Origin of the sequence: Rhodococcus sp. IEGM 1306, from assembly GCF_036541985.1 — a bacterium.
GTDB lineage: Bacteria > Actinomycetota > Actinomycetes > Mycobacteriales > Mycobacteriaceae > Rhodococcus_F > Rhodococcus_F qingshengii.
Genome location: NZ_JAZHFF010000001.1, coordinates 4,507 through 61,076 on the forward strand (window position 1 = coordinate 4,507; position 56,570 = coordinate 61,076).

57 protein-coding genes (1 of these 57 running past the window's edge) are annotated in these 56,570 nt (G+C 61.4%); 28 read left to right on the forward strand and 29 right to left on the reverse strand.

The genetic code is table 11. The features are described 5' to 3' along the window. Positions 1-157: 157 nt before the first annotated feature. The 3 genes from aztD to V3587_RS00040 all read right to left on the reverse strand — a co-directional run bounded on the left by aztD (position 158) and on the right by V3587_RS00040 (position 4,416). The gene (aztD, locus tag V3587_RS00030) at positions 158-1,405 is read right to left on the reverse strand and encodes a zinc metallochaperone AztD (protein ID WP_037126444.1); all 1,248 of its coding nucleotides are present in this window, start codon (positions 1,403-1,405) and stop codon (positions 158-160) included. A 686-nt stretch (positions 1,406-2,091) separates the two neighbouring features. After that, positions 2,092-3,549 (reverse strand): APC family permease, encoded by a 1,458-nt coding sequence (locus V3587_RS00035; RefSeq protein ID WP_283375981.1) that lies wholly within the window; start codon positions 3,547-3,549, stop codon positions 2,092-2,094. A gap of 273 nt (positions 3,550-3,822) precedes the next feature. Continuing rightward, positions 3,823-4,416: a TetR/AcrR family transcriptional regulator gene (locus V3587_RS00040; RefSeq protein WP_165638380.1), complete on the reverse strand. Its 594-nt coding sequence runs from the start codon at positions 4,414-4,416 to the stop codon at positions 3,823-3,825. A 342-nt stretch (positions 4,417-4,758) separates the two neighbouring features. Here V3587_RS00040 and V3587_RS00045 point away from each other — a divergent pair, with 342 nt between their 5' ends. From V3587_RS00045 to V3587_RS00085, 9 genes are read left to right on the forward strand one after another with little or no spacing between them, the layout of a single operon-like run. Next, positions 4,759-5,433: a hypothetical protein gene (locus V3587_RS00045; protein WP_283375982.1), complete on the forward strand. Its 675-nt coding sequence runs from the start codon at positions 4,759-4,761 to the stop codon at positions 5,431-5,433. Further along, positions 5,426-6,805 (forward strand): glutamine synthetase family protein, encoded by a 1,380-nt coding sequence (locus V3587_RS00050; RefSeq protein ID WP_019745640.1) that lies wholly within the window; start codon positions 5,426-5,428, stop codon positions 6,803-6,805. The genes V3587_RS00045 and V3587_RS00050 overlap by 8 nt, the downstream gene beginning before the upstream one ends. Before the next feature lie 20 nt (positions 6,806-6,825). Continuing rightward, a complete protein-coding gene (locus V3587_RS00055; protein WP_019745639.1) occupies positions 6,826-7,911 on the forward strand; it encodes a Zn-dependent alcohol dehydrogenase in 1,086 nt (361 codons plus the stop codon). Further along, a complete protein-coding gene (locus V3587_RS00060; RefSeq protein ID WP_283375983.1) occupies positions 7,889-8,647 on the forward strand; it encodes a gamma-glutamyl-gamma-aminobutyrate hydrolase family protein in 759 nt (252 codons plus the stop codon). The genes V3587_RS00055 and V3587_RS00060 overlap by 23 nt, the downstream gene beginning before the upstream one ends. Continuing rightward, positions 8,634-10,124, forward strand: coding sequence for an amidase (locus V3587_RS00065; protein WP_064688363.1), 1,491 nt, complete (start codon positions 8,634-8,636; stop codon positions 10,122-10,124). Before V3587_RS00060 ends, V3587_RS00065 begins: the two co-directional genes overlap by 14 nt. Further along, positions 10,121-11,605, forward strand: a complete 1,485-nt coding sequence (locus V3587_RS00070; RefSeq protein ID WP_030536461.1) for an aldehyde dehydrogenase family protein — start codon at positions 10,121-10,123, stop codon at positions 11,603-11,605. Before V3587_RS00065 ends, V3587_RS00070 begins: the two co-directional genes overlap by 4 nt. Before the next feature lie 15 nt (positions 11,606-11,620). Beyond that, the gene (locus tag V3587_RS00075; RefSeq protein ID WP_283375984.1) at positions 11,621-13,102 is read left to right on the forward strand and encodes a flavin-containing monooxygenase; all 1,482 of its coding nucleotides are present in this window, start codon (positions 11,621-11,623) and stop codon (positions 13,100-13,102) included. A gap of 5 nt (positions 13,103-13,107) precedes the next feature. Beyond that, a complete protein-coding gene (locus V3587_RS00080) occupies positions 13,108-13,983 on the forward strand; it encodes an NAD(P)-dependent oxidoreductase (protein WP_020971038.1) in 876 nt (291 codons plus the stop codon). Positions 13,984-13,993: 10 nt separating this feature from the next. Next, positions 13,994-14,884 carry a phytanoyl-CoA dioxygenase family protein gene (locus tag V3587_RS00085; RefSeq protein WP_283375985.1) on the forward strand — a complete coding sequence of 297 codons (891 nt, stop codon included), beginning with the start codon at positions 13,994-13,996 and terminating at the stop codon, positions 14,882-14,884. Positions 14,885-15,070: 186 nt separating this feature from the next. Here V3587_RS00085 and V3587_RS00090 read toward each other — a convergent pair whose 3' ends face one another. Next, entirely contained in the window at positions 15,071-16,699 is a 1,629-nt protein-coding gene (locus V3587_RS00090) for a 4-hydroxyphenylacetate 3-hydroxylase family protein (RefSeq protein ID WP_003939685.1), read from the reverse strand. A gap of 11 nt (positions 16,700-16,710) precedes the next feature. Continuing rightward, on the reverse strand, positions 16,711-17,280 hold the full coding sequence (locus V3587_RS00095) for a flavin reductase family protein (protein WP_007729773.1): 570 nt from the start codon (positions 17,278-17,280) through the stop codon (positions 16,711-16,713). A gap of 273 nt (positions 17,281-17,553) precedes the next feature. Between V3587_RS00095 and V3587_RS00100 the strand changes: the two genes are divergently transcribed. Continuing rightward, positions 17,554-18,492 carry an AraC family transcriptional regulator gene (locus V3587_RS00100; protein WP_007729772.1) on the forward strand — a complete coding sequence of 313 codons (939 nt, stop codon included), beginning with the start codon at positions 17,554-17,556 and terminating at the stop codon, positions 18,490-18,492. Here the strand turns inward: V3587_RS00100 and V3587_RS00105 are convergent. Beyond that, positions 18,489-19,259, reverse strand: a complete 771-nt coding sequence (locus V3587_RS00105; protein WP_003939932.1) for an IclR family transcriptional regulator — start codon at positions 19,257-19,259, stop codon at positions 18,489-18,491. The two genes, V3587_RS00100 and V3587_RS00105, sit on opposite strands and share 4 nt — an antisense overlap. Before the next feature lie 199 nt (positions 19,260-19,458). On the opposite strand from V3587_RS00105, the gene catA reads away from it, so the two are divergent. From catA to V3587_RS00135, 6 genes are all read left to right on the forward strand, one after another. Further along, entirely contained in the window at positions 19,459-20,298 is an 840-nt protein-coding gene (gene catA / locus V3587_RS00110; RefSeq protein WP_003940427.1) for a catechol 1,2-dioxygenase, read from the forward strand. 29 nt (positions 20,299-20,327) lie between these two features. Continuing rightward, positions 20,328-21,449, forward strand: coding sequence for a muconate/chloromuconate family cycloisomerase (locus tag V3587_RS00115; RefSeq protein WP_166502717.1), 1,122 nt, complete (start codon positions 20,328-20,330; stop codon positions 21,447-21,449). 13 nt (positions 21,450-21,462) lie between these two features. Continuing rightward, complete coding sequence (gene catC, locus V3587_RS00120; RefSeq protein ID WP_007729770.1) at positions 21,463-21,744, forward strand: muconolactone Delta-isomerase; 282 nt, start codon at positions 21,463-21,465, stop codon at positions 21,742-21,744. Between the two features lie 6 nt (positions 21,745-21,750). Then, positions 21,751-22,698 carry a helix-turn-helix domain-containing protein gene (locus V3587_RS00125; RefSeq protein ID WP_003940292.1) on the forward strand — a complete coding sequence of 316 codons (948 nt, stop codon included), beginning with the start codon at positions 21,751-21,753 and terminating at the stop codon, positions 22,696-22,698. Positions 22,699-22,852: 154 nt separating this feature from the next. Then, entirely contained in the window at positions 22,853-24,316 is a 1,464-nt protein-coding gene (locus V3587_RS00130) for a benzaldehyde dehydrogenase (RefSeq protein ID WP_151098348.1), read from the forward strand. 17 nt (positions 24,317-24,333) lie between these two features. Continuing rightward, positions 24,334-24,699 carry a hypothetical protein gene (locus V3587_RS00135; RefSeq protein WP_003939951.1) on the forward strand — a complete coding sequence of 122 codons (366 nt, stop codon included), beginning with the start codon at positions 24,334-24,336 and terminating at the stop codon, positions 24,697-24,699. Between the two features lie 21 nt (positions 24,700-24,720). Here V3587_RS00135 and V3587_RS00140 read toward each other — a convergent pair whose 3' ends face one another. Together V3587_RS00140 and V3587_RS00145 are read right to left on the reverse strand one after the other, a co-directional pair. After that, entirely contained in the window at positions 24,721-25,350 is a 630-nt protein-coding gene (locus tag V3587_RS00140) for a response regulator (protein ID WP_054825987.1), read from the reverse strand. Further along, complete coding sequence (locus V3587_RS00145; protein ID WP_030536467.1) at positions 25,347-26,516, reverse strand: sensor histidine kinase; 1,170 nt, start codon at positions 26,514-26,516, stop codon at positions 25,347-25,349. The genes V3587_RS00140 and V3587_RS00145 overlap by 4 nt, the downstream gene beginning before the upstream one ends. Before the next feature lie 184 nt (positions 26,517-26,700). On the opposite strand from V3587_RS00145, the gene V3587_RS00150 reads away from it, so the two are divergent. Beyond that, positions 26,701-27,291, forward strand: a complete 591-nt coding sequence (locus tag V3587_RS00150; RefSeq protein WP_003940245.1) for a GlcG/HbpS family heme-binding protein — start codon at positions 26,701-26,703, stop codon at positions 27,289-27,291. A gap of 294 nt (positions 27,292-27,585) precedes the next feature. After that, positions 27,586-28,488, forward strand: coding sequence for an alpha/beta hydrolase (locus V3587_RS00155; protein WP_228232592.1), 903 nt, complete (start codon positions 27,586-27,588; stop codon positions 28,486-28,488). Positions 28,489-28,546: 58 nt separating this feature from the next. Here V3587_RS00155 and V3587_RS00160 read toward each other — a convergent pair whose 3' ends face one another. From V3587_RS00160 to V3587_RS00170, 3 genes are all read right to left on the reverse strand, one after another. Then, positions 28,547-29,662 carry an NDMA-dependent alcohol dehydrogenase gene (locus V3587_RS00160; protein ID WP_042447159.1) on the reverse strand — a complete coding sequence of 372 codons (1,116 nt, stop codon included), beginning with the start codon at positions 29,660-29,662 and terminating at the stop codon, positions 28,547-28,549. Positions 29,663-29,741: 79 nt separating this feature from the next. Then, entirely contained in the window at positions 29,742-31,382 is a 1,641-nt protein-coding gene (locus V3587_RS00165; protein ID WP_030536470.1) for a PucR family transcriptional regulator, read from the reverse strand. A gap of 164 nt (positions 31,383-31,546) precedes the next feature. After that, entirely contained in the window at positions 31,547-32,956 is a 1,410-nt protein-coding gene (locus V3587_RS00170; protein WP_007729754.1) for an ABC1 kinase family protein, read from the reverse strand. Between the two features lie 132 nt (positions 32,957-33,088). On the opposite strand from V3587_RS00170, the gene V3587_RS00175 reads away from it, so the two are divergent. The 5 genes from V3587_RS00175 to V3587_RS00195 are packed head-to-tail and all read left to right on the forward strand — an operon-like array spanning position 33,089 to position 36,971. After that, a complete protein-coding gene (locus V3587_RS00175; protein ID WP_007729752.1) occupies positions 33,089-33,508 on the forward strand; it encodes a MerR family transcriptional regulator in 420 nt (139 codons plus the stop codon). 46 nt (positions 33,509-33,554) lie between these two features. Continuing rightward, positions 33,555-34,931: an MFS transporter gene (locus V3587_RS00180; RefSeq protein WP_042925156.1), complete on the forward strand. Its 1,377-nt coding sequence runs from the start codon at positions 33,555-33,557 to the stop codon at positions 34,929-34,931. Continuing rightward, positions 34,928-35,947 carry an ABC transporter substrate-binding protein gene (locus V3587_RS00185; RefSeq protein ID WP_283375986.1) on the forward strand — a complete coding sequence of 340 codons (1,020 nt, stop codon included), beginning with the start codon at positions 34,928-34,930 and terminating at the stop codon, positions 35,945-35,947. The genes V3587_RS00180 and V3587_RS00185 overlap by 4 nt, the downstream gene beginning before the upstream one ends. 21 nt (positions 35,948-35,968) lie before the next feature. After that, positions 35,969-36,688, forward strand: coding sequence for a 2OG-Fe(II) oxygenase (locus V3587_RS00190; protein ID WP_042925149.1), 720 nt, complete (start codon positions 35,969-35,971; stop codon positions 36,686-36,688). Further along, on the forward strand, positions 36,678-36,971 hold the full coding sequence (locus tag V3587_RS00195) for an Ada metal-binding domain-containing protein (RefSeq protein ID WP_007729748.1): 294 nt from the start codon (positions 36,678-36,680) through the stop codon (positions 36,969-36,971). Before V3587_RS00190 ends, V3587_RS00195 begins: the two co-directional genes overlap by 11 nt. Here the strand turns inward: V3587_RS00195 and V3587_RS00200 are convergent. Genes V3587_RS00200 through V3587_RS00210 form a run of 3 tightly spaced genes read right to left on the reverse strand, consistent with a single transcriptional unit; the run spans position 36,934 to position 38,232 of the window. Next, a complete protein-coding gene (locus tag V3587_RS00200) occupies positions 36,934-37,362 on the reverse strand; it encodes a VOC family protein (RefSeq protein WP_007729747.1) in 429 nt (142 codons plus the stop codon). The genes V3587_RS00195 and V3587_RS00200 overlap by 38 nt on opposite strands. A gap of 40 nt (positions 37,363-37,402) precedes the next feature. Next, positions 37,403-37,885 carry an SRPBCC family protein gene (locus V3587_RS00205; protein ID WP_003940319.1) on the reverse strand — a complete coding sequence of 161 codons (483 nt, stop codon included), beginning with the start codon at positions 37,883-37,885 and terminating at the stop codon, positions 37,403-37,405. Positions 37,886-37,887: 2 nt separating this feature from the next. Beyond that, positions 37,888-38,232 carry an ArsR/SmtB family transcription factor gene (locus V3587_RS00210; protein WP_003939956.1) on the reverse strand — a complete coding sequence of 115 codons (345 nt, stop codon included), beginning with the start codon at positions 38,230-38,232 and terminating at the stop codon, positions 37,888-37,890. Between the two features lie 94 nt (positions 38,233-38,326). Here V3587_RS00210 and V3587_RS00215 point away from each other — a divergent pair, with 94 nt between their 5' ends. Next, entirely contained in the window at positions 38,327-38,983 is a 657-nt protein-coding gene (locus V3587_RS00215) for an alpha-ketoglutarate-dependent dioxygenase AlkB family protein (RefSeq protein WP_037128920.1), read from the forward strand. 5 nt (positions 38,984-38,988) lie between these two features. Here the strand turns inward: V3587_RS00215 and V3587_RS00220 are convergent, their stop codons facing one another. The 5 genes from V3587_RS00220 to V3587_RS00240 all read right to left on the reverse strand — a co-directional run bounded on the left by V3587_RS00220 (position 38,989) and on the right by V3587_RS00240 (position 43,856). Then, positions 38,989-39,135, reverse strand: a complete 147-nt coding sequence (locus V3587_RS00220) for a hypothetical protein (RefSeq protein WP_020723613.1) — start codon at positions 39,133-39,135, stop codon at positions 38,989-38,991. Positions 39,136-39,318: 183 nt separating this feature from the next. Continuing rightward, the gene (locus V3587_RS00225; RefSeq protein ID WP_050656055.1) at positions 39,319-40,554 is read right to left on the reverse strand and encodes a CynX/NimT family MFS transporter; all 1,236 of its coding nucleotides are present in this window, start codon (positions 40,552-40,554) and stop codon (positions 39,319-39,321) included. Positions 40,555-40,603: 49 nt separating this feature from the next. Then, positions 40,604-41,317, reverse strand: coding sequence for a FadR/GntR family transcriptional regulator (locus V3587_RS00230; RefSeq protein WP_283375987.1), 714 nt, complete (start codon positions 41,315-41,317; stop codon positions 40,604-40,606). A 219-nt stretch (positions 41,318-41,536) separates the two neighbouring features. Further along, positions 41,537-42,655, reverse strand: coding sequence for a hypothetical protein (locus V3587_RS00235; protein ID WP_050656070.1), 1,119 nt, complete (start codon positions 42,653-42,655; stop codon positions 41,537-41,539). Positions 42,656-43,013: 358 nt separating this feature from the next. Then, complete coding sequence (locus tag V3587_RS00240; protein ID WP_065351496.1) at positions 43,014-43,856, reverse strand: NAD-dependent epimerase/dehydratase family protein; 843 nt, start codon at positions 43,854-43,856, stop codon at positions 43,014-43,016. Between the two features lie 86 nt (positions 43,857-43,942). Here V3587_RS00240 and V3587_RS00245 point away from each other — a divergent pair, with 86 nt between their 5' ends. Continuing rightward, positions 43,943-44,587 carry a ScbR family autoregulator-binding transcription factor gene (locus tag V3587_RS00245; RefSeq protein ID WP_003940238.1) on the forward strand — a complete coding sequence of 215 codons (645 nt, stop codon included), beginning with the start codon at positions 43,943-43,945 and terminating at the stop codon, positions 44,585-44,587. Between the two features lie 38 nt (positions 44,588-44,625). Here V3587_RS00245 and V3587_RS00250 read toward each other — a convergent pair whose 3' ends face one another. Together V3587_RS00250 and V3587_RS00255 are read right to left on the reverse strand one after the other, a co-directional pair. Continuing rightward, on the reverse strand, positions 44,626-45,513 hold the full coding sequence (locus V3587_RS00250; protein ID WP_065351495.1) for a ScbA/BarX family gamma-butyrolactone biosynthesis protein: 888 nt from the start codon (positions 45,511-45,513) through the stop codon (positions 44,626-44,628). Positions 45,514-45,681: 168 nt separating this feature from the next. Further along, entirely contained in the window at positions 45,682-46,341 is a 660-nt protein-coding gene (locus V3587_RS00255; protein ID WP_283375988.1) for a helix-turn-helix transcriptional regulator, read from the reverse strand. Between the two features lie 517 nt (positions 46,342-46,858). Between V3587_RS00255 and V3587_RS00260 the strand changes: the two genes are divergently transcribed. Then, positions 46,859-48,358 (forward strand): flavin-containing monooxygenase, encoded by a 1,500-nt coding sequence (locus V3587_RS00260; protein ID WP_003940522.1) that lies wholly within the window; start codon positions 46,859-46,861, stop codon positions 48,356-48,358. 82 nt (positions 48,359-48,440) lie between these two features. Here the strand turns inward: V3587_RS00260 and V3587_RS00265 are convergent, their stop codons facing one another. Further along, positions 48,441-48,911, reverse strand: coding sequence for a hypothetical protein (locus V3587_RS00265; RefSeq protein WP_283375989.1), 471 nt, complete (start codon positions 48,909-48,911; stop codon positions 48,441-48,443). A 77-nt stretch (positions 48,912-48,988) separates the two neighbouring features. On the opposite strand from V3587_RS00265, the gene lexA reads away from it, so the two are divergent. Beyond that, complete coding sequence (gene lexA / locus V3587_RS00270) at positions 48,989-49,678, forward strand: transcriptional repressor LexA (RefSeq protein ID WP_174519486.1); 690 nt, start codon at positions 48,989-48,991, stop codon at positions 49,676-49,678. Between the two features lie 13 nt (positions 49,679-49,691). Here the strand turns inward: lexA and V3587_RS00275 are convergent, their stop codons facing one another. Genes V3587_RS00275 through V3587_RS00290 form a run of 4 tightly spaced genes read right to left on the reverse strand, consistent with a single transcriptional unit; the run spans position 49,692 to position 53,048 of the window. Next, positions 49,692-50,105, reverse strand: coding sequence for a (R)-mandelonitrile lyase (locus V3587_RS00275; RefSeq protein WP_007729736.1), 414 nt, complete (start codon positions 50,103-50,105; stop codon positions 49,692-49,694). A gap of 29 nt (positions 50,106-50,134) precedes the next feature. Then, a complete protein-coding gene (locus V3587_RS00280; protein ID WP_007729735.1) occupies positions 50,135-50,521 on the reverse strand; it encodes a DUF2255 family protein in 387 nt (128 codons plus the stop codon). Then, positions 50,496-51,968 (reverse strand): MFS transporter, encoded by a 1,473-nt coding sequence (locus V3587_RS00285; RefSeq protein ID WP_042447232.1) that lies wholly within the window; start codon positions 51,966-51,968, stop codon positions 50,496-50,498. Before V3587_RS00285 ends, V3587_RS00280 begins: the two co-directional genes overlap by 26 nt. A gap of 42 nt (positions 51,969-52,010) precedes the next feature. Then, positions 52,011-53,048, reverse strand: coding sequence for a zinc-dependent alcohol dehydrogenase family protein (locus V3587_RS00290; RefSeq protein WP_075834558.1), 1,038 nt, complete (start codon positions 53,046-53,048; stop codon positions 52,011-52,013). A gap of 167 nt (positions 53,049-53,215) precedes the next feature. Here V3587_RS00290 and V3587_RS00295 point away from each other — a divergent pair, with 167 nt between their 5' ends. Further along, entirely contained in the window at positions 53,216-54,100 is an 885-nt protein-coding gene (locus V3587_RS00295; protein WP_218679947.1) for a helix-turn-helix transcriptional regulator, read from the forward strand. A 27-nt stretch (positions 54,101-54,127) separates the two neighbouring features. On the opposite strand, the gene V3587_RS00300 is transcribed toward V3587_RS00295, so the two are convergent. The 3 genes from V3587_RS00300 to V3587_RS00310 all read right to left on the reverse strand — a co-directional run. Next, positions 54,128-55,270, reverse strand: coding sequence for a GGDEF domain-containing protein (locus tag V3587_RS00300; protein ID WP_064687805.1), 1,143 nt, complete (start codon positions 55,268-55,270; stop codon positions 54,128-54,130). 118 nt (positions 55,271-55,388) lie between these two features. Continuing rightward, a complete protein-coding gene (locus tag V3587_RS00305; RefSeq protein WP_063315611.1) occupies positions 55,389-55,853 on the reverse strand; it encodes an RrF2 family transcriptional regulator in 465 nt (154 codons plus the stop codon). 62 nt (positions 55,854-55,915) lie between these two features. Then, positions 55,916-56,570 carry the 3' portion of an SDR family oxidoreductase gene (locus V3587_RS00310; protein ID WP_099697090.1) on the reverse strand. The gene runs 95 nt beyond the window's last position, so the window shows 655 of its 750 coding nt (coding positions 96-750); its start codon lies off the right edge, out of view — the gene reads right to left on this strand; it ends in the stop codon at positions 55,916-55,918.

Genomic DNA, 56,570 nt, shown 5'->3' on the forward strand with positions numbered 1-56,570 from the left:
AGCAGAGCTGGCGACAACGGCTTCGATTCTCTGAGGTGCGCGTCGTAGCACCTCGGGGATTGCCTGGGTATGAGATTCCCTGGTCAGTAGGCGAAGCACGAGAACGGCTCAGGCCCTCATCTCGGTGTGAGATGGGGGCCTGAGGTGAGGATCTGAATCAGCCGGTGACACCGGTCAATTCGTTGGGGGCGTGATCGAGAGTGGTCTCGGTCAGGATGCTGCCGTCCTCGAGGTCGACTGCGATCAGCTTCTTCGACGCTGGGTCGGTGACGTAAGCGGTGTGATCTTCTACGAAGAGCGCGGGCCTGGGCTCTTGCCATTTGGTGGGCTCGGTCCATGCGTCTATGACGGCGATCTTCTTGGTGACGACGCCGGTGTTCGGGTCGATGACGTGGATGGCGCCGTCGGTGCCGAGCACCAGTGCCTCTCCGTGTGGTCCGCGGCCGAGTGAGCGGAAGGTGTAGCTGGTGCCGAGGTCGACGAGCTTGAGTTCGGACGTCGTCGTGTTGGTCAGCGAGACCCGTTGCGGACGTTCGAGTTCGGCGTCCTTGTCGGTCTTGTAATCACCCAGCACGATGTCCGACTCCTCCGAGCCTGCCTGATTTCCGATGCGGCCGTATGCATCCGGACTCTGGACCTTGGTGATCGCTCCGTTCTTGTACACGAGCAACCCGTCCTGGCAGCCCAGCACGATGGCTTCGCCGGCAGCGACTGCTTCGCCGTGGACACCGGGGCACTGTTCGTTGCGCAGGATTTCCTTGCGGTCGGCATCGAGGATGGCAATGCCGTTGCGGGACTCCGAATTTCCGATGGTCGTCAACAGGCTGCCGTCGGCAAGTGCGACCGCAACGCCGTGATGGGGTTCTGGCGTGGTGTACGTCTCGACGCGGGGTTGGCGTTTTGCCAACTGCGCCGGATCGAAGATCTCGACGAGTCCCGAGCCGTCGTTGAAGAGAACGGTTTTTCCGGCATGGCGTACAACGTGTCCGGGTTCGTTGGCTGCAAACTCGACCTCGGACATCGCGGGATCGGCTGTGTAGTAATGAGAATGATCACCGTGAGCCGAAGACCACGTGCCGGTGTCGAGCACCTTGAACGCCTCACCCGACGAGATCATGACGTGGCGACCGTCGCCGGCCGGGTTGAGTCGCGTGAAGCCGTCGATCTTGGTCTCGCCGACCACGTCGAGCGAAGTTGCATCCAGCACCAGGACGCCACCGTCGTAGGAGACTGCGAGACGCGGTGTTGCCGAGGCTTGTTCGGTGGGTGCGGACGCGGTTGTCGTGGTGGTCTCCGACGGGGCCGAGTCCTTGTTGTCGGACGAGCAGCCCGTGACGAGGGCGAGTGAGAGGCCAACTGATGTGGCAAGGGTGAGGCGCCGCGACATGCGGGTGTTGAGGTGCATGGCTATAGATCTACTGCTTAATGTAAATGATTGTCAAAGTCGAGTATGCGAATGTTCGCATGTCGGGCGTGGGCACCGCGCTCGAGCATTCGCGAGCCGATGACCCCGAACACGAGTTCCCAGAAAGGGCGTTCCGATATTGAGCGGTTGAGAACATGCCTGCGATTCTTTTGCCGCGTACGGAATCAGCCGCGTCGAACGCCTCGACATTGGATCATGGCCGTCGGCGTCAGTCATGACCCAGGATTCCAGGGCTGGCAGCAGGCCTGGGCATAGTGTGTATTTCCGCCCAGGTCGGCCGGTGTTCGAGTATGTGGGTCCTGATGTCGGACTGATACCGAGGACTCCGAATTCGGTGTTGATCAGGAATCCGGAACGCTCAGTATCAATCCGAAGGTCTCCGTCAGTGAGTGCATGGTCGAAGGGCATTCCATGCGCCACAGCGTTGTTGGCTGCCGCGCACGCGTAGTAGCCGAAGGGTTGCGCCCGAAGGATGACGCGTACGCGACGTAGCGACGGCTTCAAGGACCATGTCTTTGGCCCACTGATCCAACTCGAGCAAATTGGCGCCGACGGCGCTTCCGCTTTTAGTTCCAGTGCAGGTTAGGCGGCGTGGTCTTCATGCACCGGTGGGCCCGTGCCTCGCGACGGGGAAGCCGGTTTGGTGGCTTGAATTTGAGGTTCGTCTACTGCTCTCGGGCCGTCGCTCGTTCCGAGTTCAGGTGAGGTGGCGGCTGGGAGGCGTCAGCGTGGCTTCGACGCCCCATCAGGTAAAAGGCGATAGTGGCCGGCGTGATGGTTGCGAGCGCAACGTAGGACATGGCACTGACTGGAGACGGTGCGGGGAAGAAGATTCCGTTGAGATAGATCCATGAGGTTGCGACGGCACCGGCGATCAGTGCTGCGATTGTCACGGCGGTGGCTGCGCGCTCGCGGAAGAGGAGCATCACGGCGCCTATGCTGATGACGACGTATGGGCTCACCCAGAAATAGACGACCAGAGTTGACACTGCGTTATAGATGGAAGGAAGTGGGCCCGTGACGCCGATCACCAAAGTGCAAATGCCGAAGAGGCCACCGAGAATGATCAGCAGGATTGCGGAAACAGGGCTGTGAAATCGGGAGTGTATGCGTGTGAACCTTTGTGGTAGAAGCTTTTCGGCTGACAGAGTGGCGACGAAGCGGGATCCGTAGTTGACGAATCCGATCAGTGCGGCGAAGGTCGCTACGGCGACAACGAGGTCCGTCATTTGTCCCATTGCGGTCGGTAAGCCCGCATTCTCGGCCAGGGCGGCGGGGGATGATGTGCCGGAAAGGATTTGGTCGGATGTCTCCGTGATTCCTGGTGCCTGTAGGAAGGTTGCGATCACGTACAAGGTTCCAAGCACGATGGGAACACGCATCACGGCGGCCGGCACATTCTTCTTCGGGTCGCGGGTCTCCGCGGCCAGGGCCGCGCTCCCCTCGAAACCGACCAGGAACGCAGTTCCGGATGCGATGCCGGCCACGATCCCGCTGACGGACGCGCCCTGAAGAGTCAGTTGTTCCTGCAGATGTAGACCAGTGTGAATCGCACTCGCCCCGGTAATGGCCAGCAACATTGGAAGACAAATCGCGGTGAGTAGGACCGCGATTACGATCGAAACATCTAGGCCGCGACAGGTGATCGCCGCGACAATTGCTGCGGAGGCGAGGTAGATCGCGATTTGTGCAGGGCGATCGAGGCCGCCGTCGATGCCGATAGATTGCAGAAAGCTACCGCTGTACGCGCCGATGACCAGCAAAATGCTTGCGACCATCGCCAGATACCCGAGGAACAACGAGGCTGCGATCAGTGACTGTGCCCATCGCCCGAATACTTCGCCGGCGTAGGAGTAGAGCGATCCGGAGGCGACATACCGGCTAGCGAAGACGGTTACTGCTCTGCCGACGCAGATGACTGTCAGCGCTGCGAGCAGAGCAGCGACCCAACCACCGAGTCCTGCGTTGAGTACCAGCAGCATTGGAAACGACGCCATGCCGACGGCAGGGATCATTGACGAGATGGCCAGCGAGGTCAGTTGAAGGCGGCTGAGATGGCCGGATTCAAGGTTGGTGGAATCCGTATTAGTCTGTGCTACAGCATTATTCGGCGAGTGATTCATATGTGCGTCCTTGAATTTGTGCACTGTCGAGTGCGGGCAGGGGCTATATGCCGGGATCGGCCGCGATCGCGCGTGTGAGGATCGGGATAGCCCTCAGGAGATGGTGATGTCAGTCACATGACTGAGTCGATCGACTGAGATTAGCTTCACCCTTGCTGTTCGTCAATGAGTTCCGGAAAATTCCTTGGATGCAGCTGCGGGATTCGGATGATTACGGGCACGACTGTGGCCCGGCGCTGTCGATTGCAACGCCGGGTGGGAAACGGGAAAACTCTAGCGGGGCGGGTGGATCGAATCGATGATGCCGACGATTGCGGACGAGATGGCGTCGAGTTCGGGTGCGCTCACTCCGGTCGCGCCAGTTGCGAGATTTTGCATGTAGATTCCGTCGATTGCGCCGATCGTGTAGCGGGCGAGCAGTGTGGCGTCGCTGCCGGCGATGTCGGTTGCGTGCCGAAGCTCATCGGCGAAGGCGGATATGTACGTCGTGTAGCTGGCTCTGGCGAGTTCGGCCTTGTCCGGATTGCGCAGCGCCCACAGCAGAAGCTCGTATTGGGCGATCGGGACGTCTCGATCGGTGTGGAGAAGATCTTGGAAGCGTTCGAGCAATGAACGGATGATCTCTTGACGTGTCCAGCCAGTTGTCGGTACCAGGCGTGATCCCACCGTGGTGGCACGAAACATGTCGTCCACGGCGGTATAGATCTCTCCTTTGCCGTCGAAACTGTAGTGCAACGCAGCGAGGTTGACTCCGGCTTCGTCGGCGATGCGGCGGGTGGTCGCCGCGGCCAGTCCGTCGCGAATGATGACTCGGGCGGCGGCCTTGACGATCGCAGTCCGCCGCTCGGATGCTGTCAGATACGCCATTCGCTTTACCGTTCACCTTCTCGTTGTCGTGGGCCTCCAGGGGTCGAGCGTATCGATGTCACTCAGCGTGCGTGACACCCTGGTCGTTCCTTATATCTGCCCGGTGCGTTCCGGGTGCGTCGTTGCCGCTCTTCGGGATCTCTTGCAGTTTGCCTATTGACGCTAGCTCCGATCCGCCATAATCTCAGTCACATGAGTTAGTCATGTGACTGACTTCATTGCTCGACTATAGCGCTTGGCAGATCACACCAGGGCGAGAGCTGCGACATCGCACAAAACCGCGCCTCTCTGACGCGCAACCAAATCGCTTGCCCCATGCCCCGAAACTGGAGGGACCACCCCATGACCGACATCCGAGAGCGGGTGGATACAGATCCACCGCGACCCGATGAATCCCATACCCGGTGTGCGCCCGACGTCGCCGTCACGATGGAGTTCGACCCACCCCCGTTGGTACGAGCTGTCGTGACCCGCCTGCGCGTTGCTCTCGATTCCGACTCAGGCAGGAAAGCTCTCGAGGCAATGCCCCCCGAGGTCGACCTGCAGTCGACCAGTGATCCGCAAAGCGCGCGATTGACTCGAACAGCAACCGGCGTGCACGTCAGTAGCCCCGAGGGGTTGACAGTTCCTGTTGTCGGAATCAGCGTCGACGAACTGGCGATATCCGAGGACGAGCCCCTGGCGGGCACTGCGAATGTTGCCGCGTTAACCCCTCTTATCGAACCAGAGCCACCGACGCTGGACATCGCAGCGTGTGAATTCTGGGAGAAAGCTTCGGGCCTGCCTGGAATGCCCGGATTGTCATTGGCTGCTCTCGACACGGGCGCAGCCGTGCACGTGGGGCCGACAACGGATGCGTATGAAATTCACGGGCTCGAGATGGATCTACGTCGACTGCTAGCGGGTTTCGAGTTGTTCGTCTATTCCCTGCGCGCAGGGAAGTTCTACATCAAAGGCACGAACCGACAATTGTCGGTCGTCGCGGGAGCATCAATGAAGGCGGTCCTCCATGTCTGACACGACGAACCTCGGTGAATGGATCGGCAACAATTCCGTTCGCACGATTCGCGCACAAACCGTGACGTTGGATGGTGCCTTGGTCGGAAAACATCTGTCACCCAAAAAGTTTGAGTCCGGAGCGCAATCGGGCTGGGGATTCGCTGATATCGCCCTCGCAGTCGATCTCGGGAACACCGCTCAGCTCGGATTCGATTTCGGTGATTGGCGCGGTGAGATGCACGACGTCTTCCTTCGTCCCGACCTTACGACTCTGTCAACCGACGCATCACTACCAGGTCTCGCCACGGTGATGTGTGATCTGGTCGATCAACACGGGGCACCGCTTCCGGTGTGTTCGCGATCCACGCTCGCACGTGTGGTCAAAGAGCTTGCCGAGCTTGGATTTACAGGTAAGGCGGCCGTGGAGATCGAGGCCACGGTGTTCGAAGAGTCGATCGAGCAGGCCCGCGAACAGCGTTTCACGAACCTGCATCCACTCGGCGGTACCCAGGGCGCGATCTACCTGTTGAGCAGATCACGGGACTACACGACGCTCATGGACGCAATAGCTGACCGCATCGAACGGGCCGGAATCCCTTGGGAAGGCTGGGCAGACGAGTCCGCGCATGGCCAAATCGAAGTAAATCTCCCACCGACCGACATTCTCACCGCAGCGGACTGGTACGTACGAACGAAGCAGATCATGCGGGAAGTCGCCTACGAGCACGGTCGCACCATCACCTTCATGGCTCGGTGGTCGCCGGACCAGTTCGGGCAGGGCGCTCACATCAACCTTTCGCTTCAACAGGACGGACGGAACGCCTTCTTCGATGAAGTTGAGCCCTCGCGCCCGTCGGAGACGATGCGGAACTTCATCGGTGGCGTCCTCGACACAATGGCGGCGGCCAGTTCTTTCCAGTATCCGACAGTGAACTCATACCGCAGAATCGCAGAATTCGACGGACCTCCCACCACCGTCACGTGGGGTGTTGACAACAAGAGTGCGGCCGTTCGAGCCGTCTGCACGACCGAGAAGCTCTCTCGTGTCGAGTATCGCGTCCCGTCGGCGGACGTGAACATCTATCTGTCGATGGCATCGTTCCTTGCCGGCGGTCTGATCGGTCTGCGCGATCACAGCGATCCTGGCCTCGAATGCACCGTCATGGCCTGGGGATTGCCGCCGGGAACCCCGAAGTTGCCAGCCAGCCTCTCTCGAGCGATCGCGGAATTGAGTGGCGATGTAAACCTGACGGAGGTTTTGGGGCGAGAGCTGGTGGAGTACTGGATCGGCACGCGCCGGTGGGAATGGTTGCAGTTCTTCACCACTGGGGGAGACCCGGCCGCAGGAGTCTCCGACTGGGAGCTCGAACGCTACTTCGAGCACGTCTGACAACGAGGACAGGTCTGAAGATGAAAGCAGCAATACTGAACGCTGCCCCTGGTCGGCTCGAGTTCGAAGAACTCGACATCGACGTGGCCGGACCTCGAGAAGTTCGCATACGTACAGCAGCCGTCGGGCTGTGTCATACCGATCTGCACTACGTGGACGCGCTCTGGCGAACAGAACTTCCGGAGGTGCTCGGTCACGAGGCATCGGGCATCGTCGAATCGGTTGGGTCAGACGTCACGGCTGTAGCGCCTGGCGACCACGTCGTGACGTGCATGACAGCTTTTTGTGGCCGATGCCGATACTGCATTGCAGGTCGACTCACCCTCTGCTCCAATCATTCCCGCCTCCGCTCGCGGCCCCAGCCGGCGTTGACGACCAAGGCCGGGCGCGCAGTGGGACGAATGGGTGGCATCGGTGGATTCGCCGAACAGATGCTCGTGCACGAGAACAGCGTCGTCCGCGTCGACGATTCGGTACCTCTCGATCGCGCGAGTTTGCTCGGGTGCGCCACCATCACTGGCGTCGGGGCGGTCTGGCACAGTGCTCGCATCGAACCAGGGTCGTCGGTTGCCGTCATCGGTTGTGGAGGCGTGGGGCTTTCGGTAATTCAGGGCGCCCGGCTAGCCGGCGCGGCCCGGATCATCGCGATCGATGTGGACCAGCGAAGTATCGATCAGGCTCTTCGAGTCGGGGCGACTGCGTCAGTGAACGCGGCTGAGATCGAACCAGTCGACGCCGTACGCGCGTTGTGTCCGGGTGGGGTGGACTACTCATTCGAGGCGATCGGCCGCAGAGTCACTGTCGAGCAGGCATTCTCGATGCTCGCTCCCGGCGGAGTGGCCACGGTCCTCGGCATGGTTCCTGATGACGAGCCGCTGCGGATCACAGCGTCGGAATTGTTTTTCCAGGAGAAGCGATTGCAAGGCTCCCTCCTCGGGTCGAACCAATTCCCGACCGATATTCCGCGATTGGCCGAGCTGTACGTCCAGGGCCGACTCGAACTCGACGAGATGATCTCGTTGCGAGTCCCCTTCGGCGAGATCAACACAGGAATCGCAGCGCTTCGTGAAGGAGGGGTGAATCGTGTCGTCGTCGAATTCGCCTGAGCGTGCGCGTCGCCCATTGATCGGAGTGACCGGTCGGCGCTCGAGCGCGGAACGCCTGGCCGTCGAACCTCGGTACCGCCATCTCGAGTTCGACATGCACTACTCCGATTTTCCCACCCGGCTGTCGTCCGAAGGCGCCCTGGTCGTCCAAATTCCCTATGAGGCAAGCGGAATCGACCTGATTGAGCGGCTCGACGGAATAGTCATCTCTGGTGGGCAGGATGTTCACCCCGAAACACTGGGTATCGACGCCGCGCCCACCGACCCGGACAGTGACCCGCGTCGAGATGCGTATGAGATCGAATTAATATCGGGTGCAGTAGAACTCGGTACTCCACTGCTGGGTGTCTGTCGCGGGATGCAGATGCTGAATGTGGCATTGGGAGGCACGCTCGTGCCTGATCTTCCGACCATAGACATCAACCACAAGTCACCAGGACTGGGCATAGCCGAGGAGACCCACCCCGTACGGATCGCCACTGATTCGACGGTGTTCGAGATATACGGCGCACACGTAGAGGTCAACTCCTTGCACCACCAAGCAGTGGACCGGCTCGGCACGGGCCTCACTCCCAGCGGGTGGGCTCCGGACGGTGTCGTCGAAGCGGTGGAGATGCGCGGGAGACCGATCGTCGGCGTCCAATGGCATCCGGAATGGCGCCGGAAGGACCCCGTCTTCGCATGGTTGGTCCAGGTCGCTCTCGCGCGAAAGGAAGTGCTCGATGGAGTTGCATGAATACTCGGACATGGACGCCACGGATCTGAAATGTCGACTCGACCGGAAAGAAGTAACCCCTGCTGAAGTGCGCGAAGCCGCACTAGCTGCAATCTCCCACGTCGACACGCACCTCGGTGCCACCGTCGGTCCTCCACTCGACCCACCACCGACGTATTCCACATCCGGTCCTTTCAGCGGAGTTCCGTTCGCGCTCAAAGATCTCCTGTGCACTGCGGCGGGGATAGCGAACGAGAACGGTAGCGCAGCAACCGCAGGCTATATCGCCACACGTGACTCCGATCTGATGGCTAGGTGGCGCGCTGCCGGACTGTCCGTGACCTGTCGCACTGCCACACCAGAATTCGGATTCAGCGCAACGACGGAATCGGCAGTGAACGGTCCTACCCGCAACCCCTGGAACCCACAGCGGGTCGCCGGTGGATCCAGCGGTGGCTCCGCGGCGCTCGTTGCCGCCGGGGCCTTGCCGTGGGCGCACGCCAACGACGCCGGCGGATCCATAAGAATCCCTGCCGCACTGTGCGGGGTGGTGGGACTCAAACCGACCCGCGGGCTCGTTCCACCCGGCCCGGATTCGGATGAACCGCTCTTCGGCCTCACGACTGAGTTCGCGGTCACCCGGACAGTTCGCGACGCCGCCGCGTTGATGGACGTAGTGCACGGCAGCGCACCGGGGGACCGGTACTTTCAGCCGCGTCGAAGCCCCGGCCACTACAGCCGAGCAGTCGGCCGGCGACCGAAAGGCCTCCGGATCGCTGTGTCGACCGAATCACCTGGCAGTCGTCACGCTGCGGACCCCGCCGTGACAGCCGAGGTGATGCGCATCGCGCGCTTGCTCGAACAGTTCGGCGGCCACGTCGAGAATGCGGCACCAGATGTTGACCCCGAACTGTTTCGGGATCTCAATCTCACTTTCTGGTCTGCGTCGATCGCAGAGTCCATGCGCGCACTGACCGGAGTACGCGCCATCGAGGACATGTACTCCTCGCTGGAGAGCTCGACTGCCGCCATGGTTCGTCACGGATTCACCGTGGAATGGGCGGACATCGCCCGCGCCCGCCGCTACCAGAATCACCTGACCCGTGGCACGGCGAGCTTCTTCGAATTCTTCGACCTCACTCTCACGCCCACCACACCGACGACCGCCTGGCACGTCGGCGAACTCGACTCCAACCGGCGGGGTATCACCGCCGGCGAGTGGGTGGACACCTTGGCGAAGTACTCGCCCTTTACTGCCATCTACAACGTCACGGGCCAACCGGCTATCTCCATCCCCACAGGAATGTGTGACGGACTGCCGATCGGAGTGCAGCTCGCCGCAGCTCCCGGCCGTGACGATCTGTTGCTTGCCGTGGCCGCGCAACTCGAGGAAGCCGTCCCATGGGCAGGCCGCGTCCCACCGATTCATGCCGGCAAGCCGCTCCTCCCAGAAACGGAAAAAATGCCGACCCTCTACTCGGAAACGGAACGCACATGAACACCCGCGAGGAATGGACACGATTCGCGACGTCAATCGAAGCACCATCGGCTATGTGGCTGAACGGTCAATGGTTCAACGGTGACGGGAGTGAGCGCCACTATGTCTTGTCCCCGCATAACGACACCGTCGTAACCAGCGTCCCGCTGGCCACTCACGCCGACGTCGACAGAGCCGTCGAAGGTGCTCGTGCGGCGTTTCTCGATGGCCGGTGGGCGAGGATCAGTGCGCACGAGCGTGGTGCGGTACTGCAGCGGTGGGCAGAGCTCGTCTACGAGCACCGCGACGAACTCGCTGCGCTCATCACACTCGAGATGGGTAAGCCGATCCAGGTGGCACGTGATATCGAGCTGCGCGCCGTCGAGAACACCTTCCGCTGGTATGGAGAACTGGCTGACAAACTCTACGACGAGTCGCCACGCGGCCTGATCGATGCGGTCGCGTTGGTGAGCCGTGAGCCGGTGGGGGTGGTCGCGGCGATCACCCCATGGAACTTCCCACTCACTCTCAGTAGTTGGAAGATCGCCCCTGCGTTGCTTGCAGGCAACAGCATGGTCATCAAGCCCGCTACACAGTCACCGTTGTCCTTGCTTCGCTTGGCTCAGCTGGGTTCGGCTGCAGGACTTCCCGACGGCGTGCTGCAAGTTGTCACAGGTAGCGGTGGACAGGCCGGAGCTGCCCTTGCTCGCCACAACGGCGTCGACTGTCTCACCTTCACCGGATCACCGGATGTCGGCAAACAGCTGCTGATCTACGCGGGTGAGTCGAATGCGAAACCCGTTCATCTCGAACTCGGCGGCAAGAGCCCACAGTTGGTATTCGCCGATGCTCCGGACCTCGCCGTTGCAGCGCGCACCGTGGCGTGGGCAATTACCTTCAACGCCGGACAGATGTGCACTGCAGGTGCTCGCTTGTTGGTCGAGGAAACGATCGCGGATCAATTCGTCGCCGAGGTGGTTTCGGAAATCAAGCGCTGCACTGTCGGTGACCCTTTCGATCCCGATACCCACATCGGGCCCGTCGCGAGTCGGGCGCATCGCGCGGACGTCCTCGAACACGCGAGAACTGCTCACACAGAAGGCGCAACGCTCGCCCACGGTTCGCTGCAGGAACGAGCAGGTTCGGGGGCGTACCTGGATCCGATCGTGTTCACCGATGTTCAGGCCGAGCACCGCCTGTTCATCGAAGAAGTTTTCGGACCGATCCTCGCAGTCACCCGTTTCACTGACGACGCTGACGCCGTCAGGTTGGCTAACGCCACACCGTTCGGTCTCGGAGCGGGGGTGTGGACGTCGAATCTCACACGAGCCCACCGGCTCACGCGCGAAATCGACGCAGGTCTTGTCTGGGTGAACTGCTACGAGGAAGGGGATCTCTCCGTCCCCTTCGGCGGTCGCAAACTCTCAGGCCACAGTGTGGACAAGAGCATCCATGCACTCGACAAATTCACGTCGACGAAGTCGACGTGGATCCATCTCTGAACAAAGGCACAGCACATGTCATCACGGGTCAACGACGGCCACATCGCGATCATCGGAACCGGGTTTTCCGGGCTGTGCATGGCGATCGAACTGAAGAAGAAGGGCATCGACGACTTCGTCCTGTACGAACGCGCCGACGATGTCGGCGGAACCTGGCGCGACAACACATACCCAGGGGCAGCCTGCGATGTGCCCAGCGTGTTGTATTCCTACTCCTTCGCTCAGAACCCGAACTGGACCCGTATCTTCCCGCCATGGTCGGAACTGCTCGACTATCTCAGATCTGTTGCTGCGCAGTATGATTTGCTGCCGCACATTCGCTTCGGTGTCGAGGTCTCCGAAATGCGGTTCGACGAGGACCGGCTCCGGTGGAACATCCAGTTCGCATCCGGCGAATCAGTGACGGCGGCCGTTGTCGTCAACGGCTCAGGGGGCTTGAGTAATCCGTACATCCCGCAGCTACCCGGACTGGAATCATTCGAGGGTGCCGCATTCCACTCCGCCAAGTGGCGACATGACCTCGACATGTCGGGAAGGCGTGTCGCGGTGATAGGTTCCGGCGCCAGTGCGATCCAGTTCGTCCCCGAAATCGCCCCGCACACCGAGACCCTGCATGTGTTTCAGCGATCACCCAACTGGGTCATGCCACGTGGTGATGCCGCGCTGTCGCCCGCCACCCGCGAAAGATTCTCACGGCGTCCTTATCGTCAACGGTGGCTGCGATGGCGGACCTACTGGGCATTCGAAAAGCTCGCCAGCGCCTTCCTCGGAAATCGCAAACTCGTCGAACAGTACCGATCCCAGGCGCTCGCCAATCTTCAACAGCAAGTGCCGGATTCGGAATTGAGGCAGAAGGTCACCCCAGATTACGATCCCGGCTGTAAACGTCGCTTGATATCCGACGACTGGTACCCCGCGCTGCAACGGGAAAATGTGCACTTGAACACCTCGGGGGTTTCCGAGATCCGCCCGCATTCGATCATTGACTCAGAGGGAGCGGAACACGAAGTCGACACCCTGATCTTCGCGACCGGATTCCAGGCAACCAGCTTCCTGGCACCGATGAAAGTATTCGGCCGCGAAGGAGTCGAACTCTCCGACAGTTGGCGCGAGGGCGCCGCAACAAAGCTCGGGCTTGCATCCGCCGCGTTCCCGAACCTGTGGTTCCTCAACGGCCCGAATACCGGTCTCGGTCACAACTCGATCATCTTCATGATCGAAGCACAAGCCAGATACATCGCTTCGGCAGTGCAGTACATGCGCCGAAAAAGTATCTCTGCCCTCGAACTCGATCGCACCGTCCAGACAGGCAGCTACGCCGCCACCCAAGAACGCATGCGCCGAACTGTATGGGCATCGGGTGGCTGCGACAGCTGGTATCAATCCGCTGACGGTCGAATCGACACCCTGTGGCCGGCCAGCACAATCGAATACTGGTTGCGCACCAGGCTATTCCGCAAGTCCGACTTCCGTGCACTGACGACAGGCAAAGGATGAACAACATGGACGTATCAATACTCGGCACCGGCTTGATGGGAACAGCTCTCGCTCAGGCGCTCATACGCAGCGGGACAAAGGTGACGGTGTGGAATCGAACCGCCGACAGAGCGTTACCCCTCGCTGCGGCTGGAGCCACAGTCGCCGAATCTCCACAATCTGCGATTGCGGCCAGCCCGCTAATCGTCATCAGTCTCCTGAACTACGAGATCGCCAAAGATGTCGTTACAGAAGCAGATTCGATTGCCGGAAAAATCATCGTCAACACCGCAACCGGTACGCCGGAGGAAGCGAACCAGTTCGCCGAGTGGATCGCAGGGCGAGGCGCTCGGTACCTCGACGGAGCCATAGCTGCATACCCGGAGGACATCGGAACCGAAAGTTCAGGGATCAACTATTCCGGAGACGAGGACGTGTGGGAGGACGTCCAGAGCCTTCTGACACCCATCGCCGCCCAATCACGATATGTCGGAGCCCGTCCCGGTGCCGCCAACGTGATCGACGCGGCCATGGCAGGCGCATTCTTCAACGTCGCGCTCGGTGCCTTCCACGAAGCAGCAGCGTACGTGCGGTCCGAGGACGTCGCGATCGCGGAGATGCGCCACAGTTTGCACCTGTGGACCGACAAACTTCTCGAACTCCTTCACGAAGCACTCAAAGCGTTCGAATCCGGAGAGTACGAGACCGATCAGGCAACCTTGAACGTATACGCAGCCGCAGTAGAAGCCTGGCAACAATCGATGCAGCGAGCAGGCCAACGCGCCGCTCTGATGACGGCGAATCTCGACAACTTGCAACGTGCATGCGCAGCCGGGCACGGGGACAAGGGCATCTTCGCCCAAATCGAAACACTCTCCGCCAACCCTCAATCCGCAATCTAAGGAGACATCAATGACAACCATGGCCAATCACCTCACCGCCCTGCCCTCGACAACAACAGTCGACGAGATCGTCGACGTGATCCACCGCGACGGCGGTGTCATCGTCGAAGATTTCCTCGACACCCCCCAGCTCGACGAGCTGCGCGCCCAACTTGGCCCCGTCCTTGAAAGCACCGGCTACGGAGAAGACGAATTCTTCGCCGGAACCCAAACGCGAAGAGCAGGAGGGCTGTTCGGTCGGATCGACCTCATGCCCGAGATCGCGCTCCACCCGCTCTACTACGGGGCCGCCAAGAAGATCCTTCAGGTGCCCCTGTCCGTCTGGGTCGGAGACGACCAGATCGAAATCATGCCTGATATCCAGATCGGTGTCACTCAGGCAATCGAAATCCACCCAGGGCAGGGTGCCCAGCGTCTCCATCGAGACGACACGAGCTTTCTGTGGCGCCACCCCGACTACGGACGCGAGGGCCGACTGCAGATCATGGTGGCGGTCAGCGATTTCACAGCAGAAAACGGCGGCACCCTCGTCATACCCGGAAGCCATCGGTGGGACGACCAACGAGGCCCGAAACAAGCCGAAGCGGCGCCGACCGTAATGCGGGCCGGTGCTGCCCTCATCTGGACCGGTTCTACGTACCACGGCGGTGGTAACAACTCGTCCGAGGCGCCACGGACCGGCTTGACGATGGCATTCGACCTCGCCTGCTTACGTCAGGAAGAGAACCAATACCTGTCAATCCCGCGTGAAAAACTGCTTGATCTTTCCGAAGAGGTACAGCGACTGCTCGGCTGGGGGTCCGGAGCGAACCTGATGGGTTACGTCGAACGGGGCGGTCAGATGATCGACGCACACGTTCTCCTCGAAAACGGCGCCGTCGAACTCCCGACTGCCCGCTGAACCCTCGATCCTGCACGTCGCTTGCCACCCGCAACCCAACTCGCACAGTAGTTTCTGGGTTTCGAATCGAGAAACATATCCGTCATGGGCGTACTCCAGCTGATTCACCTTGACATCGTGTGTCTCAGGTCAGGACTAGGCAATTGCCTAGTCCTGACCAAGGGTGCAGTATTCGTACCGCGTGAGCTACCGGTTCTTGAAGAACGAGACGTCGTCGTTGCCGATGAGGTCAGGGACCGTCCAGCCGTCGAGGTCGTATTCACTCAAGCACTGCTCGGCCAGTCCCTTCATGGAACTTGCGTGTCCACGATTCTGGGCTGCGAACAGCAGTTCGGCTTTGACGTTCTCGTGATTGCCGGAGTAGTTGCGCTCGTAGAGTTCGTGTCGGCCGCCGAACTCGGTCCCGATCGAATCCCACAGCGCCTTCATGACTTTCACGCGGTCGACGGCGGTGATGCCGTCGGAACCGCGAACGTACTTGTCGAGGTACGGACGCACGTCCGGGCTCTTGAAGTCGAGTGAACTCGAAGGCAGGTAGATCAAGCCCGACGCGACGTCCTGTTCGATGATCTCCTTGATCCGCGGGTACCCCTGAATCATGAACATTCGATAGGTGAGGCCGTACTCGAGCTTCGGGATCACCGAATCGCCGACCCACTGTTCGGGATCGCGTGCCATCGATTCGGTCAACGACCAGAAGAGGTTTCGCCACCCGATCACCTCACCGACACGGGTCTGGACTCCGCGGAAGCCGCCGGCGCCGGTGGCTTCGAGTGCCTTCATCAACAGTCCGGCGATGAAGTCGAGCTTGACGGCCAGGCGAGTGCAGCCCTGAAAGGTGAAGCGCGGCAGGAAGCCCGATTGAGGGAAGAATGCGTTGATCCGGTCGACGTCGCCGTACATGAAGACGTTTTCCCACGGAACCAACACCTTGTCGAAGACGAAGATGGTGTCGTTCTCGTCCATGCGACTCGACAGCGGATAATCGAACGGACTGCCCATCACCGCAGCATGTTCGGTGTACGAGGTGCGGCAGATCAGCTTCACACCCGGCGCGTCCATCGGTACCGTGCAGATCAGGGCGAACTGCTTCTTCTTGATCGGCAGACCGTAGTGAGCGATGAAGTTGTAGTTCGTGATCGCCGATCCGGTGGCGACCACTTTGGCGCCGCTGACGATCAAACCTGCGTCGGTTTCCTTCTCCACCTTCATGAAGACGTCACCGACCTCGTCCGGTGGAAGTTGGCGATCCACCGGGGGATTGATGATCGCGTGGTTCCAGTACAGAACCTTCTCCTGCGATTCGCGGTACCAGCGTTCGGCGTTGTCCTGGAACGGTGCGTACAACTCCTTGTTGGCGTGGAGGGTGCCCAGGAAACTCGCCTTGTAGTCGGGGGAACGGCCCATCCAGCCGTAGGTCATACGAGCCCACGTCGCTATGGCATCGCGTTCCTTGAGCAGATCGGCCGAGGACGTCGGAGTGCGGAAGAACGGCATGGTGACACCGCCGTTGCCCGTGTCCGTCGGAACGGTCAAGGCGTCCACGTGCTCGCCCGTATGCAGAGCGTCGTACAGCCTCGCGGTCATGCGGATCGGATTCCGGAACGCGGGGTGTGTCGTGACGTCCTTGACGCGATCACCGTGAAGCCAGATCTCGCGACCGTCCTGCAGGCTCGAGATGTACTCGTCACCGGTCATCGGTCGGGTGGCGAAGTTCTTCGTGCGGTTGGCTTCGCAATCGGCGGCCGGATTGACCTGTGGCGCTCCGGAATCTGCGGGATCGACGCCGGTGGGAGGAATTTCGGTGGTCGTCATGGCAAAGCCTTTCAGATCGTTTGGGGTGCGGGCTGAAGATGAATCGGGGTGAACGAAGTGGTGGCGTCGAACCAGCCGCTGTGGGGGTCGTCCTGACTTCCGTTCCAGACTGTGGTCGACGAGGTAGCGCCTAGATCGTGAAAAGTGCTTCGGTAGAACAGAAGCGGATCCTTGCCACTCGACTGAGCGTCGACGATCTCGCCGATGAAGATGATGTGGTCACCGCCGTCGTACTCCCTCCACGGGACGCACGAGATGGTTGCTGCGGCGCCGTCGAGCAGGGGAGCGGTCGGTCCGTCGATCCACCTCGGTTCGGTGCGCTGCGGTCGGCCGGCAAAATGCATGGCCGTGTCCACTTGGTCGGAGGCAAGGATGTTGACCGCAAACGGCGCGTTGCCGAGGTAGCCGCACGCCTTGGACTTGCGAGTCATCGTGATCTGGCACAGCCGTGGTTCCAGGGAAATGGCCGTGAATGCGGTGACCGTGGCTCCGTGTGGTTGACCGTCGGCATTGGTACAGGTGATGACGGTGACGCCGCTCGCGAATTGACCGAAGATTCCTCGAAGCTGATTTTGTTCCATGACCGGACCTCCTTGTCGGATGGCGGTTGAGTGAGAGTGCCGCGAAGTGCGGGAGGGAAGTAGTGGGCGACTCGCGCCGGGAGTGAAGACGAACGTACGGCGGGCGCAGGCTTCGGTCGATCCGTACAGCGCGGTGGCTATCCGGATTGCGCACCCGATCGCGGCCCGTACCCGTTTTCTCTTGGAAGTGACCGGGGACACAGTGTTCAATGATGTTCAGCGCCCTTGCTCGGCAATGTGGCTGGTCACGGGTTTGGAAGGTGAAGAAGGACGATGGTCGACTCCATGATCGGTACAGCTCCCCGCGACTGGGACGAGGCGTGTCATGCGGTTTCGGACGCCTACTTTCCGCACACGCTGACGCCGTTGTCTCGGCATGCGGCCAGTGGAGTCGGGGTGTGCACCACCGAGTTGGGACCGCTGAGGATCGCTCATATTCGGTGGGGAGCAGACGTCGCCGTCGAATCCGATCATCCCGGTGCCTATGGGGTGAACATCCCGCTCTCGGGCGAGCTCGAGTCGGTGTTCGCGGGCTCGCACGTGCTCTCGACGCAGGGTGTTGCGACGGTATGTCCACCCGACATCACGACAAGAATTACGCGGTGGAGTGCGGACTGCGAGATCGTCGGAGTCCGGATGGACCGTCAGTACCTCGACCGTGAGATGGAAAAGGTTCTCGGTCGACCCGGAATGCACTTGCCTGATCAGGTGGATCTTCGGGGGGACGACGGAGCCAGATGGCTGAAATTTGTTCGCTCACTGTCGGATCAGATACTCGGCCCGGTCGGCGTGCTGCACAACGAACTGGTGGCAGGTCAGCTCTCCGGCGCCGTGGTCACGGCATTCGTCCTTGCCGCAATGCCCGAAAGCGAGGACGCGGTGCGACACGCCAGGCCACGCATCGTCAAGCGGGTGCTCGACGAGATGCACGACGACCCGGCCCGCGTGTGGACCGCAGCCGAGATGGCGGAGGTGGCGGGCGTCAGCGTACGGAGATTGCAGGAGGGATTTCGGCAGTACGTGGGCCGGAGTCCGTCGGAATGCCTGCTCGACATCCGTCTCGAGCGGGTCCATGCAGATCTGGTGGATGCCGACGACTCGACGACGGTCACCGATGTCGCTGTGAGATGGGGTTTCACGCACACCGGACGGTTCGCGTCGTCGTTTCGGCGTAAGTACGGATTGCTGCCTTCCGAGGTGTTGAGGCGCTAGCTTCGGTACCCCATGTCCGCGCTGAGTTGGTTCGCCTTTTCGACGAGGAAAGGCGCGACGTCGGCGCGGAAAGCTTCCGGGGATGTTCGTCCGGCCGAGGTCGAACACGCTGTCACTCCGACGACGCTTCCACCGGCGTCGCGGACGGGAGCAGCGAGGGAAATCAGGCCGTCTTCCAGTTCCTCCGATGTGAGCGCGTATCCCTGCTCGCGCACCACCCGGAGGGCGGTATGGAATGCGCCTTCGTCGGTGATCGTCGTGGGTGTGAGGGCGTCGAACGTGGAGTTCGCGATGACGTTGTCGACGATTTCGGTTGGCGCCCAAGCTAGCAGGGCGCGGCCCATAGAGGTCGCATATGCAGGCACTCGGGTGCCGACGCTGACGTTGATGCTCATGATCCGCCGGACGGGTACACGCGCGGCGTAGACCACGTCGACACCGTCGAGCACCCCGAGCGACGCCGACTCGTGGGTGTGTTCTGCGATCTCCAACAGACGAGGGAGCGCCGCCTCCGTCAAGGCATGTGATGCCGAGAAGTGCTGCCCGATGCTCAGAACGCGTGGGGTGAGCGACCACCGACTGTTGTTGCCGGTGACGTATCCGAGCTTCTGCAGCGTGAGGAGGATGCGCCGGACCGCTGGGCGGGAGAGACCCGTTTCGGCGGCAAGATCGGCGAGCGACGGGTTGGGGTTCTTCTCGTCGAAGGCCGTCAGCACAGCAAATCCACGCTCGATGCTCTGGATGTAATCGCGATCGTTCTCGCTCACGGAATGGCCTTTCATCTGCGGGTATGCCCGATCGGCGCCTTCGAAAGTTGACAAACCTTGTGACTGGGCGCACAGTACAAGCGTACGCACAGCGTAACAGATGTACGCAGAGCGTACAACCCAAACTTGGGGAGCCGACGCAGCCCAGCAGTACGGCACCCACCCGGTAACAGCCACATACGGCCCCGAGGAGGACCACATGACCACTTCCGAGAGCCCCACCGCAGTAGGTTCGGGTACTGCCGCCACCGACAAGTTCCTCCAGGAACGAGTCAGCGCGGACACCCCGCCCGAACGCGTCTCGGCCATCGCCAAGGACGTGCTCGAGGCACTCGCAGGCGTCATCGACAAGCACGGCATCACCTACCCCGAGTACCGCGTCCTCAAGCAGTGGCTCATCGACATCGGCCAGTTCGGCGAGTGGCCCCTGTGGCTGGACGTCTTCCTCGAGCACAACGTCGAGGAGGTCGCGTACCGCGGCCAGCACGGCACCAAGGGAAGCATCGAGGGCCCGTACTACGTTGCCGATGCCAAGACGTTGCCTGCCAAGTGTGAACTTCCGATGCGTGACAACGAGGTTGGATCGAAGCTGGTCTTCGAGGGCCAGGTTCGCGATCTCGACGGCAAGGGGTTGGGCGGTGCAACCGTCGAACTCTGGCACGCGGACGACGAGGGCTACTACTCCCATTTCGCGCCGCACATCCCCGACGGCAACCTCCGCGGAACGATCGTCGCCGACGACGAGGGACGCTTCGAGATCACCACGATTCAGCCTGCGCCGTACCAGATCCCGACCGACGGCCCCACCGGCTGGTTCATCGAGAAGGCCGGCTGGCACCCGTGGCGTCCGGCTCACCTGCACCTCATGGTGAAGGCTCCCGGTAAGCGCACCATCACCACCCAGCTCTATTTCAAGGATGGAGAGTGGATCGAGAACGACGTGGCAACGGCGACGAAGCCCGAACTGATTCTCGATCCGAAGCCAGGTGCCGACGGAACCAACCGGGTCACATACGACTTCGTGCTCGATCCGGCCTGATCCACAACTGCTCTGAAGAAAGTGATTTGATGACAGACCTGTCGATCGTCTCCATCGAGACGACCATCCTCGACGTTCCGCTGGTTCGCCCCCACAAGTTTGCCACCACGTCGATGACGGCGCAGCCGTTGTTGCTGGTCGCGATTCGCACCTCCGACGGGGTGATCGGATACGGCGAAGGAGTCGTTCCGGGCGGGCCGTGGTGGGGTGGCGAATCGGTGGAGACGATGCAGGTCATCATCGAGAAGTACATCGCTCCCGTGGTGGTCGGCAGGCGCGTGGATCACATCACCGTGATCATGGCCGACATCGAAAAAGTTGTTGCCAATGCACGATTCGCGAAGGCCGCCGTCGACGTGGCGTTGCACGACGCCTGGGCGCGTAGCCTGGGAGTCCCCGTGCACACGCTCCTCGGCGGGGCTTTCCGCGAGAGTGTCGACGTCACGTGGGCACTGGGTGCTGCGCCGGCGGACGAGATCATCGAAGAAGCTCACGAAAAGCTCGAATCCCGGCTCAATTTCAGCTTCAAACTGAAAATGGGAGCACTCGATCCGGCGGTCGACGTCGCGCGCATCGTCAGCATCGCGCAGGCGCTGGACGGCCACGCCGGAGTCCGTGTCGACGTCAACGCACGGTGGGATCGCTTCACTGCCCTGCGGTACTTGCCGCAACTCGCCGAGGGTGGAGTCGAACTGATCGAACAACCCACTCCGGCAGACCAAATCGAGGTCCTCGCCGAACTCAGTAGGCTTCTACCGATTCCGATCATGGCCGACGAGAGTGTGCAGACCCCACACGACGCTCTGGAAATCGCCCGCCGGAGCGCCGCCGATGTCATCGCCCTCAAGACCACCAAATGTGGTGGCCTCCAGCGCAGCCGCGACATCGTCGCGATTGCCAAGGCCGCCGGTATCGCGTGCCACGGTGCGACGTCCATCGAAGGCCCGATCGGCACGGCCGCTTCGTTGCACTTCGCGTGCGCCGAGCCCGGAATCAACTTCGGAACAGAGCTTTTCGGCCCACTGCTCTTCAGTGAAGAGTTGCTTCAGGAACCCCTGAAGTATTCCGAGGGTCAGTTGCACCTCCCCGCCGGACCTGGCCTGGGAGTCGAACTGAACATGGACGCCGTCAAGACCTGGACCAGGAACTAGAGGATAGAAGAACATGGCACTCTTTCACGTTCGGATGGACGTCGATATTCCGCGCGACCTGGATCCGGAAGTACGCGCCGATACCGTCGCAACGGAGAAGGCGTACTCGCAAGACCTTCAGCGACAGGGAAAGTGGGTGCATCTGTGGCGAATTGTGGGACAGTTCAGCAACATCAGCATCTTCGATGTCGAGTCGGCTGACGAACTCCATGAGATTCTCTGGAAACTGCCCCTGTTCCCGTACATGACCATCGAGGTCATGCCGTTGACGCAGCACGGATCTTCGATCAAGTAGCCCGCCATGTCTGCCGTGTCTGCCACGCCTCCGAGCCTGCCGGAATCTGTGCAGCAGTGGCACTGCGAGATGTCGGAGACCTTCGGTGGCCTGTGCCCCGAGAGTTCCGTCGATGCCGCGCCTGTCGGTACGGTCAGCGGCGTAAGTCTCGGGGACGTAGGCGCTTTCGACATCTCCGGTTCACCGCAGATACTGCGGCGGAGCGCACGCGCAGCAAAGCGACACGGTAGTGATCTGCTCAAGATCTGCACGGTCCGAACCGGGAGCGCGATACTGCGCCAATCGGACCGCGAGTTGACGGCCCCGCCCGGCGCGATGATTCTCTACGACGTCGAGCATTCGTACGCGCTGCGTTTCGACGGTCACTGGTCGTGCACCGTCATGACCCTACCGCGCAGTGCGGTGAGTCTGACCGAGCGAGAACTGAATTGCGCGCTCGAGCGCACCCACGACGGTCGGCGTGGGTCCGGTGCATTGCTGGAAAATTTCATCTCGGGCGCTGTTGCATCCCAGGTCGACGGCAGCGCAGCCGGGCTTCTCGGAGATGCTGGAGTCAATCTCGCTTCGGCAGTTCTGATGCAAGGATCTGCGCCCGCGACACCCGGACGTTCGACGCGAGAGGAGATCTTGCGATATGCGCTTCGGAATCTCGACTCACCAGACCTCTCGGTCGCGTCGATCGCCGGTGCGTTGCACCTGTCGCCGCGAACCGTTCAGCGTCACTTCGGTGACGGGGATCTGACCCTCAGTGCGCTGATTCGCCGCGAACGGTTGATCCGCGTACGCCGCGATCTCACCGACGTCTCACTGCGGGGTCATTCGATCTCCATCCTGGCCGCACGATGGTGTTTCCATGACGCACCAGCGTTTTCGCGTGCATTCAAAGCGGAATTCGGTGCGGCGCCGTCGGAAGTACGTAACTCGCCTGATCCGAACGCCCGCGAACGTCACTGATCTGTCGCATCCGAACAACAAACGTGTCCGATCACGACAACTGGGAGCCCGAATACCGGGGCAGAGTGTGTTTCAGATCGCTTTTTCAGGCTCGCGAAGAGCTCAGGTCCACGAACAGCGAGGACCGCAGCGAAAGCTACGAATCGAGGAACGCATGACGAATCTGCTCGCTCATCAGCAATGGTACGGAAAGATTTTCGACGGCCAATGGATCGACGGAGGCGGTGACACCGTCGAGTCGCTCGAACCGGCTACCGGCGAGGTGCTCGGTGTGATCGGCACGGCGTCTGCTGCGGATATCGATCGAGCGGCACACATCGCGTCGGCCGCGCAGCCGGCGTGGGCGGCGACGATCGGGCAGGCTCGCGCTTCGGTGATCCGTAAGGCAGCGCAGATTTTGGAAGCCGAGCGAGCCGAGGTGGAGCGCTGGTTGATCCGTGAAGGTGGTTCCGTACCAGGGAAAGCCGCATTCGAAGTTGATCTTGTCATCTCCGAACTGTGGGAAGCCTCGGCACTGCCGACACAGCCGTTCGGGCACCTCCTGCCCGCCAGCCAGGAGGGGCGCACGAGCATCGGTCGCCGGGTGCCCCTGGGTGTGGTCGGCGTGATCAGCCCGTGGAATTTCCCGCTTCTCCTCGCCATGCGCGCTGTCGCCCCCGCCTTGGCACTCGGAAATGGCGTCGTTCTCAAGCCGGATGTTCAAACCGCGATCAGCGGGGGTGCGGTCATCGCGGAATTGTTCACGTCCGCAGGTCTTCCCGAAGGCCTCCTGCATGTGCTCGCCGGTGACGCGGCACCTGGTCAGGCATTGTGCGAGAGCCCGAGCATCGCGATGGTGTCCTTCACGGGTTCGACCGCCGTCGGCCGTCAGGTCGGGGCAACTGCCGGTCGCACGCTCAAGCGTGTCTCGCTGGAACTGGGTGGGAACAATGCGCTGATCGTCCTCGACGACGCAGACCTGGATGCCGCGAGCTCGGCGGGCGCGTGGGGTTCGTTCCTGCATCAGGGGCAGGTCTGCATGACCGCAGGCCGCCACATCGTGTTGGAATCGGTCGCCGATCAGTACCTGGACCTGCTGGCCAAGCGCGCAGCGGTCCTGCCGGTCGGGGATCCCAATACAGGCGACGTCGCTCTCGGACCGCTCATCAACGCGCGGCAGATTGCGAACGTCGATCGAATCGTCCAGGGCACCAAGGCGGCCGGCGCCGAAATCCGCGCCGGTGGAACATACGAAGGGCTCTTCTATCAGCCGACCGTCCTGGCCGGAGTCACCTCGGACATGCCCGCGTTCCGTGAAGAAATCTTCGGGCCCGTGGCGCCCGTCGTGATCGTCAAGGACGAAGACGAGGCAGTCAGGACGGCCAATGACAGCGAATACGGTCTGGTTGCTGCCATTCAAACACGATCGGTTGAACGCGGCGAGCGGATCGCGGACCGACTGCGTACCGGCATCGTGCACATCAACGATCAGACTTTGAACAACGATGCCTATGCACCATTCGGTGGCACGGGTGCCTCCGGAAACGGCGCGAGATTCGGAACTCAAAGCAGTTGGGACGAATTCACCACCTGGCAGTGGCGAACCAGCCGGCCAGCAGCGCAGACCTCCCCCTTCTGAAGCCGAAAGGCACTCCGATGCACACCATCTCGGCTCACGATCTTCCCATCGTGTTGCAGGACGGCGAATTCGAACTGCGGATGCGAGAAGAAGGCGACATGATCGTCAACTTCGTCAAAATCCCTGCTGGTGCAGACTTCGCCGAACCGTTCGCACAATTGGAAGGCGGGCGCTGTCAATGTCCGCACTACGGATACGTCTTGAAAGGAAGGATCTACACAGATTCCGAAGCAGGTCGGCAAACCTACGATGCCGGCGACGTGTTCTACTGGGCACCCGGTCACGTTCCCGGAGCGATCGACGACTCGGAGTATGTCGACTTTGCTCCCAAGGCTGAATTCCTCGAACTGATCGACGGAGTGCGTAAGGCGATGGGCGGCTGAGCTGTTCGGCTGCCACCGAGGTCAGCGTATTCCGTCGCGACGTAGTGCGACGGACACTGCGGCAGAGCGGTTATCGACACCGAGTTTGGCGTAGATGTGCCCGAGGTGTGTTTTCACCGTCGCTTCGCTGATGAAGAGCGCTTTACCCAGCTCGCGGTTGGTCATCCCCTCGGCGAGCAGGCTGAGCAGTTCGGACTCACGGGCGGTGAGCGCTTCCTGCGGGCGCTGCATCTGCTGGACAAGACGAGAGGCCACAGTGGGAGAGAGAACGCTGCGCCCGGCTACCGCGCCGCGCACCGCGCCGAAGATCTCGTCGGGCGTTGAGTCCTTGAGTAGGTAACCGATGGCACCGGCGTCCACGGCCCGCACGACGTCGGCGTCGGTGTCGTACGTCGTGAAAACCAGTACGGGAACATCGACACCGTCGCTTCGCAGGCGTTTGATCGCTTCTGCACCGTGCATGCCGGTGCCCATGTCCAGATCCATCATCACCAGATCCGGTGAGGCCGACGGTATCGCCGTGGCCGCCTCCTCGCCGGACGATGCTTCGCCGACTACTTCGACGTCCGGCTGAGTGTTCAGCAGCGCTCTCAGCCCGGCTCGCACGACCAGATGATCGTCGACGAGGAACACGCGAATGGTGGTGGTCACCGGATCCTCCGTTCGAGAGGGAACTGGGCCGCGACGACGGTGCCGTCTCCCGGTGCACTTTCCACGGTGAACGATCCGCCGAGCTGTGCGACGCGGCTTCGCATCGCACGCAGGCCGTATCCACCGTACCGAGAATGGTCGGCGAGCTTTCCCGGATCGAAGCCGACGCCGTCGTCGAAGATGTCTACGGAGACGGAGTGGTCGAGATACGTGATCGTCACGCCCGCCGTTTCGGCGCGAGCGTGGCGGGCGATGTTGGAGGACGCGCTCGAGACCACTCGCACGACGGCATGAGCTACGTCCGAGGGCAAGATGACGGCTTCACCGACGGTGCGGATCCGAACGGCCGGGACGAACTGGCGGGCGGCGGCCACGACCAAGGCGTCGAAGTCGCCCGTACCGCCCTTGGTCGGCGCCAGATCGTGGACGAGGTCGCGACTCTGCATCAAGCTCGTTCGGATGTTCTCTGCTGCGGCATCGACATCGGCTCGAGACGGCGAACCCGTTGTATTCCACGTTTGTTCGGCTGCCTCGAGCCGAAGAAGGGCGCTCGCCAGTCCCTGGGTAACGGTGTCGTGGATTTCGCGCGCGAGGCGCTCTCGCTCAGCGGCAACGCCGGCAGCGCGTTCGGTATCTGCCAATGCAGATTGCGCTTCTGCTACCTGACGCAGAAGCCGAAGGCGTTCTCGGGCATCTCGTTCCATCTGCCCGTACGCGGCCGCGACCAGTGCCGCGGTGCACAGCGGCCCGAGAAGTGTCACCAATTCGGCACGACCGGTGACCCGGTAGAACGCGATACCGGCGAGGACGCCCAGGATCCCGACGAGGGGGTAGGCGATCTTGCTCGGATACAGACGAATGCAGAGGAAGAGAACGGGAAACGCACACCACGCGAAACTCGGGGCAAGCCAGACCAGCGCTGCCCATGCGCTCAGTACCGGCCACATCCACAGCCGTTGGCGAACCACATCTCGCGAGGACACCGTGGCCATGACGGCGTAGAGCAGGGCGAGGACCACGGCCAGGACGAGTACAACCCCGAACCGACCGCTGGTCCCGTGGACTGTGACGTACCGAACTCCCGATGTAGACAGCAGTACGAAGAACGACGCGTGGATCGCATACGCCAACGGGCCGCGTAGGCCGCGTTCGGCGTCGGCGTTCATGGCTCCGTTACTCATCCCTCGAATGTTACGGAGGGCACCAGGCCGTCGTATCAACCATTCGGATGATATCCGGGTAGCCGTAGGGGGCACGGTTCGTCACCCGAGCGCCCGATATGCGCACCCGCCCCCGGACGCGACGCTGTAGTGGACGGTTTCGAACCATTCGATTGAAAGTGTGCCCGACATGAACCACCGCATTTACACACGACTTCCCCGTACGCTCGCTGTCGCCGTTCCGGTTGTCGCAATCCTTGCCAGCGCCGCATGCTCGACCACCGACACACCGGTGGCGAACGCATCGAGCACGACGTCGATTACTGCCACGCAGCAGCCTGCCGCGACCGGTGATTCGGCGATTGTCACTCAGAATCGACTCAGTGCCGACGCAGCAGTGAAGGCTGCTGGTGCGGCCCTGGCGAAATGCCGCGCCGACGGTCTCGGCTTCGTCACCGTCTCCGTCGTAGACCGCGCGGGAAATGTCATCGCCATGGTGCGCGGCGACAACGCAGCCCAGCACACGGTGGAAGCCTCACGCGAGAAGGCATACACCTCTGCAGCTTTCGGAGCCGACACCAGTGACCTCTCGCAGCGTACCAAAGGCGAAGGATCAACCATCGCCGACCTTCCCGGCACTCTCTTCCTTGCAGGTGGAGTCACATTGAAGGCTGGAGCCGGGTCGATCGCCGGTATCGGTGTCGGTGGCGCTCCAGACGGAATGCAGGACCAAGCGTGTGCTGCCGCAGGTCGTGATGCGATCGCTTCGTCACTCGGCTGAGTGAGCGCATTCAGCGTGCTTCGTGAATTGTGCTTTTCGCCACCTGGATTCGCTCGGCACGACAGTTGTCCGATTGTTGCGATGACCTCGACTTTGTAACACCGGAGCCCCAGGAAAGGGACAAACACGTCGACAGTGGAACCGACGATGCACTTACCGAAGCGAGTTTCTTGATGCGCAGTTTCGGGGAAAGACACAACCTTGCAGAGAATCAGATTCACGTTGCCCGAACGCAATACACGGCGGGTGCGGGTGCTCGTAGCGGCGTTGTTGTCGATATTCCTGCTCGGCGGTATGTTAGGTCCGACCGCTGCGAGTGCTACTCCGGCGCGCTCGGCGCCATGGGGTGGGTACGACGAGTTGTGGGTCCCGTCTTCGATGGGAAACATCAAGGTTCAGGTGCAGTGGGCCGCGCGCGGTGGCAACGCCGCGTTGTACCTGCTCGACGGTCTTCGCGCGCAAAACGACAGAAATGCTTGGAGTTTCGAAACGAACGCACTCGATCAGTACCGCAATGACAACATCACGTTGGTGATGCCGGTCGGCGGTGAGTCGAGTTTCTACACGGATTGGTACGCGCCGTCCAATTTCAACGCTCAGCCGATAACGTACAGGTGGGAAACGTTCCTCACCCGCGAGCTTCCGGACTTCCTTGCAGGGTATGGCGTTTCACCAACCAACAATGCGATCATCGGGTTGTCGATGGGCGGCAGTGCCGCGTTGAACCTGGCGGGGCATCATCGGGATCAGTTCAAGTTCGCCGGCTCGCTGTCCGGCTACATCAATATCTCGGGTCCGGGTATGCGTGAAGCGATCCGCGTAGCCATGTTCGACGCCGGCCGGTACAACGTCGATTCGATGTGGGGCCCGCCGTGGTCATCCGGATGGCTTCGCAACGACCCGTTCGTCAACGCGGAATCGCTTCGCGGACTGTCGATGTACATTTCGTCGTCCAACGGCATCCCGGGACCGTACGATCATCCCTCTGCGCCGATCGATTACTTCCACACGGCGACGGGCATGGGGCTCGAGGCGCTCTCGTGGGTGCACGCGCGTGCATTCGAAATTCGCCTGAAATCCTTGGGAATCCCAGCGACGTACAGCTTTCCGCCCGCCGGAATTCACTCGTGGCCGTATTGGTCTGCTGAATTGTGGATGGCCAGAGGACAAATCCTCGACACCATGAACGCCTGGTGAAGCTGTAGTTAGGATCTCTCCGGACTTGCTCTCGATCGAAAGTCCGGAGAGAACTCGCTCAGAAGGCGATGATTCCACGGAGGTTGCGACCGGCATGCATGTCGGCGAAACCGTCGTTGATCTGGTCGAGGGTGTATCGGTTGGTGATCAGTCCGTCGAGTTCGAGCTTGCCGCTGGTGTAGAGATCGATCATCCAGGGAATGTCGGCGGTGGGATTGGATGCACCGAACAGGGATCCCTGAATTCTCTTCTGGTACAGCGTGAGTTCCATCAGGCTCACGGGAATTCCGACGTCCGTCATCTTCCCGAGGCCGGTGACGACGCAGGTTCCTGCCTTGCGGATCGACGAGAATGCCTGCGCGACATGTTCTCCGGTGGTGACACCGACGGTGACGATGGCCGAATCCGCGCCCTGGCCGTTGGTGAACGAGCGCGCTATGTCGGTGGCTTCCTCCATGGTGGCCACGGCATGGGTGGCGCCCAACTTCAATGCACTGTCGCGCTTGAACGCAACCGGGTCCACCGCGATCACGTGGGCGGCGCCGGCATGCGAGGCGCCCTGCACCGCGTTGATTCCGATTCCGCCGACGCCCATGACGATGACCGTCTGCCCGGGATACACCTGAGCGGAGTTGACCGCGGCGCCCCAACCGGTTCCGACGCCGCAGCCGAGCAGACACAAAGCGTCGAGTGGCAGGTGCTTGTCGACTTTCACAGCCGAGAGAGTGCTGACCGTGGTGTATTCACTGAAGGTGGACAGGCCGCAGGTTTGTGCGACGGGCTGACCGTCGAGAGACATTCTGTAACTCGAGGTTTCGCCGGGTCTGCTGCCAGTCATGATGGCGGCGCCGTTGTCGCAGAGGTTCTGGATTCCGCTTGCACACCAACGGCAACGGCCGCAGGCGGCGAGGAACGAGAACACGACATGATCGCCCTCGGACCATCCTTCCGTGTTCGGCCCGACCTCGACGACGATTCCGGCGCCTTCGTGTCCGCCGCAGATGGGGTAGCGGCCGACTCCGTGGTCGCCGCTGGCGATGTGATCGTCCGAGTGGCACAGGCCTGAGGCGACCATTTTGACAGTGAGTTCGCCGCTGCGGGGTGAATCGAGTTCGAGATCGACCACCTCGTATGTGCCTGGTGCTTGGCGAATGACGGCTCCACGAGTGCGCAAGGTATCTCCTGAGGTCAGAGTTGTTCTTCGGCTTCCTCAGTTGTCTACTCGAGAGTTCAGGACGGGCTCGAGGCCTATCTCACTGATCGGACGTTTCGTATCTTTCAGACTCGTCCGGGGTGCGTCCCAAGATGGCGAGTTGCAGTTCGGTGAGCAGTCGCGTATCCGGCTCGTCCAACGAAATGCCCATGATCTGTTCAGCGCGCCGAATGCGGTAGCGCAGCGTGTTCGGATGTACTTTCAGAGACGAGGCGGCCTTCTTCACATCCCCGAAAGCTGTCAGGTAGGCCGTGAGCGTGAACTGCATGTCAGAGGTGTTCTTGTCGTCGTAGGAGACGAGTCTGTCGATACGAGGGTCCCGCAATCGCTCGTGATCAGCAACGAGGTCGAGTATCTCGCCCAGCAACACCGCGGTGCGTGACGCCGCGAGTGTGGTGACCTTCGAGGTTTCGTGATCATCGGTGGTATCGAGCACGCGGTCCACTTCTCGACGCGCCTCGGGTACGCCGTGCAATCGCGCGATCGGGACCGCGACGGCGGCGCGCACGCTGATGCCCGCACGGGCCTCGACTACTCCCACGGTGTCGTAAGCCCAGTCGCTGATCGCGACCTCGTGTTCGGCCTGAGGAAACAGCACGTAGATCCGGTTGTCGATGATCGTTGTGACCGCGTCGCTGCGGAATGCGCTGGCGCGCAGGCGCAAGGCGTTGGTGATTCGATCGAGATTCGATCCGGGCGCGAGTGATGTCGCAAATCCGATGACCGCAGACGGTCCGTCGGTGTTGATGCCGAAGGAGCCGGCCAGCGAGTGCATGTCGACTCCGCCGGAGCGAACGCCGAACAGCCTTTGCAATTGGGCATTCTCGCGGCTGGAGGCGTCCAAGGTTCGCATGAGAATGCGTGCGGCGACTGCCGCTGCACCCCGCAATACCGCTTGGGCGTCGTCGGAAAGAGGTTCAGAGGCGCGCTGCACCCAGATGCTGCCGAGATTGTGTTGGTGTGCAACAGAACCCGTCGGCGCTGACAGGTCCGGGCGGGTGATGCTCACAGCCAACCTGTGCGCGGCTCCGATGCTCGGCTCGGAGGGCAGACTGATGACCTCGTCCGATCGCCTGAGATGCTCGAACACGCCTCTGCGCTCTATCCATTCGGTGTATTCGATCGGCCACTCCCGGCCCAGTATGGAGAGCTGACGGAGTTCGTCTTCACCTTCGTGAGCAGCTGAATATGCGATGACATGGAGTGCCGTGTCGTCGATCGTCACGAGTCCGCCGGTCAATTCGGCGATCGTCTCCGAGAGCGCGAACAGATCCGAATCGCCACCGGCCACAGCTCCTGAGACGGCCCGCGAACGGTACATGCTCTGTGTCAGAAGTCGTTGTACGAGTGAATAGACGTGTCCGGAACTAGCCTGCGGATGTACCGCGGCCACTGCGATTCCGATGTTGCGTGCGGCGGTGAGAAGCGTCGTCGCCTCGCGCGCATTCTTGACGAGCAAGAGCTTCGGACGACGCCTCGCCGGCCTGCCTTCGAACTTTCGCAACCACTGCGTCAACGTCGATTCGGGAACCCCCACGGGGAGGTAGATGTCGGAGATCGCACCACGGCTGTCGGTGCCGTCGATATCGGAGGACTCGACGAGGGCGATCGAACGGATTTCGACATCGAGTCCGTCCGGGCTTTCCAGAAGCTCGATCACGGACTTGTCCGTGGAATGCATGAGGGCGCCGAGGGTGGTGCCGACACTCGGCCCGTTATTCCTCGGACCTGTCGACGCTTGCGGGAGGGCTACAGAAAGTGGCTGCACATTTGCTCCTCGGCCGGTGGGTCATTACAGGCTAACCCCGACAGACGAAATGCAGAATAAGGAAATAGGGGACAAATCTATTCGTCAGGCATGGTGATGCCGAGTTCCTGCACCTTTTCGGCGACTGCCTCTGGAAAAACGTTCTTGAACAGATAAAGGTCTTGTCCGATCACCCAACCAGGTGCCAACGCTGTCGCATATCGCTCGAAGTATCCGAGTTGTTTACCGAAAAGAACCAATTCCTCGGGACTCGCAACACCCCACTGCTTGCCCAACTGAATCAGTGCCATGATCAATTCACTGAGCTTGAGTTCACCGAGGTCACGGCCGAGAATCGGGGCCAGAGCCGTTGCGACCTGCATACCGAGCTGATCGTCGTCGACTTCGTAGTCGGTTGCATATCCCAAGGATCGAATTCCGCGGGCGACACGGGCGAAATCACCGTCGATGAGGGTGGCTCGGAACATATCGGAAAGAATGGATCTCCAGGTCTCGGGAAGGACGCCGACGATGCCGAAGTCGAGCATCGCTATCCGGCCGTCGTCGAGGACCCACAAATTTCCCGCGTGTACATCTCCGTGGAACGGACCGTGAACGATGACTGATTCGAGCCAGACCTTCACTCCGCGCCGGATCAGCATGCGGGCTTCGTCGATGCCGTCCGGACCTGCGACGAACCGATCCAGTGGAACGCCGCGCATGCGTTCCATACAGATGACTCGGGGACCACAGTAGTCCCAGTACACCTCCGGTGTCGTGACTCCTTTGTTGTCGCCGAACGCACTGATGTTGTTCCGGAAAGTGGTTTGCCGGTCGGCCTCGACCGCGCTGTTCAATTCCGTCATCGTGGCGTTGTGCAGATCGCGAATGATGGCGGTGGCATTGGCAATTCGAAGGAACTCGACAAATTTCTCGAGGATGTTCGCGCCCCAGTACGCCGCCCGCAGGTCGATCAGCATCCGCGCATAGATGTCCGGACGCTGGATCTTGATGACCGCCTCTCGGCCGTCGTGCAGAACGCACGCGTGTACCTGCGCTACCGATGCGGCCGCGAGAGGTACGTCGTCGAATTTCGCGAACAGGTCGTCCACGGAGTAACCGAGGTCCTTCTGCACGACGCTTCTGGCCTGCTCGGCCGGGAAAGACGGAACATCGTCGAGGCAGCGTAGGCATGCATTGGCGACGGGGGCCGGGAACAGGCCGGACGACGACGCGACCAGTTGGCCGAGCTTGACGAAGGTGGGCCCCAGCGCGATGAAGCCGTCGACCATCCCGTCGGAAGCAGCGTCTGCCCAGGTGCGGCCACGCTTGCGGAAAGGCCACACGATCAGTGCCAGCATGATCGACGTGGACAACACGACGGCGATGATCGCGGAACGCCACAACTGGGCGAGGCCGAAGCGTTCGAGGTCCGGCATGTGGACTTCGAGGGCAGTGGCGGGCACTCCTGACGAGTACGGCCCGACAGGTCGCGTTGGATCCAGCACAGCTCTCCCTCGTTCAACGAGCGCATCCAGCATTTTGCCGTGAGATCACTTACGCGACCCCTTCCGTTAGTCAGTATGCCAAGTCACACATAACTGCCGGAACCGCCTACGCGTTCAGCCTACGATCGGTGAATGCGTGAGCACTTGATCCCGATCGGCGAGGTTGCAAAATCGTTCGGAATTGCGGCGTCGACCTTGCGTTATTACGAGGACGAAGGACTGCTGTCCGCGCGGTCGCGAACTGGCGGCAAACGCTGGTACGGGCAGCGTGAGCTGCGCCGGCTGGCATTGATCCGGATGTACACCGAGACGGGAATGTCCTTGGAACAGGTGCGGTCCTTCATCGAAACCGACACCACGTCCGACCAGTTCTCGACGGTTCTCGCAGATCAAGTGTCGACACTCGAGGCTCAGATCGCCGCTGCTACGCGAGCGAAGCTGATCCTCGAGCATCACCTGACGTGTCGGCAAGAGCGTCCGATGCAGTGCCCGTGGTTGCTCGAGCAGCTCGACATTCGTGTCGAAGCGGCGCTTGACTTCAAGTTGACTTGAACCTTCATAGTTAGGGCGCACTTACCGCCCTATCTGGAGGTTGACCATGTCGGCACGACGATGGCTGCCGCTCATCGCCGCATGCATCGGAACTTTCCTGTTACTGACGTACGCCACGATCACAACGATCGCGGTGCCGGCCATCGCAGTCGGTTTGGACGGCAGTACGGGCGCGATGTCATGGGTCGTCGACGCCTACACGCTGGCTCTTGCCGCGCTTCTGGTGGGCATGGGCGCACTCGGCGATGCGTGGGGACGCAAACGCCTCTACATCTGTGGACTGGTCGTGTTCCTGGTTGCAACGGCCGTGTGCGCGATTGCTCCGGACATCACGGTTCTGGTCGTTGCTCGCGGCGCGCAAGGAATTGCCGGTGCGGCGATGTTCGCGACACTCCTGCCTCTGCTTGGCGACGCTTATTCGGGCCGCGATCGGCACGTGGCTTTTGCCGCGTGGGGTGCCGTCGCTGGATTGGCGGCGGGAATCGGCAACGTTGCAGGAGGGCTGCTGACGCAGTTCTTCGACTGGCGTGCGGTCTTCTATTTCGGAATCCCCGTGGCCGCAGTGGCGCTCGCAATGGCTGTGTTCTGTTTCGCCGACAGTGAGCGCGGCGACGACAACATCGACTGGGCCGGAATCGTTTTGTTCACCCTCGCTGCCGTTGCCGCGGTTCTCGGCGTGACGTGGGGCGGCGACATCGGGTGGGCTTCGTCGTCGACAGCTCTTGCCTTCCTGATCGCAATCGGTGCGCTGACGGCGTTTGTGTGCTGGCAGCGTCGAGGCAGCAGTCCGATGCTCGATCCGGCATTGTTCCGATCCCTGAAATTCGACGGCGTCCTCGTCGCTGCTTTCGGGTACTACCTCGCGGCCTACGGCCCGCTCGTAGTCCTTTCACTGTGGCTGCAGAACGGGCTGGAACTGTCGGCATCGGCGGCCGCACTCGTGCTCTCGATTCAACCGCTCGCTTTTGTCTTCGTATCGGCCTTGTGTGGATCACGGCTTCAGCGCGTCGACCTTCGACTGTCGCTCGGATTCGGGACGATCCTTTGCGGAATCGGTTGCGTGGCCATGCTGTACGTTCTCGCCGAGCCGGTCTGGCCCGCACTGATCGCCGGGCTGATTCTGACCGGTGTCGGTTCGGCGATGGTGTCGCCGGTGCTGCCGGGTGCCGCGATGTCGGACGCCCCGGCAGAGCGCGCCGGGACGGCTTCGGCAACAGCCAACTCGTCGCGTCAATTCGGGCTTGCCGTCGGAATTGCGTTGTGCGGCTCGCTCTTCGTCGGTCCGGACGAGTTCGCCTTGCTGTGGCCGTTGGTCTTCTGTGCCGGCGTCGGAATGCTCACGGGTTTGGTGTCGATCCTTCTCTTTTCTCGTTCGTCAACTCCTGAAACAGTTCAACCAATCGCAGAAAGGGCACACACATGACCACGCTGTTCACTCCACGACCGCACCGGCGTATCGAGATGGACTGGAATCGCCGCAGGTTCCTCGGCGCTGCAGCAGGATTGGCTGCTGCGCTGGCAGCGGTCGGTTGCTCGCGTTCGGACGCAGACGCCGGGGGCGAAGGCGACGCAGGCTGGTCCTTCACCGATGATCGCGACAATCTGATCGAATTGGATTCACCACCAAGGACATTTGTCACCTACACCGGTATCGCGGGTGCTCTGTGGGATTACGGACTGGTGCCTGTCGGAGTTTTCGGGGCACTGACACGATCGCCGGGATCAACGGACACCAGCATCTCCGGCAATTTGGATTTCGCGAAGACCGACATGGTCGGGCAGCTCTGGGGACAAGTGGAACTCGAGAAGATCGCTTCGCTGGAGCCGGACGTCGTCATAGTCCCTCAGCTGCGTGGTTCGGCACTACTCGACGAGGCGAACTTGGATGCGGTGAAAGGCTTGTCGACAGTACTGTTCGTGGAAACGGCAGCAGGAACCATCGACCGAACCGTGCAAGAGATCGTGGAACTCGCCGTGGAACTCGGGGCGGACCAGGATATGGAGGCTCAGCGAAAAGACTACGACGCTGCGCGTGCACGGATCTCCGAAGTTGCTTCTTCGCTGAATAATTCACAGGTTTTGTTCGCGTCCGCAGATCCGGACACGATTCGTGTCAGTCGTTCGGGATTCCCGATCCTTGCAGATCTGGCGGGATTGGGCCTTGCCGTCGTCGATCCGGCCGCGGGATCGTCGGTCTACGTCGAGAAACTGGCTTGGGAGATGGCGGACCACTATCCGGCCGACATGATCTTCCTCGACGATCGCCCGTCCAGTTTGCAACTGGATACGCTCGGAACCAATCCTGCGTGGTCCAACTTGCCCGCGGTGAAGGCGGGGAAGATCGGGACCTGGAATCCGGAACCCGTGCTCAGTTATGCCGGGATCGCCCGTACGTACAACGATCTGGCTGACCAGCTGCTGGCATTCTCACATTCCTGACCGCCGCGTCGTCTACGACGTATGGACCTCTTCACCGCTCTGTCTGCTCGTGTTGAATCCCTCGATTGGCCTGCGCTGATCGAGGGAATCGACTCCAGTGGGTGTGCCCAGACGACGCCGATACTCGACGAGTCGGAATGTCGCGAAATTGCTTCCTGGTACTCGGAGGTCGACCGGTTCCGGAGCACCGTCGACATGGCTCGATACCGTTTCGGCCAAGGGGAGTACCGGTACTTCGGTGATCCCGTACCGGAGCCGATCACGGCTATGCGATCCGCCTTCTACCGACACCTCCTGCCCGTGGCGCGGGAGTGGGCGTTCAAGCTGGGCGAGGGTGCACCGTGGCCGGATTCTTTCGAAGAATGGATCGATCAGTGTCACGACGCCGGTCAGAATCGCCCTACCCCGATCCTTCTGTCCTACGGACCTGGTGACTGGAATGCATTGCATCGGGACTTGTACGGAGAGTTGCTGTTTCCCTTGCAAGTCGTGATCGGGCTCGACAGACCTCGCATCGACCACGTCGGCGGCGAGTTCTTGCTCGTGGAACAGCGGCCGCGCGCCCAGTCGAAAGGGACGGTGACAGTTCTCGGGCAAGGTCACGCTTTGATCTTCACCACGCGGGATCGACCGGTGCAGAGTTCTCGTGGGTGGTCGAGAGCCCCTGTGCGACATGGTGTCAGCGTGGTGCACTCGGGTACGCGTCGAACATTGGGATTGGTGCTTCACGATGCCGAGTAAGACGTACATTCTCCGCGACGCTCGCAACAAACCCTACGAGAGTTCGACGCCCGGTGTGCTTGGCGGGCACCGGAAAACGAAGATCTACGGGCGACTCGACTGTCGAGGGGCCGCGCAGGCAATCGCGCGTGGCGGGTATGTCGCCAGTCGGGTGTTCTTCGCGGACGAGCCGACCGCGATTGCGGCCGGCTATCGCCCCTGTGCCGTCTGCATGCCCGAAGGTTACGCAGCCTGGAAGGCAGTTGCTACGCGCCGAAGCGGTCGCGGTACTCCTTCGGAATGAGCGGCTTGTCGCCGCGGACCTTCAGCTGCTGGACAGCCCAGGTATTGCCGTCCGGGTCGGCGAATCCGAAGAAGGTGCCCCCGTCACGCTCGTCGAAGACGGTGACCTCACTGGCATCGACGCCGCGGCCGATGAGCTCTTGGCGAGCCGCTGCAGCGTCGGCCACGACCAACTGCAATCCCTTCAACGAACCAGGGGTCATCTCGGTCTGCGACGGCAGGTTCCCGATGACGATCGAGCAGCCCGAACCACGCGGAGTGAGCTGGGCGACCGTCATGTGTTCGTTGACGGTGTGGTGGTCGAGATCGAAACCGACCTTGTCACGGTAGAACTCGATGGAGCGGTCGAGGTCACTGACGGGAACGATGACTACTTCGAGGGTCCAGTCCATGAAACTGCCTTTCGCTGAGGAGGTTCGGGCAAACAGGTGGTCAGAGTTGCGCGACGATCTTGTCCAGGCGTTCGTAACCTTCGGTGACGCCGAGCTCCATATTGCTCTCGATCATTCCGTCTCGCGCTTCGAGGCTCGGATATACGGAATGGCCGGAGAGGCGGGTGCGTCCGTTGCCCAGATCCTCGAACGTGATCGATTCGATGCTGACGACGTCGGGAAATCCCTCGTATTCGAAGGTCTGGATGGCAAAGTCGTTCTCGCGAACGACGTGAAATACACCGTTGAACCGGAACTCTTCGCCCTCGGGGTTGCGATGGACGTACTTGTATCGACCGCCGCTCACGAACTCGTATTCGTCGATCTCCATCTCGTATCCGTTGGGGCCGAGCCACTGCTTGACCAGATCGGGATTCGAATGAGCTGCGAAGACGGCACTGACGGGTGCGTCGAATTCGCGGGTGATGTCGATGTACGGCACGCCCTCAGGAGCCGTGATGGTGACGGGATTGGTGGTAGCCATGGCTAAGTCTCCTTCTGTGTGGTGCTGAGTAGGTGATCGAGCTTGCGGAACTGTTGTTCGTGGATCAGTCGATAGCGGTCGATCCAGGCGGTCAAAGCCTCGAGAGTTGCGGCGTTGAGATGTACCGGCCGCCTCTGGGCTTCGCGGCTGCGAGTGACCAAACCCGCGGCTTCGAGTACCTGAATATGTTTGGAGATGGCCTGTTTCGTGATCTCGAACGGCTCGGCCAACTCGTTGACCGTTTGGGGGCCGGTGCTCAGGCGGGCGATGATCCGCCGTCGTACCGGGTCGGCAAGCGCCATGAACGCTTTGTCGAGACGCTCGTCTGCCCCTGGATCCACGATCACTTGTCAACCATCTCCTTTATCAACCAACCTGTTGATTACGGTACGAGCCCATGCCGAGGGTGTCAATGCTTCGAAACCGATTAGCGTGGAAACCATGAACGCTCTGATTCCTCGGCCACGATTGGAAGTGGCGCCGGGGGCGATCCTCGTTCCGGATTGGCTCAGCGTCGAACAGCAACGCTTCTTGGTGGCCGAGTGCCGACGGTGGGCGACCGCACCCGTACCGATGCGCTCCGCTGTTGTCCCTGGTGGGCACAAGATGTCGGTGCAAACAGTCTGTCTCGGTTGGCATTGGCAGCCGTACAAGTACACGCGCACCGCCGACGACGTGAACGGTGCGCCTGTCGCAGCGGTGCCTGACTGGCTCGTCGACCTCGGCCGGGCCGCAGTTGCCGCTGCCTATGATGATCCGACTGCGGGGGAGCGGTACACGCCGGACACCGCGCTGATCAATTTCTACGACGAGGGCGCTCGGATGGGCATGCACCAGGACAAGGACGAGCGCTGCGACGCTCCCGTCGTCTCACTGAGCGTCGGGCAGAGTTGTGTCTTTCGATTCGGGAATTCCGAGAACCGGAACAAGCCGTACACCGACGTCGAACTCCATTCGGGTGATCTCTTCGTCTTCGGTGGAGAGTCTCGGTTCGCATATCACGGAGTGCCGAAAGTTATTGCGGGAAGTGCAAGTCCCGACATAGGTCTGCCGTCCGGGCGGCTGAACATCACCCTGCGGGATACCGGAATGTCGTGACTGTCTCACCCCTGCTGTGCCACTGGTGCAGCAGGGTCGAAGTCTGCGCTCGAAGGTCCGTCCCCGACCATCTCGATCAACTCGGTCGACGGTGGAGTTGGCAGCGTGCGCCAGCGCTCTCGTTCGAGGTTGTGGGGTTGTGTCTCGTTCATGCCCTCATTATCGACTTCCGGCTCCGATCCACCAGTCGGGGATGGGCCGGGTGCAATTCGGTAGGCCGTTGAGCGCCCCGCTGTCTCGTCGACATCCTCGGACCTCAGCACGTCGACGACAGTTCGGGTCGCGGCACGGGTCTGGGGAGGTTGGTGGGTGGATTCGAGGCGACCGTGGTTCGCTTATCCCAGTGTCTTGTTGCGGCCGGCGAGGGAGCCGAAGACGAGTTGCACGGCCAGCAGCACCAGCAACGCGATCAGCGGAGTCGTCCAGGAATCGACGGCGTCGTGCAGTGCACCGAAAACGAGAGGACCGGTGGCGGCCAGAAGGTATCCGACGGACTGTGCCATACCCGAGAGTGCCGCTGCTTGACCGTGATTGACAGTGCGTATTGCGAAGAAGGACAAGGCAATGACAATCGATCCGCCGATGCCGATGCCGAGGAATGCATTCCACAGCAGGGCCCAGGAGGGGAGGAGGAGTTGGCCGAGAACTGCCACTGCGGCGACCGACACCAGCCCGAGGACGGCTCCTCTCTGATCCTTGGGCAGTTTGTGCAGGAGCACTGCTGTGAGGAGGCTGCCGACGATCGAGAATATTTGCATGATGCCTTGATGCAGTCCGGCGGTAGCCGCGGTAGTGCCGTGTGATTCTTCAATGGTGGGCCACCATGTCAGAACGGTGTAGAAGAAGAGAGATTGGACGCCCATGAATATTGTGATCTGCCACCCGAGTGCTGAGCGCCAGGGGGAGCGATGGCCGCCTGGATGGGAATCCAAAGCCGCAGCATGATCGTGTTTCGGAAGCGTGCGTCGGCGAAGTTGGGGAAGGAACACCCCAAATCCTATGAGAGCCATAGCAGCCCAGATTCCGAATGCGATCCGCCAACCGTGATCGGTGAGACCGGCGATCGGCACGGCAAGTCCGGATGCGGTTGCGGCGACGGCTGCAGAGACCGCCGAGAAGATGCCGGTCAAACGGCCGGCTTCGGTCGGGAAGTCTCGTTTGAGGAGCGCCGGCAGTAGAACGTTCATTGTTGCGATGGACATGCCGAGCGATACGGTACCGATCCACAGCGCAGGCATCCACGGAACAGAGCGGATCACGATCGCTAAGGCGAGCATGCCGAGTGCTGCTGCGAGTGTCCGTTCCATTCCCCACCGAGCTGCGATGACCGGGGCAACGGGGGAGAACACTGCGAAGCACAGCAGTGGAAGGCTGATCAGCGCTGATGCTGTTGTCGACGAGATATCGAGATCGGTGCGTACCTCACCGAGTAGCGGGCCGACGACTGTGATTGAGGCTCGAAGATTGGCTGCGATGAGAAGAATGCCAGCGATAACGAGTCCTCGGCGCATTATCGGTATCGCGCTCGGGGCAGACGCCACGTTTTCGGTGTCGGAGATGACGTTAGCCATAGGTGTGCCCTTCTGAGATTGTCTGTGCGCTGAACCTCTTGTGTGTCAGCTACTTCGGCATGTTTTGCAGAAAGAGGGATCGGCTGTGGTCCATCAGTCGGACCACTGCGGCGGCTGCGCCGTCCGGATCGCGGTCACGGATGGCCGCAAGCAGCTGCCGGTGTGGGTCGTCGTCGGTCCAAGGTCCGATGAACAGCTGTCGAATCTCCTTGTCGGACTTACCTTGTGGGATGCTCATGGTGTCAGAGCGATCGAGACTGCGGTAGATGTCCGTGATCAGTTGGTTCCCGCTCGCTGCGAACATCTCCAGGTGGAAGTCGAGGTCGTACTCGACGGATTTGGCGACGTCGGGCTCAGCGTCTCGGCCATCCAAAGCCCGAGTCATTCGGTCGATGTCTTCGGGCAGGGCTCGTTCGGCTGCGAGTCGGGCGGCGTAGAGCTCCAAAGCTTCACGGGCTTCGAAGATTTCGAGCACGTTCTCCGCCGCTGCACGTCTTTGAAGTGCAATTTCGAGTTCTGAGCTCGCGCAGACGTAGGTTCCGTCTCCCGGGCGTGCTTCGAGGAGGCCGGCATGGACGAGGCCGCGAATGGCCTCCCGGACCGTATTGCGGCTCGCGCCGGTCATTTCGACAAGTTGATGCTCGCCGGGGATCTTCTCCCCTAATTCCCAGTTGCCAGAAGTGATCTGGGACCGCAGTTGTTCCGCGATCTGCACTGAAAGTGGGATGTTGCGTGCGGTGGGTGCGATACGGGAATCCGGCATGAGTCAAATGTAGGACATTTGGCGATTTGTGGATAGGTTTACCTTTGTGATCTAGGGCACTCGGGTTCGGATCGGCCTGGGCGGGGTACCGCCCTTCCGCATGTCTGCGTGCACGTGAGTGCTCCTGCCGACCGCGCACGGGGCAGTTGACTCGACTCGAAGGGCAACTGCGATCGATTCCTCACGGAACCTCATGCCTAGCAGACCCTCACGTGCGGGTCATTGCTGCGATTCCAGCGTCCATGCGGGCTGGTCGGTCACTTCCGGGCCGTCGTGCAGCACCCAAGCACACGGCTCGGAAATGTAGGTGGCAGCATCGGTGAACCAGTATGTTTCGTCGGGTGCCCAGCCCGCGATGACGCTCGCCGTCTCGGTATCGACCTCGATCGCGGTTCCTGCTGCCGCGAGGTATCCCGTCACGGTAAGGTGCACTCCCTCAAATCTTTCCGCGACCTGCACCCAGTCGGGGATGACCCACCTGCCTGATCGGCCGGTAGTCCGATACCAAACCTGCCGCGTTTCTGCGGTGACCTCGAGCGGGAACCGTCTGCACAGCTCCGACCAGGCTTGCGCGCTGTCGATCTCGTAGATGCGTGCGCCAGTCGGTGGCCGCAATGCTCGGACGACGACCCGTTCCCATCCCATGCTGTCTTCGACGAACCACAAGCCCGCCGGAGTCCCGTCGAACAGCGCCCTCGTCGAACCCTGAGTGGGTGGATTCGACCACCAATAACCTGACCAGTTCGCCGCGGGGTCCACCGGGCGGTCACGTTCAGCTCTCGCTTCCGATTCCAGGGTGCTCGTGCGCCACTCGCTGAGGAGTTGTTGCGCAGCAGGCACTTCGTCTGTGTCCGGAGATTCCTCACCTCTGCTCAGAATCGACCATTGGTCGGATGAGGCGAGCGAGGTTGACCACCACCGCGCGCATTCGGAGCCGGCGATGTGCTCGGCGACGCGTCGAAGCTCATCTCGCATAACTTCGGTGGCGACGAGGACGTCTTCTCCGTCGGGATCCTGCCAGTAACGCGCCGCATCGACCGCTTCTGCGAGGGCGGAGCGTAGATCGACGGCGGTGACGTCGGGGAGCGATATTTCCGTGAGGCTGCGCGCCACGCCCTCCGCGGTGACTATGGTCTGCCGGGCCTCTTCGGCGCCCGGGCCGAACAACACTTGGGAGGTTCCTTGTCCGATGTCGAGGTGATACGCCGCCCGGTGAGCGTTGATGCGGAACATGTCGTCGCCTGGCTCGGGACGCAGGGCGCGTTCGGCGTCGATCGCATACGCGAGCAGCATCCGGCGTCCGCGCGGGCCCGACAGCAAAATATCCGCAGTGAGCATCTGTTCTCCCGTTTTCTGGTTCAGATGACGGTAGCCGAGGTCGTTGAGACGGAGAACTTTCTCCTTTGATGTCGGAAATCCCGACGGTCCCGTCGCGCACGACATGATCGCCACACACTGCATTCGGCGGCGAAGGCGGACGGAAGGGAGCCCCAGGCTGCTGCCAGTCGCGTGAACGCCGCTTCTTTGGTGTGCGCGATCACTGCCGTCTTTGTGTAGCCGTGGTTTTCGTCGATCAGAGCTCTCTGTTTGCCTGTAGTGACTGCGAAATAGGTCGTATTGATTGCTGAGGCTGAACAATGGAGAGGGCTGAAAAGGTTGGGAGACAGGTGTTTTGGCGAGAGTGATCCGTGTGCCATCAGTACAGTCTCGACCGGAACCAGTGATCGAGGCTGATCATGTCGATCTGGTGCATGTCGAGACTCAGCTGGGCAGCAGCTTTCACCGCGTCGGCGCGGGGGATAGAGTTCTGGGGCAGAGTCCAGTTGGTCTCCCGCGCATGTTGCTCGAGAAGGTCGATGACTGTCCGCGGGACAGGCTCGTTGACGTGAAGTGTTGAGCCGTAGCGAAATTGCTGTTCTATCGACAACTCGTAGATGGATCGGGCGAGTAGGTCTACGTCGACTACCGACAGGACAGCGCTACCGCCGTCGATGATCGAGTCGAGGCGAGAGACAATTCGCGTCAGTGTCGGAAGAAACCATCTGTCGCCGGGTCCGTACACGAGATGCGGCCGGACGACCAGGCCTCCGGCGTCGCGCACGAACTTCTCGGCGAGAGCGCGCGTGCGACTGGCAGGTGAGAAGGGGCTGAGAGGTGCGCCGTTGACCGGCAAGTCTCGAAACGGTCCCGGCCCGTACACGGCCGCGGTACTGACGTAGAGCAAGCGTTCGACGCCGACGGTGGCGGCCATCGACGCAACGTTCTGTACGCCGTGTTGGTTGACGTGAACGCACCGTTGTTCGTCGTCGCCCACGTACGACACGCAACAGATGACGGTCGACGCCTGACTCATTGCAACTCGTAGAGAAGCACTTTCGTTGATGTCGCCGATCACGGTGGCGATTCCTTCACGGCCGAACTGTTTGGCTGCGGTGGCCGTGCGAACGAAACCGATTGCAGCGTTTCCGTGGCGGGAAACCAGCTGTTTCATCACTGCCGAGCCGATGAAACCAGTGGCCCCGAGTACCAGAGTCGTCACGGTGTGTCCGTGTCGAGAGCGTTGCTGCGGGCTCTTTCGACGTATCGTTGAGATTCATTCCGTCGGCAACGAGAGCTGGGTAGATCATGCAGGAGCGTGCTGTCCTGACGCGCCAGGCCGTCATTTTGGGTGCTGCGAAGAGCTTCGAGAAGTTCGGGTACTCCGCCAGTTTGGGCACGATCTTGCAGCACGGGGGTGTGTCGAAGGGGGCGATGTATTTTCATTTCGCGTCCAAGGAGGAGCTTGCGCACGCGGTCATCGCAGCGCAGCACGGTATGGCGATGGAGGGTACCCGGCGGGTTGCTGCGCACTCCGACATCGCGGTCGAAACCCTGGTGCTCGTTTCGCAGGAGATGGCTCGGCAGCTTGTGACCGAGCCCATCGCGCGAGGTGGCATGCGGTTGACGATGGAGATCGGCAGTATTCAAGGCCCCATCGAACAGCCGTACCTCGATTGGATCGAGGCTATCAAGCAGGTGGCAACCCAAGCGGCCGAAGCCGGCGATATCGTCCCGGGCACCGATATAGACGCGTTGGCTCGATTTGTGGTGGGGTCGTTCACCGGAGTGCAGATTCTCTCGGAAATGCTGACGGGCAGAACCGATCTGTACGAGCGGTTGAGTCAGATGTGGAACCTGGTGCTGCCAACGATCGTCCGCGAGGACAAGTTGGCGCACGTCATGCAACTGGCGGCGCTTGCACCGAGAGAGTGGGAAGCACCGAGCGCTTGACGTGGTAGACGCGACGAGAAGAACGTGTTCGTTCCCTCTCATGATTGGTCCGCAACTGTAATTTCGAGTTCCGCGGTGGTTTCCAGTTCTTGAGTGAACCGAACTCGGTGCACATGGCCCGACGCGTCAAGGGGGATCGTTGACACCTCGCACGGCGTTTCCCATTCAGTGAACCTCGGAAAGACCGCCGAGAGTGAGGCGATCTTTGTTGCTGGGTTGCCGATGTGAAATCGGAGCGCTTGTCGGGCGGCCTCGAAAAGAATCATTCCTGGGATGTGGTCGACGGGGTGGTCGAAAAGGGAGTGGTTGCGCGGATCGGGAGCGCAGAACATCGCGTGCCGAGCAGGATCAGTGCTGATGAGCACATCTCCATCGGTTAGGCGTCCGACTCGCTCCGATCCGACCACCGCGGCTCCGGAAGGAAGGATGCGTCGGCTCGGGCGGTGGTCTTCTCGTCCTTGCCGAATTCGACGGTATCCCTCGGGGCTGACTCCTCGCGCAACAGCGTTGCATCTGGCGACGTGCCGGTTGCCCTCGCTGAGGATCCCCGACACTTCGACCCCCGAAACCGCTCCGTCGCGATGAGTGAGGTTGTCCACTGTCATCGAGAAACTCAACGGCTCCGCGACTGATTGCACGTCGAGCGCGTCCAGCATCTCGAAGCTGAACGTTTCCATGACGAACTTGTAGTGCAGTGGAATCTCGTATCGGGTGTGGCACAGAAGCACCACTGCCTGTCGAAATGCTTCTGCCACCCCGAGCGGATCGTGTTGCTCGCTCGATACGTCGAATATCCGGTGCGAGACCGGGAGTTGCACAGCAACCTGGTACGCCGAGTCCGATTCGATCCGGTAGTCCGTCAAGAAAACCTCGGCAACAGCATGTCTGTGGACAAGATGCCGCGGCACTGTGCGTGTGTATTCCATTGATTGAATGCACCTTTCGATGTTCACTCGTGTCTTCGGTGTCGTGTAGGACCTAATATTCGACGTCCGGGCGCGTCATCGAATCGTCAAAATTGACGATCTTTTCGAAGGTCCAGTTCGATCAGGGGCGGCACCCCATCTCAGCGAGTGTGTCTGGGGCACTTCCTGCTAGAAGCGTCCGATCCGAAGTTCCAGTGGGTGTTTGCGTGCGTCGTGACCAGAGCGGCGGAGCATCGCGCATGCCTCCAGCTGGGAATGCACCCCCAGTTGTTGCAGGATGCTTCGGATGTGGGCGCGAACCGTGGTCGGTGCGATGTGGGCGGTTCGAGCAATCGAGTCGACATTCGAGCCTCCGTAGAGAAGGCCCACGATCTCGAACTCGCGATCGGTGAGACTGCTGATTCGTGCGAATTCTTCGGTGCGCAACCGGATGCGTTGTACGAGCGAGGACTTGTCGTGTGCAGACCGAGCGGAGTTGGGGTTGATCGCGGCCTGCAGCTCATCGAGCAGGGATGCGAATGGCAGTTGAGAGTTGAGCACGGCGTGGGCGCCCGCTGCGAGCCCCCGAATCATGGAGTTGCCGCTACTGAGATCGCCGACCAGGACCGATCCCTCGAGCGCGGAGAGCTCCTTCACCTGCCAATCGACGCCCCCGAGTGGTAGGAGAACGAGCGCTCTACCGTGATCGCTGGTGTGATGCCTTAACAGGCTCATGTCTGCGGTTTGTGGCTCGGAATAAGCCCTGGCGCTGATTCCGGCAGCGATTGCATTGGCGAACTCTCGATCGCTATGAGTGGTGTACAGGGTGACTGTGCTGGAGAGTGTCATAGCGACTACATCTCCGGTGGAGGTCCACTCCGCCCGCTCTCTTCGCTGCGGAACCAAAACCGTTGCTTTCAGCGTGGTTTCGTCAGCAGGTTAGCTATCGCAGTGACCTTTCCGCTGATGCGCACGAAGGTTACGGCGATATCGCAGTTGCCCGTCCTCCCATGGAAACTCGCGCGTTCGACACCTGATCGTGGACCTTCGAATTATGCTAGGGCGCTGAATATTTGGGCGATGAGTATCCCGCGTAGACGAGCCATTAGGCGTTCCGTCGACGACGTGAACGACTCCCCAATGGCTCGAGGCATTCAGGCGTCTCGATCGAGTTTCCGCGAGGCCGGTGCGTCGCGCCTCAATGTTCCGTACGCGGCCGGGTCGAGATATTGACTGTTACCGTCAGTTGCACATACCCTGTTCATTGGCGCTGACCTTAGGGAACCCGGCCTGAACCGGCCGATCGTTCTCGGTCACTGCCGACGCCAGAAGTAGCTTCGCGACGACCGACGAAACGAGTTTCCTCATGACACAGCATGTCGACGTACTGATCATCGGCGCTGGCTTGTCCGGAATCGGCGCGGCTTGCCACCTCATTCGTGAGCAGACCGGAAGCACTTACGCGATCCTCGAACGCCGCGAGAACATCGGTGGCACCTGGGACCTGTTCAAGTATCCCGGCATCCGTTCGGATTCCGACATGCTCACCTTCGGATTCGGTTTCCGTCCGTGGATCGGAACCAAAGTGCTCGCAGACGGCGCCAGTATCCGTGACTACGTCGAGGAAACCGCCAAGGAATACGGCGTCACCGACCACATCAACTTCGGCCGCAAGGTCGTGGCAATGGACTTCGATCGCGCGACTGCACAGTGGTCCGTGACCGTCCTGGTCGAGGCGACGGGGGAGACCGAGACGTGGACCGCGAACGTCCTCGTCGGCGCCTGTGGTTACTACAACTACGACAAGGGATACCGCCCCGCCTTCCCCGGTGAGGACGACTTCCGCGGTCAGATCGTGCACCCGCAGCACTGGCCGGAGGATCTCGATTACACCGGAAAGAAGGTAGTGGTCATCGGTTCCGGTGCCACCGCGATCACCCTGATCCCGTCGATGGCCCCCACCGCCGGTCACGTCACCATGCTGCAGCGCTCGCCCACGTGGATCCAGGCGCTGCCGTCCGAGGACCCTGTTGCCAAGGGTCTCAAGCTTGCGCGCGTTCCCGACCAGATCGCTTACAAGATCGGTCGAGCCCGCAATATCGCACTGCAACGCGCCAGCTTTCAGCTCTCACGCACCAATCCGAAGCTGGCGAAGAAGCTGTTCCTCACCCAGATCCGCTTGCAACTCGGCAAGAACGTGGACCTGCGTCACTTCACCCCCAACTACAACCCGTGGGATCAGCGCCTGTGCGTGGTTCCCAACGGGGACCTGTTCAAGGTGCTCAAGAGCGGCAAGGCCGACATCGTCACCGACCGTATCGCCACGTTCACCGAGAAGGGCATCGTGACCGAGTCGGGCCGCGAAATCGAGGCCGACGTCATCGTCACGGCGACCGGCTTGAACGTACAGATCCTGGGCGGGGCGACCATGAGCATCGACGGCGAGCCCGTCAAGCTCAACGAGACGGTCGCCTACAAGAGCGTGCTCTACTCCGACATCCCGAACTTCCTGATGATCCTCGGCTACACCAACGCATCCTGGACGCTCAAGGCCGACCTGGCCGCGTCCTATCTGTGTCGCGTACTCAAGATCATGCGTAAGCGCGACTACACGACTTTCGAGGTTCACGCCGAACCTGAGGACTTCGCCGAAGAATCTCTCATGGGCGGAGCCCTGACCTCGGGCTACATCCAGCGCGGCGACGGAGAAATGCCGCGTCAGGGTGCCCGCGGTGCGTGGAAAGTGGTCAACAATTACTACCGCGACCGCAAGCTGATGCACGACGCCGAGATCGAAGACGGTGTGCTGCAGTTCAGCAAGGTCGATATTGCTGTCGTGCCTGATAGCAAGGTCGCCAGCGCATAGTCGGCTCCACCGGGGGATGGACCGGTCGTACCAGTGGGGACGTCGGAGAATGTGCTGGAGATGTTGCGTCGACGTACCCGCGTCACGGGGTTTCCGATCGGTGAGTTCGCTTCCGTAATCGTCGGTTGTGCACCACCACGGGAAGAACATAGGTAGCGACCATGATCACGGCGAGTAGTCCGAGATAGAGATATGGCCAGGTCCATCCCGCTGCTCGTATGGCCAGCAACGATCCGCCCATGATCAAGGGCATCCCGGCCCCGGCGAGCAGGTCGACGTCACGGGGCGAGACGGGTGGGGTTCCGAGCAGAGGTACGCGGCTGCACGAGTTTTCTCTGATCGTGCGCATCACTGACATGCAGTAGAGGGCGGCGCCGGCGATCGCGATCGCCGCGCCAAGTGCAACTTCGACGACGCCGGTTCTCGCGGACATCAATGCGTAGGCAAACACACCCACCGTTCCCAAAGTGACCGGTGCCGACTTCCAGATCGGCGTCGACTTATGGGTGTCGGCGGGAACACTGACCGGGCGCATCGGTTCGAGAGGCTCCATCAGCTCAGCGTGCCATGCGCCGCTCGGGAAACAAACTGCCTGTGCCGTTTCTGGCAGACTCCGACTGCCTGGCCTGGATGTCGGGACCCCTCACTACGATTCTCATCGTGACCGATTACGACGATCTCGACATGTTCGGTGGCCTCGACGCCTCCTCCCTGCCGCTCCGCCAGCAGCAGATTCTGATGACCATCCGGGATCTCGTGGCTGCCAACGGGTGCACGCCGAGCACACGGCAGATCGGAGACGCGGTTGGTCTGCGCTCGACATCGACGGTGTCCAAGCACCTCAAGAGTCTCGAAGAGAAGGGCTTCCTCCGTAGGGGAGCGGCCATGGCTCGGCAGTTGGACGTGCGGCCGTTCCTCGTAGGCGCGAAGGAACAGTCGTCGTCGAATACGGTGACGGTTCCGGTCGTCGGTGACATCGCGGCCGGCGCGCCGATCCTCGCGGAGGAGCACGCCGACGAGGTGCTTGCGCTTCCTCGCGAGCTCGTCGGCTCCGGCACGGTGTTCGGACTTCGGGTGCGTGGTGAGTCGATGGTCGACGCAGCGATCTGTGACGGTGACGTCGTCGTGGTGCGCCGCCAGGACGAAGCTCATTCCGGTGAGATCGTCGCCGCGATGATCGACGGCGAGGCCACGGTGAAGGTGCTCCGGCGTCGCGACGGTCACGTGTACCTCGAGCCTCGCAATCCCGCATACAGCGTCATCGACGGCGATCGCGCGGTCATCCTGGGCAAAGTTGTTTCCGTGATGCGCCGTATCTGAGAGGTGTCCGGTCTCAACGACGTTTGGCGCGGGGACCGCCGTATTCCTCATCGGTGACTTTGTCGCCCCATGTAGTTTCGGTGCCTCCGTCGCCGGGTCCTTCCCACAGTGCGAGGTGGCTCATGAAACGGTCGGGTGCCGCGCCGTGCCAGTGTTCCTCTCCCGCTGGGGTGTAGACGGTCTCACCCGGGTGGACTTCGACGATCTCGCCGCCGCGAGCTTGAACCAGCGCGGTACCGGAGACGATGTGGAGGGTCTGTCCGACTGCATGGGAGTGCCAGTCGGTTCGCGCGCACGGTGCAAAGCGAACCATGTTGGCGCGCATCCTCGACGGCTCCTGGCCGGCGTAGATGACGTCCCACCAGACGTCGCCGGTGAACCAGTCGCTGGGTGCTTTGCTGGTGGGCTGGGGCTTCAAGATTTCCATGAGGTCTCCTCGGAATCGAAAGGGGCGGTTCAGTTCTGCGTCAGCGGAACAAGTCGAATGGTGTTGGGTGCGGCGGCGCGGCCGGTGACGGAGCCGACGATCTGCGGGCCGTAGCGGTCGTATTTGGTGTGATAGGCGGAGTCGATCGACGAGTGGGCATCGGGTGCGGCGGACTCGAACGCCACGTCCCGCTCGATTCCTCCTGCTCGGATTCGGCCCGTTCCACTTGCCGTTGCTCGGACGAACCACGGGTTGTCGGTTCCGTAGGCCGAGCGAACGTACAGTTGGTTGTCGGTACGGACAACCCAAATCGTGACGTACGGCCTTGCGGTTCCGTCTCGGCGGTACGAGGAGACCTGCAACTCCTCGGCGTCGCCGATCTTGGTCAGTTCAGCCTCGGTCCACGAGTGCGACATCTCGGCTTCCTTTCTCCTGGTCGAATTGCTTTGCGGTACTTCGCGTTCTCGTAGCCGGGACGATCAGTGCGAGGACGATGACGAGACAAGCGGCGAGCAGGGCGGTGCCTGCGGTGAGAGCCGTTGATACGTGATCGGTGAGTGCCGTTGTAGCGTCGTCGGCAGAGGATCCGGCGCCCGCGGAGACTGCGACGAGGATGCCGAGTCCGAGAGCACTGCCCAGTTGATGTGCAGTGTTGACCAATCCTGATGCGGCACCGGCATCTTCGGCCTGTACCCCGGAGATGCCAGCAGAAGTCAGTGGGGCGAAAGCCAACCCCTGTCCGGCGCCGATCAAGATCATCGGAAGTGCTATCGCAGTGAGGTACGTGCTGCCGGGATGGACCAGACTGAGCCACGCCATCCCGGCTAGGGTGACGGCAATGCCAACCGACAGAATTGCGGAATTTCCGAATCGCGGTGTCAGTCGCGGAATAAGCATCGCCACAGCAAAATTGACGATCGTCATCGGGAAGAAGGCGATGCCTGCTTGGAACGCGCTGAAGCCCATGACGCCTTGGAGTAGCTGAGTCGTGAAGTAGAAGAATCCGATCATGGCACCCAGATAGAGCATTCGGGCGGCGTACGCCCCGGATCGCTCCCGGCTACGGAACAACCTCAGTGGCATGATCGGCTGCTCCGCTCTCGCTTCGTTGAGGAAGAGCAAGGTCAGTAGTATCGCCCCGGCCGCCAGTGTCGCAACGGTGATCGGTGAGGTCCACCCCGCTTCGGCCGAGTTGACGGTGCCGAAGACGAGCGCGGTCATCCCGAGTGTGGCGAGAACAGCGCCGGCCACATCGAAACGTCCGGAGTTGGGCTCGGTTTCCGGAATGAACCGGGGAGCGAGAGCGATCATCGCGATACCGATCGGAACGTTGATGAAAAAGCCTGCGCGCCAAGACACCCAGTCGGCAAGGGCGCCGCCGATCACGAGTCCGAGGCTGGCGCCTATTCCCGCAGCAGCGCCGTACCAGGCAACAGCGCGCGTTCGCTCCGGGCCGGGCGGGAAACTGGCGGTCAGCAGTGACAGCGACGCCGGGGCGACCACTGCTGCTCCGACGCCTTGGAGAGCGCGCGCTGCGATGAGCCACCAACCGTTCGGCGCGACCCCGACGAGAAACGACGCAATCGCGAAAATCGCGAGACCGGCCACGAATACGCGACGACGGCCGAAGATGTCCCCGAGACGAGCACCCAGCAGGAGAAGCCCGCCGAACACCAGGGTGTAGGCGTCCTGGACCCAGGACAGCCCGGTTGCCGAGTAACCCATGCTGCTTTGGATGCTGGGTAGCCCGGTGAAGATGATCGAATTGTCGAGCAGGATCATGAAATAGCTGATCAGAATGATCGCCAGGATCGCGGTGGGATTGATGCGACCGGCAACAGGACGGGTGGCAATGTGGGTCACGCGCATCTTCTTCGCAAGTGGTGGACTTTCGCAAGTGGTGGACTACGGGCGGACGAGGACCTTCAACGATTCACGGGAGTCCATGGCTCGGTAGCCTTCCGCTACGTCGTCGAGTCCGACGGTGTGGTCGAAGACCTTGCCCGGCTCGATCTTTCCATCGAGCACATCCGGCATCAGCTCTTCGATGTACGCGCGCACCGGGGCCGGTCCACCGGTGAGTGTGATGTTGGGTCCGAAGAGTGTCCCGAATCCGATTGGAGCTTCTTCGTATTGGGGTACTCCGACTCGGCTGATGATGCCGCCCGGTCGGACAACTCCGAGCGACTGCTCGTAGGCAGGCATGTGACCTACCGCTTCGAGGACGACATGAGTGCCGTCGCCTCCGGTCAGTTCGCGGACTTTCTCGATGCCCTCGTCTCCACGTTCGGCAACCACGTCGGTGGCTCCGAACTCGAGACCGAGATCCGTGCGGGTCTTGTGGCGCCCCATGAGGATGATGCGCTCGGCGCCGAGGCGTTTGGCGGAGAGCACTGCCATCAGCCCCACGGCTCCATCGCCGATGACCGTGACCGTCGTGCGTTGGTTGACGCCACCCTTGACCGCCGCGTGATAGCCGGTGCCGAAGACGTCGGAGAGTGTGAGCAGTGACGGTAGGAGTTCGGAATCCTCACCGACCGGCGCCTTGACCAGGGTGCCGTCTGCCAACGGCACTCGGATGGCCTCTGCCTGACCGCCTCCGATCCCGTTTCCGGCCCAGAATCCACCGTGTCGGCAAGACGTCTGCAAGCCTTCGCGGCAGAAGTCGCACGTCCCGTCGGACCAGGCGAAGGGGGCGATGACGAAGTCGCCCTTCTTCAACGTGGACACCTCGCGACCGGTCTCTTCCACCACTCCGACAAATTCGTGGCCCATCGGGGAACCACCGGGCGTGGCCGGCATGTTGTGGTACGGGTGCAGGTCAGAGCCGCAAACGCACGCCCTGACGACCCGCACGATCGCGTCCGTCGGCTGCTGCAGTGCCGGATCGGGCACGGTCTCGACTCGAACGTCTCCGGCGCCGTACATGATGGTTGCTCGCATGGTGTCCCCTCTTGCTTCTGGTGTCGCGTGCTTCGAAGTCGACGTTTCGGCGTGGACCGGTCGACTGCAATCAGTCAACGCCACGCCTCGCGGGCGCGGGAGTGTCTGTTGTTCCAGGTAACGGCAGTACCTCCCTCGGTCTTCTCCGCTCGAGTAACGTGAACTGCATGGACAACCGAGCCGAGATCCGCGAATTCCTCAGCTCCCGTCGTGCTCGCATCACACCCGAGCAGGCAGGGCTGCCGGCCTACGGCGGAAACCGTCGCGTCAAGGGGTTGCGCCGTGAGGAAGTCGCTCTGCTCGCCGGTGTGAGCATCGACTACTACGTGCGCATGGAACGCGGAAATCTGGCGGGAGCGTCGGACTCGGTGCTCGAAAGCCTTTCCCGAGCACTGCAACTCGACGAAGCCGAAACTGCCCACTTGTACGACCTCGCGAAGGCCGCCAGTGCAGGCGCACCGAGTAGAAAGCGGCCCGCCCCCAAGGGCGTGAGCCCGGCGATTCAGCAGATACTCGACGCCATCACCGACGCGCCGGCGTGGGTACGTAATGCCAGGCACGACATGCTGGCGGCCAATCGTATGGCGCGCGCGTTGTATTCGCCGGTGTTGGCCGATCCACGTAGGCCGGCGAACAACGCCCGGTTCGTGTACCTGGACCCGGCATCGCAGGACTTCTTCGTGGATTGGGACCGCGCGGCAGACGACATCGCCGCGATGCTCCGCTCGGAAGCGGGGCGCAATCCTCATGACAAGGCGTTGACCGAGCTCATCGGTGAACTTGCCACTCGCAGTGAGGTATTCCGCACCCGGTGGGCGAAACACAATGTGCGCTTTCATCGGACGGGATTCAAGAAGGTTCGTCACCCCGTCGTCGGAGACCTGGAGCTGAACTTCGAGGCGATGGAACTGCCGTCCAATCCCGGGCTGACACTGCTGGTCTACACCGCGGCGCCGGGGACGCCCACGGCTGACGCACTCAAACTCTTGGCGAGTTGGGCGGCAACCCAGGATCAGCTGGATCCGGCGAACGACAGCGAAGCGGCGCTCTGAATTCGATCGACAGGTAATCGTGTCGATTCAGCTCAGATGCGTTACTGCCCAAGCTACCTGGTCTCCACCTCGTCGTTTCGCCCGATACATCGCGTTGTCGGCATCGGCAAGAATCCGATCGATGGTTCCCGAAGCGTCCGGGATTGTCGAGGACAGCCACACGCTGGCTCCGACGCTCACGGAAATCGACTGCCGGCCGGCGGGCCGCGATATCGAATTGTGAATGTCCACCACGGTTTGTTCGATGCGACGTGGCTCCACGGGCATGAGAATCACGAACTCGTCGCCGCCAGTCCGCGCAACCAGCCCGACCTCTCCGACCACCGAGTTCAGGCGCCGGCCGACTGTCACCAGCATCCGATCGCCTTCCGCGTGACCCAGTTTGTCGTTGACGCTCTTGAACGAATCGACATCGATCACCACCGCAAGGACTACGTGTCCTTGGAGTTCGCCGACACCGAACAACTGTTGCCAGACATTGTGCAGCCCACGTCGATTCAGTGCAGCGGTGAGTGGATCGCGCCAAGAGTGTCGTGCGTCGTCGGTCAAATACAGGACGAGGAAATGCACGGTCATCGAAGCTGAAGCGATAACACACCCGATGACGAATCCAGTGGACACCGACAGCGAAGAGTCGGTATCCGGATCGGTTACAGCTCGAATTGTCAGTAGCGCAACGACGAACAGCGCGCCGGTGATCTGTGCTGTGACTATTCGAGGGCTGTGGAATACCGACGAATAGTTCGCGACGACCACGAACAGAACGGTGCCGGTCAATGCCAGGAAGCTCGAATGGATTCCGGCGAGAAGTATCAAGGACAAGCAGATATTGGTGAGCGAAACGAAACGAACGGATTGATGGTGACTCGGCCAAGACCGTCCGAGTGACCAGCGAATCATGCAGTAGAGCGCGATCAGGCATGCTGCGCCCGCCGCGAGCCGTTCAGGGAGTTCGGTTGCGCCACCCTTCACGAATTGAGCCAGTACGGCGAGTGCCACGAACACAGCACACCAAAAGGTGACGACCACCCTGGCTGTCCCCAACATCGATCGAGCAGCCAGGAACCTCGGGAACCATTCGCCGTCGTACGCAAGAGACCACCAGCGACTCAACAGTCCAGTTGTTTGACGAATGTTCTGCCCCAACCCCGCAGCGCCACTGACTCCCATGAAACCCCCTCCGAGATCTTGCGAAAATTCCCGGAAGATTCTTCGTCAAGATTTGATCCCCGAACAAGGTACCCGATAGTTGAACGATGGATTGCCGTCTCGTGGGGTGTGGGCTGCTCTAGGGTGTGATCGGTGTGGTCAGGATCTTTCTGAGTGCCGGAAGGTCCAGGGTTGCAGCAAGATCTGCAATAGTGACCCCCGACAGCGATGCGCGCCAGGCTTTTTCGGCGTCGGCCATGACCTTGGCGATTCCGCAGGCGGAACGGCACTGCTCCGGTGGAGCGGCGAGGATTCCTTGCTGTCGAATCTCCGTGCACCGGAACGCAGGTTCGGTGCCGTCAACGGCCTGTACGACGTCGAGAACGGTGATCTTCTCGGGAGCCCGGGTGAGAACGTACCCGCCGTCTCGGCCCTCGGTCGGATTGACCAGGTCGGCGTGCGCGAGCGCTCGCAGATGCTTCGCCAGGTATGTCTTCGACACCCCGTGAAGTTCGGCGAGTCTGGCTGTGGGTACCGGCCCCTCGGACTGGCTCAGAACCACGCAGCAGTGGAGTGACCACTCCACGCCTCCGGAAAGCTTCATGATTGGACTCTATCGACGCCGCGGAAAGCGGTGCGGGCCGGACGTCGCTCGAGTTGTCGACGTCAGGCCTTCTCGGCAAGCCACGCGTCGTATGTTGTCGGCGCGATCCATGCATCTGCACCGGGCGTCGGGGTCAGTGCCGAGTTGTCGAGTTTCGCGCCGAAGTAGCCGGCTTCGGGATCGGAGATAACCGAACGCTTGTCGCCGGTGACGAGGAACAAGCGCCGGACCAGTTCGTCGATGCCCAGCGGTTCGGGTCCGGCAATCTCGACCGTGCCGTTTTGCGGCGCGCCGGTCACTACCTCGGCGACGTGGGACACGACGTCTCGAGACGCGATGGGTTGCAGATGTCCCGGCGTTGCGTGGACGGCGCCGTCGGTGGTTCCCGCGTCGGCGATTCCGGCGACGAACTCGAAGAATTGGGTCGATCGGACGATCGTGTAGGGGGTCGGGCCCGCTTTGACCAGGTCTTCCTGGGCGACCTTGGCTCGCATGTACCCGGAATCGGGCAGTCGATCGGCACCCACGATGGACAGTATGACGTGGTGCCCGACGCCTGCCTTCTCTTCCGCGGCGAGGATGTGGCCGGTTCCGTCGCGGAAGAAGGCCAAGACGTCGTCGTCCGACCACGAAGGGGAATTGGTCAGATCCACGACGACGTCGGCACTCTCGACTGCCTCGGCGATACCTGCGCCGGTGGTGATGTCGATCCCGTCG

Bases quoted from the DNA above. Each gene is read 5' to 3' on its own strand.
- aztD (WP_037126444.1), bottom strand. From the start codon at position 1,405: ATGCACCTCAACACCCGCATGTCGCGGCGCCTCACCCTTGCCACATCA.
- V3587_RS00035 (WP_283375981.1), bottom strand. From the start codon at position 3,549: ATGAATCACTCGCCGAATAATGCTGTAGCACAGACTAATACGGATTCC.
- V3587_RS00040 (WP_165638380.1), bottom strand. From the start codon at position 4,416: ATGGCGTATCTGACAGCATCCGAGCGGCGGACTGCGATCGTCAAGGCC.
- V3587_RS00045 (WP_283375982.1), top strand. From the start codon at position 4,759: ATGACCGACATCCGAGAGCGGGTGGATACAGATCCACCGCGACCCGAT.
- V3587_RS00050 (WP_019745640.1), top strand. From the start codon at position 5,426: ATGTCTGACACGACGAACCTCGGTGAATGGATCGGCAACAATTCCGTT.
- V3587_RS00055 (WP_019745639.1), top strand. From the start codon at position 6,826: ATGAAAGCAGCAATACTGAACGCTGCCCCTGGTCGGCTCGAGTTCGAA.
- V3587_RS00065 (WP_064688363.1), top strand. From the start codon at position 8,634: ATGGAGTTGCATGAATACTCGGACATGGACGCCACGGATCTGAAATGT.
- V3587_RS00070 (WP_030536461.1), top strand. From the start codon at position 10,121: ATGAACACCCGCGAGGAATGGACACGATTCGCGACGTCAATCGAAGCA.
- V3587_RS00075 (WP_283375984.1), top strand. From the start codon at position 11,621: ATGTCATCACGGGTCAACGACGGCCACATCGCGATCATCGGAACCGGG.
- V3587_RS00080 (WP_020971038.1), top strand. From the start codon at position 13,108: ATGGACGTATCAATACTCGGCACCGGCTTGATGGGAACAGCTCTCGCT.
- V3587_RS00085 (WP_283375985.1), top strand. From the start codon at position 13,994: ATGACAACCATGGCCAATCACCTCACCGCCCTGCCCTCGACAACAACA.
- V3587_RS00090 (WP_003939685.1), bottom strand. From the start codon at position 16,699: ATGACGACCACCGAAATTCCTCCCACCGGCGTCGATCCCGCAGATTCC.
- V3587_RS00095 (WP_007729773.1), bottom strand. From the start codon at position 17,280: ATGGAACAAAATCAGCTTCGAGGAATCTTCGGTCAATTCGCGAGCGGC.
- V3587_RS00100 (WP_007729772.1), top strand. From the start codon at position 17,554: ATGGTCGACTCCATGATCGGTACAGCTCCCCGCGACTGGGACGAGGCG.
- catA (WP_003940427.1), top strand. From the start codon at position 19,459: ATGACCACTTCCGAGAGCCCCACCGCAGTAGGTTCGGGTACTGCCGCC.
- V3587_RS00115 (WP_166502717.1), top strand. From the start codon at position 20,328: ATGACAGACCTGTCGATCGTCTCCATCGAGACGACCATCCTCGACGTT.
- catC (WP_007729770.1), top strand. From the start codon at position 21,463: ATGGCACTCTTTCACGTTCGGATGGACGTCGATATTCCGCGCGACCTG.
- V3587_RS00125 (WP_003940292.1), top strand. From the start codon at position 21,751: ATGTCTGCCGTGTCTGCCACGCCTCCGAGCCTGCCGGAATCTGTGCAG.
- V3587_RS00130 (WP_151098348.1), top strand. From the start codon at position 22,853: ATGACGAATCTGCTCGCTCATCAGCAATGGTACGGAAAGATTTTCGAC.
- V3587_RS00135 (WP_003939951.1), top strand. From the start codon at position 24,334: ATGCACACCATCTCGGCTCACGATCTTCCCATCGTGTTGCAGGACGGC.
- V3587_RS00145 (WP_030536467.1), bottom strand. From the start codon at position 26,516: ATGAACGCCGACGCCGAACGCGGCCTACGCGGCCCGTTGGCGTATGCG.
- V3587_RS00150 (WP_003940245.1), top strand. From the start codon at position 26,701: ATGAACCACCGCATTTACACACGACTTCCCCGTACGCTCGCTGTCGCC.
- V3587_RS00155 (WP_228232592.1), top strand. From the start codon at position 27,586: ATGTTAGGTCCGACCGCTGCGAGTGCTACTCCGGCGCGCTCGGCGCCA.
- V3587_RS00165 (WP_030536470.1), bottom strand. From the start codon at position 31,382: ATGCATTCCACGGACAAGTCCGTGATCGAGCTTCTGGAAAGCCCGGAC.
- V3587_RS00175 (WP_007729752.1), top strand. From the start codon at position 33,089: ATGCGTGAGCACTTGATCCCGATCGGCGAGGTTGCAAAATCGTTCGGA.
- V3587_RS00180 (WP_042925156.1), top strand. From the start codon at position 33,555: ATGTCGGCACGACGATGGCTGCCGCTCATCGCCGCATGCATCGGAACT.
- V3587_RS00185 (WP_283375986.1), top strand. From the start codon at position 34,928: ATGACCACGCTGTTCACTCCACGACCGCACCGGCGTATCGAGATGGAC.
- V3587_RS00190 (WP_042925149.1), top strand. From the start codon at position 35,969: ATGGACCTCTTCACCGCTCTGTCTGCTCGTGTTGAATCCCTCGATTGG.
- V3587_RS00195 (WP_007729748.1), top strand. From the start codon at position 36,678: ATGCCGAGTAAGACGTACATTCTCCGCGACGCTCGCAACAAACCCTAC.
- V3587_RS00200 (WP_007729747.1), bottom strand. From the start codon at position 37,362: ATGGACTGGACCCTCGAAGTAGTCATCGTTCCCGTCAGTGACCTCGAC.
- V3587_RS00205 (WP_003940319.1), bottom strand. From the start codon at position 37,885: ATGGCTACCACCAATCCCGTCACCATCACGGCTCCTGAGGGCGTGCCG.
- V3587_RS00215 (WP_037128920.1), top strand. From the start codon at position 38,327: ATGAACGCTCTGATTCCTCGGCCACGATTGGAAGTGGCGCCGGGGGCG.
- V3587_RS00220 (WP_020723613.1), bottom strand. From the start codon at position 39,135: ATGAACGAGACACAACCCCACAACCTCGAACGAGAGCGCTGGCGCACG.
- V3587_RS00225 (WP_050656055.1), bottom strand. From the start codon at position 40,554: ATGGCTAACGTCATCTCCGACACCGAAAACGTGGCGTCTGCCCCGAGC.
- V3587_RS00230 (WP_283375987.1), bottom strand. From the start codon at position 41,317: ATGCCGGATTCCCGTATCGCACCCACCGCACGCAACATCCCACTTTCA.
- V3587_RS00235 (WP_050656070.1), bottom strand. From the start codon at position 42,655: ATGCTCACTGCGGATATTTTGCTGTCGGGCCCGCGCGGACGCCGGATG.
- V3587_RS00245 (WP_003940238.1), top strand. From the start codon at position 43,943: ATGCAGGAGCGTGCTGTCCTGACGCGCCAGGCCGTCATTTTGGGTGCT.
- V3587_RS00250 (WP_065351495.1), bottom strand. From the start codon at position 45,513: ATGGAATACACACGCACAGTGCCGCGGCATCTTGTCCACAGACATGCT.
- V3587_RS00255 (WP_283375988.1), bottom strand. From the start codon at position 46,341: ATGACACTCTCCAGCACAGTCACCCTGTACACCACTCATAGCGATCGA.
- V3587_RS00260 (WP_003940522.1), top strand. From the start codon at position 46,859: ATGACACAGCATGTCGACGTACTGATCATCGGCGCTGGCTTGTCCGGA.
- V3587_RS00265 (WP_283375989.1), bottom strand. From the start codon at position 48,911: ATGGAGCCTCTCGAACCGATGCGCCCGGTCAGTGTTCCCGCCGACACC.
- lexA (WP_174519486.1), top strand. From the start codon at position 48,989: ATGTCGGGACCCCTCACTACGATTCTCATCGTGACCGATTACGACGAT.
- V3587_RS00275 (WP_007729736.1), bottom strand. From the start codon at position 50,105: ATGGAAATCTTGAAGCCCCAGCCCACCAGCAAAGCACCCAGCGACTGG.
- V3587_RS00280 (WP_007729735.1), bottom strand. From the start codon at position 50,521: ATGTCGCACTCGTGGACCGAGGCTGAACTGACCAAGATCGGCGACGCC.
- V3587_RS00290 (WP_075834558.1), bottom strand. From the start codon at position 53,048: ATGCGAGCAACCATCATGTACGGCGCCGGAGACGTTCGAGTCGAGACC.
- V3587_RS00295 (WP_218679947.1), top strand. From the start codon at position 53,216: ATGGACAACCGAGCCGAGATCCGCGAATTCCTCAGCTCCCGTCGTGCT.
- V3587_RS00300 (WP_064687805.1), bottom strand. From the start codon at position 55,270: ATGGGAGTCAGTGGCGCTGCGGGGTTGGGGCAGAACATTCGTCAAACA.
- V3587_RS00305 (WP_063315611.1), bottom strand. From the start codon at position 55,853: ATGAAGCTTTCCGGAGGCGTGGAGTGGTCACTCCACTGCTGCGTGGTT.